The sequence below is a fragment of the uncultured Hymenobacter sp. genome, from assembly GCF_964243305.1.
Taxonomy (GTDB): domain Bacteria; phylum Bacteroidota; class Bacteroidia; order Cytophagales; family Hymenobacteraceae; genus Hymenobacter.
In genome coordinates this window covers 147,689-204,808 of record NZ_CAXTEF010000005.1, presented here as the reverse complement: position 1 = coordinate 204,808, position 57,120 = coordinate 147,689, and the positions used below count along the sequence as shown (strand labels likewise).

Sequence of the window (57,120 nt, the reverse complement as noted above, 5' to 3'; positions counted from 1 at the left end):
TCGAAATGGTCGATGCCCAGGGCAACGCCTACGGCCTCGGCGGGCGCACCCGGCTCAGCATCTGCCGCTGCGGCCTCAGCTCCCAAAAGCCGTTTTGCGACGGCTCGCACAAGGGCCACTTTGAGCACCCGGCCGAGGCCTTCGACCTGCCCGCGCCCAAGCCGGCGGTGTAAGAGCTACCCTGGACAAAACAAGGCGGAGCGTCGTAGTCTAGACTACGACGCTCCGCCTTGTTTTTCGTCATACTTACGAAGAGCAAAGGTATAATTAACGGCTAATAACAAGCAATTTTCTTCTGCCTTTTATTTTCATTTTATCACTTATTAGCCATCTTGCAAGCAGTCCAGTAGTGAGTAAGCCACCGCTTATTAACATAGACTTCTCTTGCACCCTACCAGTATTTATAATATCTATCGGCAAAAACAATACACCAGATAGAAGAAAAATTTTCTCGTACTTATACCTTAGTATAAACCATATCTTGGTTTTTTTGTCAACGTAAATGGCAGCTATTTCTTTGGGGTTTACTTTATAGAACTGAAATACAATTAAGCTGTCTTCAAATCCTTTAATCTGCTCTGATATTTTAGCTTTGTTGCCCTTCAGATTAAAAGTTATTACGTCACCACTAGTATAAAATGCTTCTCTGTGATTATTTTTTTTGAAGTAAAGGCAATTTTGGCCTAGGCAGGAGAAACTGCATATGCACACTAATGCAAGAAATACAACAAGTTTCACTTTAGGTTTTTGAGTTTATACCACCGCCAAGTGGTAGCATATGGAAATTATTTAATTTTAAGAGTATCGTTCTGCAAATAAGGTTGCCTAGGCTATACAGGAGAGAATAACTAATTTCACCGCAGCAGCATCAGCTTCAGGTTCAGGCGCACCAAGTCGCCCATGCTGCGGCAGCGCTCGAAGTGGGTGGTGCGGTGGAAGTGGTTTAGCTCCCGGCTGAGCTGCTGGATTTTGGCCGGCGGGGCCAGCTCGTCGCGGCGCATCAGGTCGAGCAGGGCCTTGAGGCGGTAGCGCTCCGAGCGGGCGCGGCGGGCCATCAGGGTGCGCTCCTCGGTCTGGTACTGGCGCTGGGTTTCAGGCGTCAGCAATTCCATGCACAGGTCCACGACGGGGCGGTTGTCCTTGAAAAACTGGGGCAAATACATGCTGCGGCGGCCCTCGTAGCTCTGCTGGTCGAAGTCGATGGCCCGCACCCGGTACTGCTCGTCCTCAAAGTCGGGCGTCACGTCGATGACGTAGTTGTAGGCCCGCATGTCGCCCAGCAGCCGGGCAAAGCAGCGCTCATTAAATTTGACGAACTCCTTGGCGATGCGCACTTGGTTGAGGTGCGGCTGCTGAAGGCGCAGGCGAATAAAATCATCGCCGGGAATACCGGGAATGTGCTCCTCAATCAGCGTGTCGCCGGCCACGAAGTAGTTCATCGAGTTGGGCGAGAGCAGGTGCTCCAGCTCCAGGCCGTAGAGGCGCGAGGCGTCGGCGCGCTTGACGTAGAAGTAGTCGTAGTTGTCGTTGAGCTGATTGACGATGCGCACCCGAAACGGATTGGAATTGCCGAAGCGGCAGTAGTCGATGCGGTCGGCAATGAGGTGCTCGGTGAAACTCAGGTCGCCGGCCGTCTTGAGCAGCGCGTACACCTCCGTCAGCCCGTGGCTGATTTCGAGCAGCTGGTGCGGCTCGTAGTACACGGTCTGCCAGAGCGTGTCATGCCCTAGGCGGTCGAACAGCGCAAACGAGTTGCTGTAGCGCGCCAGGTCGGCGTAGGTCACCGGCAGCGGCGCCTCCCGATCGAAGTCGCGCAGGTACTGGCGCAGGGCCGCGCCAATGGGGTAGGACGGCTTTTTATGGGAGATGTCCACGGGAGGGGGGTAGGACAAGCTGATGGGTTATCATTGTCTCAGCAGAAACCATTTTACATGTTATGAGGGGTCATTTAGAAAATGAAAATATTTGTTTTATATACCACCAATGTAAATAAATTTCCTCCTAGTGCTTTACTTGAAAATAATAACGTTGCCGTCTAGCGGCAGTTGTTGCCGACAGGGCTTTTGGAAGTTAGTTTCAAGAGAAACCTTCACTGCTTGGTCCAGCACATCTCCAATCTGAATCGAGCCCGTGCGGTCAAAGGTCTGAAAAACAAACGGCAAGCCTTCTGATTCCTCGAACGTAGCAGCGTTGCTCACCTGTAGATGTAGATGCGGCGCATTGGCGTTACCCGACTGCCCAAGGCGGCCCAGCACCGTGCCGCGACGAACCCGGCCACCCACCTTTACCGCGAGGCTGCCGGGCTGCAAATGAGCGTAGTGAACGAAGACGTGGGGTGCAATTTCTAGCACCACGAAATTGCCCATCAGGGTGCGCACCGTCAAATCGGTCAACTCGGGTAGCGAGGCCAACGGGAGATGGTTGGGTTCTCCGTCCCGCAGGTCGCGAACCACGCCATCGGCGACCGCGAGGACTTCCGCCCCGAAGCCGACCCAGTCGGCATTAGTAGACGCGTTCAACTGGTCGCGAGCCACGTGAACGGCGTGCCCGGTGGGGGTCAGCCCGAAAAAATCTATGGCATATCGTTGGGGAATTGTGGCTTGGCCGTTGACCGTCACGATACTGCCCCAATGGTGGGATAAGTGATTGCCCGGCCCCTCGTGCGTCAGCCACGGCCCTGCCCGTAACGGGGCACCGAGGACCACCGGGGGCATCGCGTTAAGGGGAGTACGCACGCCATCAACGAGTTGCTGCACGCCACTCGTGGTTACGAAGGCGAGTTGATGCTGTAGCATTTGGGGGCGCGGTCGGCCACTGGGGAGCGTGAGCCAGAGAAAGAGCACGACCCGCTTGCCGGCTTCGAGCGGCACCCCAAGCGTGTCTACTCCCTCCGTTGGGTGAGCCAAAAGGCTGTTTACCTGAGCCGCCGTGAAGTGCGCCAGCACTAGGGAAATACCGTCCGCGAACACGGTGACCCGCTTGAGGCGGAGCGTACCGGTGGATTGATAGAAGTTGGTGACGTGCAGTTCGTAGGCGACGTGAACCAGCCCGTCGCTGCCAGTGACGGGCTGCGGGGCCAGTGGTACGCGCACTTCGACAGGGCCCTGCGCGAACTGCGCGAAAGCGGTACGACTACTGAACAGCAGCACCACACTGAGCAGGACTAGCCGCCACCAAGTAGGAGGAAAGGGAATTTTTGAGCGTTCCATAGGCAGTTGAAAGCAGAAAAGTACCACTGCTAACCGCCATATGACATTAAGCAAACCCGCACCGATTCTGAAGGTGTCCGGGAAGTACGATTGTGTTAAGAGCCGTATTCTATTACCCTACCCCCCTAGTTCCGTCACCAGCGCCACGTACTGCTGGCGCGCCTCGTCCTGACTGGTGCCGGTGAGGCTTTTCCAAGCGTCGTATTTGGCCAGGGCCTTGAAATCGAAGCCGGTGGGGCGGGCCTCGGTCACGTCGCCTTCGGTGGCTTGCTTGTAGAGGGCGTAGAGCTGGAGCAGCACCATGTTACTGGGCTTGCTGGAAAGCTGCTGGGCGCGCTGGGCGGCGGCCTCGAAGTCGACTTGGGAAGTCATAGTGTGATGGAGCGATGTGCTGATTTAGTGAAATAATGAGTCTATAAGCAGTTGAAGTGCGACGGGCTTGACTACTTTACGCCCACAATCCCTACCCCCCTCTCTTTCTTCCAACCCACCTTGCGGCAAACCTATGACTTGTAAATCTATTCCCACCTGGGCCGTCGCCCTGGTCTTGCTCCTGCTCAGTGGTCCGGCCGCGCTGGCCCAGAAAACCTACGTGCACTGCGGCCGCCTGCTCGACGTGCGCGCCGGCCGAACGCTCACCGAGCAAACCGTCGTCATTGAGAATGGCCGCGTGGCGGCTGTGCAGAAAGGCTACACCGGCGCGGCCGGCGGCGCCGACAAGGTTATTGACCTGAGAAACCGCACCGTGCTGCCCGGCCTCATCGACGGCCACGTGCACATCGAGTCGCAATCGAGCAAAACCGCCTTTATCGAGCAGTTCATCACCAACCCCGCCGACATTGCCTACCGCGCCGAGGGCTTTGCCCGCACTACGCTGCTGGCCGGCTTCACCACCGTGCGCGACGTGGGCGGCACGGGCGTGAACGTGGCGCTGCGCAACGCCATCGGCCGCGGGCAGGTGGTGGGGCCGCGCATCTTTACGGCTGGCGAGGCCATCTCCGGCACCGGCGGCCATATGGACGAGTCGGTGGGCCTGAGCCGCGACCTGATGGAGCGCATGGGCCAGGCCCGCAACGTGGCCAACGGCCCCGACCAGTGCCGGCAGGCCGTGCGCGAGCAGTTCAAGCGCGGGGCCGATTTGATCAAGATTGCCAGCACCGGCGGCGTGCTCGACCAAAGCAACGACCCCAGCGGCCCGCAGTACTCGGAGGAGGAAATCCGCGCCATCGTGAGCACGGCCAGGGATTTGGGAATGCGCGTGGCCTGCCACGCCCACGGCGCCGAGGGCATCAAGCGCGCCATTCGGGCCGGTGTGAGCAGCATCGACCACGGCACGCTGATGGACGACGAAGGCCGGGCGCTGGCGAAGAAAAACGGCACCTGGTACGTGCCCACCATCATCGCCGGCAAGGCCGTGGCCGACTCGGCGCGCATCCCCGGCTACTTCTCGGCCGCCGTGCAGCCCAAGGCGCTGGCCATCGGCCCTCAGCTGCAAGGTTCGCTGGGCCGGGCCTACAAGGCGGGCGTCAAAATCGCTTTCGGCACCGATGCCGGCGTGTACCGCCACGGTCTCAATGCCAAGGAGTTCCAGTATATGACCGAAGCCGGAATGCCGCCGCTCGAAGCCATCCGTGCCGCCACACTCAACGCCGCCGAGCTGCTGGGCCAGACCGCCAACCTCGGCGCCCTCGAAGCCGGCAAGTTCGCCGACCTCGTGGCCGTGGAGGGCGACCCGCTGCAAGACATCACCCAGCTGCAGCGGGTGCGCTTCGTGATGAAACAGGGCGTGGTGTATAAGCAGGAGTAGGAAATAAGGAAGCAGAAAGAATCAAAAGACCGTCATGCTGAGCTTGCGAAGCATCTCGCGTGGGGAAGTAATTCAATCGGTGGCTTACCATTGATTACTGCCGCGAGCGAGATGCTTCGCAAGCTCAGCATGACGGTCTTTTCTCAGCTGAGAATTGTTCCTGTTTTGTCAAATAAACCTGAAATCAACTTAACTCCCACCGCTTCCTCGCGCTTGCGGCGCCTGCTGGGACTGGGCTTCGCGCTCGCGGTGGGGGTAGGCGGCACGCTGGGCACGGGCGTGCTCAGCAGCCCCGGCGAGCTGGCGCGGGCGGTGCCGGGCGCCGGCTTGGGGCTGGCTTTGTGGCTGGTGGGCGGCTTTTATACCTTGCTGGCCGCTAATACGTTGGCGGAGCTGGCCGGGCGCCGCCCGCAGGCCGGCGGCTGGTATGGCTACGCCCACGCCGCCTTCGGCGAGTTTGCGGCCGTGGCCGTGGCCTGGGCCGACTGGACTTCTTCCTGCGTGACGGGCGCCTTAGTAGCCTTGCTCATCGGCGACTACCTGAGCCAACTGCTCCAGCCCCTCGCCCACTCGCTCATTCACCCATTCGCTATTGCCCTGACCGCCGTGCTGGGCCTGGGCGCCGTGCAGCTGCGCGGCCTGCGCGAGGGCAGCCGGGTGCAGGAAATCACGGCCCTGGCGCTCCTGCTGGGCTTGCTGGCGGTGCTGGGCGGCAACGCGGCGCTGCCTGCGGCTTCGGCTCCCTACCCCCCTGTCCTGGCCGCAAGCCACCTCAGCGCCGCCGCGCTGGTGGCGGGGCTGCAAGTGGTCATCTTTGCTTACGATGGCTGGTACGCGCCCATTTACTTCGCCGAGGAGACGCCGCAGCCGGGCCGCACCTTGTCCAAGGCCTTGCTGGGCGGCGTGGGCGCGGTGCTGGCCATCTACCTGGCCCTGCACCTGAGCCTGGCGCGGGTGCTACCGGCCGCGCGCCTCACCGAATCGGCCCTGCCGCTGGCCGAGGTGGCCGCCGCCCTGGCCGGGCCGCTGGGCCGGCGCCTGACCCTGGTGGTGGGGGTAGGCGCGCTGCTGGGCGTGCTCAACTCGGTGCTGCTGATGGCTACGCGGGTCTTGTTCGCGCTGGGGCGCGACGGGCACCTGCCCGCCCGGCTGGCCCGCGTCCACGCCGGTGGCACGCCGCGGGCGGCGCTGACGGTGGCCGTGGTGTTCACGGCCGGCCTCGCACTCAGCGGCACCGTGGCCGGGCTGGAGGCCGTGACCAGCATTTTGTTCGTGGGCTATTACACCGTGGGCTTTGCGGCGCTGTTTCGGGTGCGGCGGGCCGCTGCGGCCGATAACGAGCCCTACGACGGCTACCGCGCCTGGGCGCACCCGGCCAGCACGGCGCTGCTGCTGGGCCTGTCGGGGGCGTTTCTGCTCCTGAACGCCGTGCTCGACCCCGTGCCGGCGCTGGCGGCGGCGCTGCTGGTGGCGGGCAGCTACCCACTGTGGCGCTGGCGCCGGAGCTAGTTTCATCAAAAACATATAAACAACGGGTACATTTGCGTAATTCTCTTCAAAAGCCCCACTTATGTTAATCAGTTTCAGTGTGCGCAACTTCCGCACGTTTCGCGAACGAGCTGAGTGGAGCCTCATTGCTTCCCCTGATAAAACGCGGGAAGAGGAAAACGTAGTGGCGGTGCCGGGCTTCGGGCTGCGGCTGCTGAAAAGCGCCGTGGTGTACGGCGCTAATGCTAGCGGGAAGAGTAAGCTGGTAGAAGCGCTAATTTACATACGCGGGCTTGTTCAAGAATCGTCCAAGAGTGGGCAGGTTGGCGAGCCAACCCAAATAGAGCCCTTTAGATTGAATCCGGCTTCAGCGCAAGCCCCCTCAGAGTTTGAAGTTCAGTTTGTGCACCAAAACGTTTTGTACCGCTACGGCTTTGAAGTGTCCGCGACTCGGATAGAGGCCGAATGGTTATTTATGCGCGCCGCAAAAGGCGTTAGGACCAAGCCGGAAGTCGAATTATTTTATCGGACGGGACAAGACATTTCCTTTAATTCTCGTCTATTCGGAGGTATTGTAAACGAGCTAGTTAAAGTTGCTGCGGTGCGCGAAAATGCTTTACTGCTATCGGTGGCAGCGCAGTTTAACCAGCCGCGAGCGACGAGTATTTTAAACTGGTTCACTCAACTTATTATTCTCTCAACTTTCAACGAAGCTTGGGAAGGTGCTCTCACGTTTATGCTATTACGTTTCCCTGACAGCAAGCAAGATATTTTGAATTTATTAGCAAGTGCTGACTTAGCTATTGATGATTTACAAGAGAGTGAACAATCTCAATTTCCCTTTCCATCAAACGAGAATGAGAGGCCGGATGAAACAGCAAAGCGCCTGCACAAGTGGACAAGTCAGGAATATGCTGACGTGAAAACCTTGCACCAAACCTATACTAATGCCCGTGAACCAGCTGAACAGGTGCAATTTTCCATGCTGATAGATGAGTCTATTGGAACCCAAAAACTGTTAGCCCTCGCTGGTCCGGTGGTCAGTGTAATTAGTATGGGATCCATATTGGTGGTAGACGAACTAGATGCTCGCTTGCACCCCAATCTGGTGAGTAAAATCGTCCACCTCTTCAATTCCAAAACCACCAACCCCAACAACGCCCAACTACTTTTCAACACCCACGACACAAACCTGCTAGCGTCAGGCAACTTCCGGCGCGACCAAATCTGGTTCACGGAGAAGAACCGCTACGGCGAGGCCAGCCTCTACTCGCTGGCCGACTTTAAAACCGACCAGGTGCGCAAGGACGATAACTTCGAGGCCAACTACGTGCGGGGTAAGTATGGTGCCGTGCCCTACTTAGGCGACTTCAACGCACTGCCTACTGCTACCCCCGAAGCTGCGGCCCATGAAAATGCGGGATAAGCGCGAGGTGCAGCGCCAGGATAAAGAGCAGCATCTCGCAGCCATTCAGGCAGTCAAAGCGCGTCGGCAGCAGGCGCCAATCTTGGCGCGGGCAGCCCCGGTACGTGAAGAAAACCCGGTGCTGCTCATCGTGTGTCAGGGCACCAACACGGAGGTGCAATACTTTGAGCATTTTGAACTGGCTACGGCCGATATCAAAGCCGTAGGATTGGCCTACGACCCGGTAACGCTGGTGCGAGAGGCTATTCGGCTCCGCGACGACGCCAAAAGAGATGCGCCCTATGAGCAAGTTTGGTGCGTGTTTGATAAGGATGATTCCTCGCCGGAGCAGTTTCACGCCGCTATTCAGATAGCCGCCGCGAATGAAGTTGAAGTCGCGTACTCCAACCAAGCTTTCGAGTTCTGGCTTCTACTGCATTTTGACGACCATCAGGGCGGTGGCATGACCCGCGAACGTTGCGCTGACCGGCTCAGCGGATTGATAAGGGAGGCCAATCCCAAAGTGAGCTTCGATGGAAAGAAGGGTAAAGATATTAGCCGGGCCTTATTTGACCTGTTAGAAAGCGACGACCCTACTGCCGAACCCGGCCGCCTGCCCCGCCGCAAGGTGGCCATCGGACGTGCCCGCGCCATTGCCAAGCGCTGGGCCGATGAAGGCACCGAGCCAGCTTATCACGAATCCGCCACCGAAGTCTATCGATTAGTCATGGTCTTGCAGCGGCATCTGGAGCCAATTTAGCAATTTCCTACCCCCCTACGTTTGCCCTACCCCTCCTCCGACTTACCCTCCTTTTATGAAAAATCTGCGCAAGACGCTCCTGCTGCTCACGATGGCCGCGGCCCTGCTGGCCACTGGCGGCGCCCACGCCTGGGGCTTTCTGGGCCATAAGGTCATCAACCAGGTGGCCGTCTACAGCCTGCCGGGCGGTATGCAGGCCTTTTATTACCGCCATCTGGCCGAGCTGGTGCGCCTGAGCACCGCCCCCGACGAGCGCCGCAGCAGTACGCCCGGCGAGGCGCCGCGCCACTTTATTGATATGGACCACTACTCCGAAGACAACCCCTTCGGCAAGGTGCCGCGCTCCTACGACAAGGCGGTGGATAAATTCACGGCTGACACGCTCAACAAGTACGGCACCGTGCCGTGGACCGTGCTGGAAATGAAAGATAGCCTCACCGAAGCCTTCCGTCGGCGCGACACGCTGGCCATCGTGCGCTACTCAGCCGAGCTGGGCCACTACCTCGGCGATGCCTTCGTGCCGCTGCACACCACCGTCAACTACGACGGGCAGCTCACCAACCAGAACGGCCTGCACTCGCTCTGGGAAAGCCAGCTCGTGGAGCGCAGCCTGAGCACCTACCACCTCGACAGCGCCCCGGCCCAGTATCTGAAAGACCCGCAGGCGGCTATCTGGACGGCCGTGCAGGGGAGCTACGGCTTTCTGGGCGAAACCCTGGACCGCGCCCTGGCCCTGGAAAAGCAGTTTCCGCCCAGCACCCGCTACACGTTTTCGCACCGCTACGGCAAAACCCAGCGCCGCTTTTCCGACGCCTACGCCGATGCCTACGCCAAGGAAGTGGGCGGGCAGGTGGCCTTTCGCCTTAAGGGCGCACCCGCCCTGCTGGCCTCATTCTGGCTCACGGCCTGGCAGGACGCGGGCAAGCCCGACCTGGGCCAGCTCATGACGCCCGCCAAGCTCAGCGAAGCCGAGCGCGAAACGCTCAAGAATGAGCTGGCTGCCCGCAAAAACCACACCCTCAGCGCCGACCAAACCCTGCTGCTGGCCCTGCAAAAAACCAAGCGCGCCGAAGTCGCCGACGACATCAAGCCCGCCGCCGACATGCCCCCGCCGCCCGCCCCGGAGCCGGCCGCCCCTACCCCCCCCACCGCCGCCGACCCGGCCGCCCCGGCCGAAGCCGCGCCCTCTAAAATCAAAATCAAGCGCAAGGACGCCGCCGGGCGCGACAAGCAGAAAAGTAAAAATCAACTTGTGCCGACCCCCTGAATTTAATTTTTGACCCGTAGTCGCTAGTACTTAACCCTTAAGCCTTTTTCTACGGCTCAGCTGCATAATTATGCACGTTCGGGAGCGTCGCCCGGACCGTATGCCAGTCAGCCCCGCCACTGGCGCGGGGCTGACTTTTTTATTGGGCCCCGGCTGCTTTTGGCTGCTTTCGCCACTTGCCCGCTTTCCCTACCCCCCTCGCCTTTCCGCAACCCAACCACCTTTCCTCTTTCACTTATGATTTTACGCCTTGACGAGCTAAGCATTGACCTGCCGAAGCCCAAAAACCCGTCCGCCAACGATGCCGCCGCCATTCAGGAGCTGCTGGGCGGCAAATTTGGCGAGATGAGCACGCTGATGAACTACACGTTCCAGTCGTTCAACTTCCGGGGCCGCGACCGGCTCCGCCCGTTCTACTCGCTCACCGCCGCCATTGCGGCCGAGGAATACTCGCACATTGAGGCCGTTTCCTACGCCATCAACCTGCTGCTGACCGGCGTGAGCAAGCGCAATCCCGACCCAGCCTCCGCCCCGCTGGCCGGCGCCGCCGACGCCCGCAACACCTACCACTTCATCGCCAGCGGCCAGGCGGCCCTGCCGATGGACTCAATGGGCAATTTCTGGAGCGGCCAGAACGTGTTCAGCTCCGGCAACCTGCGCTTGGATTTGCTGCACAACTTCTTCCTGGAGTGCGGCGCCCGTGCTAACAAGATGCGGGTGTACGAGATGGTCACCGACCCCTGCGCCCGCACGATGGTCGGCTACCTGCTGGTGCGCGGCGGCCTGCACGTATACGCCTACGCCCTGGCCCTGGAAAAGCTGACTGGCGTGGACGTGAAGAAGCTCATGCCGATTCCGACGCTCAGCAACAAGGCGTTCCCGGAGGCCAAAGCCTTCATGGCGCACGGCCTGCACCGCGAGCTGTACACATTCTCGCCCAATGCCTACATGGAAGCCAACCAAATCTGGAACGGCAAGCACCCCGAAGACGGCTCGGAGCTGGTCGTGATTCAGGGCGCCAAAAAGGGCGTTCCCTACCCCGTGCTGGAAGAAGAGCCCCAGCTCAACTCGCCCGGCGAGGATAATTTCGACCCCGAAATGTTCGGCGACGTGGCCAAGAAGCTGGGCCTGGGCAAGGAGCTGTCCAGCTACATGAAGAAGTAAGCGGCCGTTTTTTCACCGCACGGAAAAGCCGTTTGTCCTCCTGAGCTTGCGAAGGACCTTATCAAGTAAGAACGAGTCGTTATTTTGATTAACGCTCTCGCTTGATAAGGTCCTCCGCAAGCTCAGGATGACAAACGGCTTTACTTTGGGTCATGAAACGCCTCGTGCTTCCCTGGCTACTCACGGCTGCGCTGGCCGCCTGCAACCAAACCCCGCCGCCCGCCGCCCAGCCCAAATCCCTACCCCCCCTCCCCGGCCCCGACCCCGGCACCCTGGCCGACAGCAGCGCGCCGGCCGCGCTGCTGGCCTACGGCCGCCAGTATCCCGGCTCCGAGGTGCTCATCACCACGCGCCTGGGCAAAATCAGGGTCAAGCTCTACGACGACACGCCGATTCACCGGGCCAACTTCCTCTTGCTCACTCGCAAGGGCGTGTTCAACGAAACGATGTTCAACCGCGTCGTCAAGGATTTTGCCGTGCAGGGCGGGCAAACTACCGGCGCCCGCACCATCCGTCTCAAGCGCTACCGCCTACCCCCCGAAATTCGCCCCACGCACTTTCACCGCAAAGGCGCCCTCGGCATGGCCCGCTACGACGACGAGCAGAACCCCGGCCGCCTCTCTTCCAACACGGATTTCTACTTCGTGGTCGGCGAGAAGCTCACCCCCGCCCAAAGCCGGCAGATGAGCGGCCGGCTGCTCACCCCTGCGCAACTGAAAGCTTATGCTACCGTCGGCGGCGTGCCCTCGCTCGACGGGCAGTACACCGTTTTTGGCGAAGTGATAGAAGGCTTAGACGTGGTGGATAGAATTGCCAACGAGCCGGTAGAATCCGACAAGTGGCCGGTGGATAATATCCGAATGAAGGTGAAAGTGGTGAAGTAAAATACGGCCGTCATGCTGAGCTTGCGAAGCATCCTATCACGGCTGGACGAGCAGTGTATTATTGATTACTGCATCTTTCCAGCGTGATAGGATGCTTCGCAAGCTCAGCATGACGGCCGTATTTTAGTCAACTCCTACCAGATTTTGGCCCGTTGCGCCTCCGCACGCATCATCTTATTACCTTCCTTGCAGCCAAACGCCTGGTAGAACTCCGGAAAGTTTTGCAACGGCCCGATGGTGCGGTACACGTCGGGCGAGTGGGGGTCAGTCTTGATTTGGTCGCGCAGGGCTTCGGGGCGGGTATTGCCGCGCCAGTTCTGGGCGTAGGAAATGAAGAAGCGTTGCTCGGGTGTGAAGCCGTCGAGCTTGCGCATCCGCTTGTTGGTCAGCGCTTTTTGCAGGGCGGCGTAGGCGATGGTCACACCGCCGAGGTCGGCCAGGTTTTCGCCCATCGTGAGCTTGCCGTTCACATACACCGAGTCGAAGGGCGAAAAGGCGCTGTACTGCGTACCGACGAGGGCAGCACGCTGGTTGAATTTTTCGCCGTCTTCCTTGGTCCACCAGTCGCGCAGATTGCCTTTGGCGTCATACTGTCGGCCCTGGTCGTCAAAGCCGTGGGTCATTTCGTGGCCGATGACGGCGCCGATGCCGCCGTAGTTCACCGCATCGTCGGCTTCGAGGTTGAAGAACGGCGGCTGGAGAATACCAGCGGGAAACACGATTTCGTTCAGCAGCGGGTTGTAGTAGGCGTTCACCGTGGGCGGCGTCATGCCCCATTCCGTGCGGTCGATGGGCTGGCCGAGCTTTTTGGCGTTGCGGTTAAACTCGAAGATGCGGGCGTTGACCACGTTTTGCAGGTAGCTCTGGCGCGAGACGTTCAGGGCCGCGTAATCGCGCCACTGGTCGGGGTAGCCGATTTTCACGGCGAAGGCTTGCAGCTTCTCCTGGGCCTGGGCTTTGGTGGCGGGCGCCATCCAGTCGGCGGCCTGAATGCGCTCGGCGTAGGCAGCACGCAGGTTCTCCACTAACTCCAGCATCCGGGCCTTGGCCGCGGGCGGGAACGCGCGGTCCACGTAGAGCTGCCCGAAGGCCTCACCCAGCGCGGCATCGGTGGCGAAGAGCATCCGCTTCCAGCGCGGGCGCTGCTGCTTGGTGCCGTACACAGTCTGGCGGTAGCGGAAATTCTCGTCGATAAAGCTCTGCGGCAGGGCCGACGTCATGGACGACACCAGGTGCCACTTGAGGTAGGTTTTCAGCTCCGGCAGCGGCGTGGCAGCCAGCAGCCGGTCGGCTTCCTTCACGAACGCGGGCTGGCCCACAATCACCGCCTGCGCCCCGCCCATGTTCAGGCCCTTCAGGAACTGCGGCAGCTGCATGGTCGGGTACTGCTTTTGCAGCTCGGCGGCGCTGAGCTTGTTGTAGTTGGCGAGCGGGTCGCGCAAATCTTCCTTGCTGCGCGAAGCCTGCGCCAGCTTGGTTTCGAGGCGCATCACGGTTTCGGTGTTGGCCTGGGCGGCGTCCGGCGCGTCGCCGAGCAGCTTGAACGTGTTGGTGAGGTAGGTGCGGTAGGCCTTGCGCACACTCTGCGAGCGCAAGTCATTCTTCAGGTAGTAGTCGCGGTCACCCATGCCTAGCCCGCCCTGGTAGAGGTAAGCGGCATACTCAGTGCTGTTCTTGGCGTCGGGCTCCACGCCGACTTGCACGAAGGCATCGGTCTGGAGCATCTGGTGGCGGGCCAGCAGCGGCACCAGCGCGGCGCGGGTTTGCACCTGCGCCAGCCGGGCCAGCTCACCTTGCAGGGGCGCCAGGCCCGAGCGGTTTATCGTGGCCGAGTCCATCGCCGTAGCGTAGTAGTCGCCCACTTTCTGCAAGTTCGAGCCCTTGGGCGCATTCCTGGTGGCCGCCGCCTCGTCCAGAATCTGGCGCATAATGGCCGTGTTGCGCTCCTGCACGATGTTGAAGTTGCCCCAGTACGCCTCCGCCGCCGGAATCGGCGTGTTCTTAATCCACTTGCCGTTCACGTACTGCGAAAAGTCGTCGCAGGGCGCTACTGACTGGTCGAGGCCGGCGATGTCGAGACCGATGCCGGGCACGTTGGTTTCCTGAGAGGGGGTAGGGACGGCGGCCGGCGCCGCGGTGGGCGAGGTAGCCGCTGTTTTCGGGGAGGTGCTGCTGGCCGCGCAGCCGGCCAGGGCCAGGCCGGCCGCGGCGGCGAGGGCCCGCAGCATCGGAGTAGAAGGAGTCATATTCAAACAGAGTCAGGTGAAATTTTTCAGCGGTGAAAAGGTAGGCAAAATGGCGGATTGTTCAGCATCACTTTTCCCTACCCCCCGCTGCTGGCCCCAACCCCAAAACCACGACCCCGGCGGGACGGCCGGGGTCGTGGTTTTGGTAGTCGGAGGTTGTGGGGCTTGCCCGGCCCGGCGCTGGCGCCCTATCGGTTGCTAAGCCAGCGCTGGCCGTTCTGGCGCCGGGCGGAGGCCAGCCCCGCCCCCTACCACACCTGCGCGCGGGCCGTGGCGGCGCGCACCATGCGCGCATCCTCTTGGCAGCCGAAGGCCTCGTAGAACTGCGGCATGTTCATCAGCGGGCCGTTGGTGCGGAACTGGGCCGGCGAGTGCGGGTCGACCTGCACCTGCTGGCGCAGGTACTCCGGGCGGGCGTTGGTGCGCCAGATTTGGGCGTAGCCCAGGAAAAAGCGCTGCGGCGGCGTGAAGCCGTCAAGCTTCTGCTGGGCCTTGAACTGGTCGGTTTTCTGGAAGGCCTGGTAGGCGATGCTAAGCCCGCCGAGGTCAGCCAGGTTTTCGCCCATCGTCAGGTCGCCGTTCACGTACACCGAGTCCAGGGGCGAAAACTTCGAGAACTGCTGGCCCACCACGGCCGCCCGCGCCTTGAACTTGTCGGCATCGTCCTTGGTCCACCAGTCGCGCAGGTTGCCCTGAGCATCATACTGCCGCCCTTGGTCGTCGAAGCCGTGGGTCATCTCGTGGCCAATCACGGCGCCGATGCCGCCGTAGTTCACCGCATCGTCGGCCTTGGGGTCGTAGAATGGCGGTTGCAGGATGCCAGCCGGAAACACGATTTCGTTCATCGACGGGTTGTAGTAGGCGTTCACCGTGGGCGGCGTCATGCCCCACTCCAGCCGGTCGACGGGCCGGCCGAGCTTCTTCACGTTGTCCTGAAAAGCCCATTCCTGGGCCGCGTACAGGTTGTTGAGGTACGACGCCCGCGACACCTTCATGGCCGAGTAGTCCTTCCACTTGTCGGGGTAGCCGATTTTCACGGTGAAGGCGGCCAGCTTCTTGAGCGCCTCCTGCTTGGTGGCCTCGCTCATCCAGGCATTGGCCTTGATGCGCTCGGCGTAGGTTTCCTTCAGGTTGTTGACCAGCTCCTGGGCGCGCTGCTTGGCCTCGGGCGTGAAGGCTTTATCGACGTATAATTGGCCGAACGCCTCGCCCAGCGCGTTATCCGTGGCGCGTAGCATCCGCTTCCAGCGGGGCTGCTGCTTTTTGGCGCCGCTTAGCACCTGGGCGAAGCGGAACGCCTCGTCGCCAAAGGCTTTGGGCAGGGCCGGCATCACGGCCGACACGGTGTGCCAGCGCAGGTAGGTTTTCTGGTCGGCCAGCGGCTCGGCCTTGAACATGGTGTTCACTTCCTGCAAAAACTCGGGTTGGCCGACAATCACCGTCTGGGCCGTGCCGAGGCCCGCCAGCTTGAGGCCAGTCGGGATGCCCAGGTTGGGGTAGCGCTTGGCCAGCTGGGCCACGCTCATCTTGTTGTAGTTCTTTTCCGGGTCGCGCAGGTCCACGCGGCTGCGGCTGGCCTTGGCCAGGCGCGTCTCGATGCGCAGCACCGTGGCGGCGTTTTTCTGGGCTACCGGTGCCGCGTCGCCCAGCATCCGGAACGTGTTGACCAGGTAGGTCTGGTAAGCTCCGCGGATGGCTTTCGAGCGCGCATCCTCTTTCAGGTAGTAGTCGCGGTCGGGCAAACTCAGGCCACCCTGGCTCATGCCGACGGCGTACTCGTCGCTCTTCTTGTCGTCCTGGCCCACGTAGGCGCCAAACCAGGAGTTGCCGGTGTGGGCCTTGGGGTCGTATTGCAGGCGCTGCAAATCGGCCAGCGTTTTGGCGGCGGCAATGCGGTCGAGGTGCGGCTTGAGGTAGCGGAGGCCAGCCGCTTCGATGGCCACCGTGTCCATCGCCGAGGCGTAGTAGTCGCCCACTTTCTGCTCGTTGGTGCCGGGCGCGGCCGTGGCGGCATTGCGGGCCAGCTCGTCGAGGATGGCGCGCTGGGTAGCGTTGTTCTTGTCGGCCAGCTCGTTAAAGGAGCCCCAGCGCGTCTCAGCGGCCGGAATCGGGTTGTTCTTGAGCCAACTGCCCGAGGCGTAGTGGAAAAAGTCGTCGCAGGGGCTCACCGACGGGTCGATGTTGGCCACGGTGAGGCCAGTGCCTTTAACCACCGGGTCGGGGGTAGGCGCGGCGGCCGGCGCGGTGGCGGTCGTGGGTGGGGCCGTGCTGCTGGTCGCGCAGCCAGCCAGCGCCAGGCCCGCCGAGGCCGCCAGCGCCCGCAGCAGGGTTGTTGATTGCATCATATTCAAACAGGGATGGGTGAAAGTTTTTCGCAGTGAAAAGGTAAGGGGAAATGAGAGATTGTTCTGACTAACCTCATTCCCTACCCCCCCCCTCTCCAACCTGAAGCTATTAGCCAATAGCTTTTCTATAGCGCCGCTTCTTGTTTGGAGGGGGGTAGGTAAATGGAGCGCCGCTCAGCAGCAAAAAGGCCCGCTCCAATTCGAGGCAGGCCTTTTTTCACGAAAACTCACCCCTTGCCGGCGCAGGACGCGAAACGGAGTTTGGCTACGCCGTCCTGCGGTTCGCGCTACAGCTTACCAAATCTTAGCTTGCTCGGCGCCAGAGCGCACCATCTTATCTGCCGGCTTGCAGCCGAAGGCCTGGTGAAATTCGGGCATGTTCTGGAGCGGGCCGTTGGTGCGGAACTGCGCCGGCGAGTGCGGGTCGGTGAGCACCTGCTGGCGCAGGGCTTCGGGGCGGGAGTTAGCGCGCCAGATTTGGGCGTAGCCCAGGAAGAAGCGCTGCGGCGGCGTGAAGCCGTCGATGGGTTTGCCGGCCTGGTACTGCGGCGTTTTCTGGAAGGCTTGGTAGGCGATGGTGAGGCCGCCGAGGTCGGCCAGGTTTTCGCCCATCGTGAGCTTGCCGTTCACGTGCACCGAGTCGAGCGGCGAAAAGGCGTCGAACTGCTTGCCCACCACGTCGGCCTTGGCCATAAATTTCTCGCCGTCGTCCTTGGTCCACCAGTCGCGCAGGTTGCCCTGGGCGTCCGATTTGCGGCCCTGGTCATCGAAGCCGTGGGTCATCTCGTGGCCAATCACGGCGCCGATGCCGCCGTAGTTCACCGCGTCATCGGCTTTGGGGTCGAAGAACGGGGGTTGCAGGATGCCGGCCGGAAACACGATTTCATTCATGCTGGCATTGTAGTAGGCATTCACCGTGGGCGGCGTCATGCCCCATTCGGTGCGGTCGATGGGCTGGCCGAAGTGGCGCCAGTTGTCGCGGCTCTGCCACTCGCTGGTGGCCACCAGGTTGTTAAGGGCGCTCTCGCGGCTGATTTTCAGGGCCGAATAGTCCTTCCATTTATCCGGGTAGCCCATCTTCACGGCAAAGGCGTTGAGCTTCCGAATGGCCTCGGTCTTGGTGGCGGCGCTCATCCAATCGGCGGCCTGAATGCGCTCGGCGTAGGCGGCGCGCAGGTTTTCGACCAGCTCCAGCACCCGTTTCTTAGCGGCCGGCGTGAAGGCTTCATCGACGTATAACTGCCCGAAGGCCTCGCCCAGCGCCCCATCGGTGGCGCGCAGCGCGCGCTTCCAGCGCGGCTGCTGCACCTTGGCACCGCTCAGCACCTGCGCGAAGCGGAAGCTCTCGTCGCTATACGCCTTCGGCAAGGCCGAAGTCAGCGCCGAGACCAGGTGCCAGCGCAGGTATTGCTTCTGGTCGGCGAGCGGCTCGGTGCCCAGCATGGTGCTGGCTTCTTTCAAAAATTCGGGCTGACCAACGATGACATTCTGGGCCGTGCCCAGGCCGCTGGCCTGCAAAACCAGGGGTAGGGCCAGGTTGGGAAACTGGGTGTTGGCCTCGGCTAGGGTCAGCTTGTTGTAGTTGGCCAGGCGGTCGCGGCGGGCCACGCGGGTGCGGCTGGCTTTGGCCAGGCGGGTTTCGAGGCGCGTGACGGCGGCGGCATTCTTCTCGGCCGTGGCCTGGTCGTCGCCCAGCAGCTTGAACACGTTGACCTGATACGTCTGGTAAGCGGCGCGAATGGCCTTCGACTTGACGTCGTCGTTGAGGTAATAATCGCGGTCGGGCAAACTCAGGCCGCCCTGGCTGAACTGCACGGCGTATTCGTCGCTCTTTTTGGAGTCGGGGTTCACCCCGAAGTTGTACCAGCCCGTGGCAAACGACTTGGGGTCGGCCAGGTGGCGCTGCAGGGCCGGCAAGTCCTGGATGGCGCTGATGCGGGCCAGGTGCGGCTGCAAGTACTTCAGGCCGGCTTGCTCAATGGCCGCTGAGTCCATCGCGGCGGCGTAGAAGTCGCCCACTTTCTGCTCGTTCGAGCCGGGTTTGGCCGTGCGGGCCTGCCCGGCCACTTTTTCCAGAATGCGCCGCTCGATGGCCTGGTTGCGGTCGGCAAGCTCGTTGAAGGCCCCGTAGCGCGACTCCGCGGCCGGAATCGGCGTGTTCTTGAGCCAAGTACCCGAGGCGAACTGAAAGAAGTTGTCGCAAGGCGCAACGGACTTGTCCAGGTTAGCCAGCGAGATGCCCCGGCCGGTCAGGGCCACGGCCGCCGTGCCGGTGCTCACCGACTTAGTGGCCTGACCCGCGGCGGGCTTGGTTTTGGTTTTCACTTTGACCGGCTGCTGGGCGAAGGCACTGCCGGCGCTCAGGCCGAGCACGGCCGCCGCCAGCGCCAGGCGCGTGGGGTAGCGAAGTTGAAACATTAATTTGAAAAGAAAATGTGGGAATCAGACGCGAAAGATAAGCCGCATTACTGATTTGTTAATCATCAGTTCAGGTGTGCCGCTGAGATGCCGGCGCGCCGTAGCGCGGACTTGGTAGTCCGCGGATGAACGCTCTAAGAAGCTGTATGAGTTAACCGAAAGTCCTTCTGAGACGGTCATGCTGAGCAAAGCGAAGCATCTCGCTCGGGCAGTAATTCATTCAATCGTTGTTTTCCATAGATTACTACCCCACGCGAGATGCTTCGCTTCGCTCAGCATGACCGTCTCAGAAGGACTTTCGGTTAACTCATACAGCCTCTAAGCGGCGCCCGCGTGACTCACTCGCGGACTACCAAGTCCGCGCTACTGCGCGCGCCGTAACTTGCGGCGTGCCGCTCTACTCTCGCCGCCCTACCCCCCGCCCCACCGGCGAACCTGCCGAAACTGCTGCTCCGCTGGCCCTGAGCACCTTGCTTACGCAGGTGCGCGCCGCCCTGCACCACCGCTTTCCCGATGCCTACTGGGTTGTGGCCGAAGTCGCCGACCTGACCCGGCCGCGCTTCGTGGGCGGCCACTGCTACCTGACGCTCACCGACCCCGCGCCCGACGGCCTGGGCGTGCAGGCGCAGGCCCGCGCCACGCTCTGGAGCCAGCGCTACCAGCAGGTGGTGCCGGCCTTCGAGCAGCACACCGGCCAGCCGCTGCGGCCGGGCCTGAAGCTGCTGCTGCGGGTGCAGGTGCGCTTCCACGAGCAGTATGGCCTGAGCCTGGATGTGCTGGCCCTCGACCCGAGCTATACGGTGGGCGAGCTGGCCCGGCAGCGGCTGCTGACCCTGAAAAAGCTGGACGAGAAGGGCTTGCTCGAACGCCAGAAAACGCTTTTCCTACCCCTGGCTCCGCAGCATATTGCCGTCATCTCCTCGCCCACGGCGGCCGGCTTCCAGGACTTCGTGCAGCAATTGCAGGAGGCGCCGTATGACTTTGCGCTGACCTTGTTTCCGGCCAGTATGCAGGGCGACGAGGCGCCGGCCAGCGTGCGCGCGGCGCTGGATGCGGTGCGGGCCCGGCGCGGGCAGTTTCAGGCCGTCGTCATTATTCGGGGCGGCGGCTCGAAGACGGATTTGCTGGCCTTTGATGATTACGGCTTGGCGGCGGCCATCGGCGCGTTTCCGCTGCCCGTGCTCACCGGCATCGGCCACGAGCGCGACGAGGCCGTGGCCGACCTCACCGCCCACCGCGCCCTGAAAACGCCCACCGCCGTGGCCGCCTTTCTGGTTGAGCGGCTGGCCCGGCTCGAAGCCGCCTTCCTAAGCTACGCCGAGCGCATCACCGACGTGGCCCGCCAGCACCTCGCGCGCCAGCACGCCCGCCTCGACCAGGCCACGGCCCGCGCCCGCTACGCCGGCCAGCGCCAGCTCAACGGCGCCCGCGCCACGCTCCACGAGCGCGCCCGGCAGGCCACCCAGGGCCCGCGCCAGCAGCTTCGGGCGCTGGAGCAAGACCTGGGCCGCTTTCGCACGCTGCTGCCGCGCGCCGCCCGCCGCGCCCTGGCCCGCGAACAGCGCCAGCTGCGGCAGCGGGGCCGCGACCTGCTGCGCCGCTTCCTGCGCCACCACCAGCGCCGCCGCGAAAACCTGCTGCGCGCGCGCTACCAGCTGGAGCTGGCTACCCAAAAGCTACTGCACCGCCAGGAGCTGCGCCTGCTGCGCAGTGAGCGCAAATAGAACAACCAACTCCCCTCCTTTTTTAAGGAGGGGATGTTTCGGCGCAGCCGAAACTGGGGTGGTGCCCGTCGTTGAACGAGTCGGCCGAACGATGGCGCATTAGTATTTCCCTACCCCCCCATTTCCCTACACTCCCATTTTTGCAAAAGCCTTTTCAGCCCGCCGTTCCAGCCCATTGTTCAACGACGCGCACCACCCCAGCGGCTGCTTCACAGCCGCGTCCCCTCCTTAAAAAAGGAGGGGAGTTTTGACCGCCTTTCCTACCAACGCATAATATCCTAGTTTCCCTACCCCCATGACGTACCGCGAAGCCACCGACGAACTGGAAACCATCCTCCGGGCCCTCGAAACCGACCAGATTGACGTCGACGACCTCACGGCCCGCGTTGAGCGCTCGGCGGAGCTGATTCGGCTTTGCCGCCACAAGCTGCGCCACGCCGAAGCCTCGCTGGACAAAGTGTTTGACACGCTCGATGACGAGGACGCGGCCGACGATGAGCCGGATGCGGAAGAAGAGGCGGCGGAAGAGGAAGACGAGATGGACGAGCCGGAAGAAGACGAAGAGGACGACCATCTGCCCGGCGGGCCGGGGCGCTTTTTTTAGTCGGCTGCTGCCGAGCCCCGGCCAGCGGGCTGGCATTATTTAAAGCAGCGTTTGTAATTAAGGTGGGAAAACTGGCGATTTATTGCTTACTTGGCCCTGTTCTCTCCCCTTAATTTCGGCAGGTTATGAAACAGGTTTTAATCAGCCTCGGGCTGCTCCTGGCCCTGGCTGCACCGGCGGCCTGGGCCCAAACGCCCAAAACCAGCGGGCCACCGGCCCTCATCGACCGGGAACTGCTCTTCGGCGACCCCGAGATTTCCGGGGCGCAGCTCTCGCCCGATGGGAAGTTTCTCTCCTTCATCAAGCCCCTGAATGGCACCCGCAACATCTGGGTGAAGGGCCTGAATGAGCCGTTTGACCAGGCCCGGCCCCTGACCAACGACCAGGCCCGGCCGGTGCGGAGCTATTTCTGGAGCCGCGACGGCAAGTACCTGCTCTACAGCCAGGACAAGGGCGGCGACGAGAACTTCAACCTCTACGCCGTCAGCCCGGCCGAGGCGCCCGCCGCCGGCCAGCCCGTGCCCGCCGCCCGCGACCTGACCGGCTTGAAGGGCGTGCGGGTACAGATTATTCACGCGCCGCTCACCGACCCCAACTCGCTCTATATCGGCCTCAACGACCGCGACAAGGCCTGGCACGACCTCTACAAGCTCGACCTGAGTTCGGGCCGGAAAACGCTGGTCCGCCAAAACACCGACCGCCTTGACGCCTGGGTGTTTGATTGGAACGACCAATTGCGGCTGGCGGCGCGCTCGAACCTCGACGGCAGCACCGAGTGGCTGCGCGTGGAGGGCGAGAAGATGACGCCGTTCTATAAAACGTCGATTGACGAGCAGAGCGAGGTGGAAAGCTTCGCCGCCGACAACCGCCGCGTGTACTTGTCCACGAACAAAGGCGCCGCCCGCAACCTAACCGAAATCGTGCTGCTCGACCCCGTCACGGGTCAGGAAACGACCTACCAGACCGACCCGCTCCGGCGCGTGGACGTGGGCAGCTTGCGCATGTCGGAGAAAACGCACGAGCCGCTGTTCGTGAGCTTCGAGGACGACCGGCTGCGGCGCGTGTGGAAGGATGCGGCCTTTGCCAAGGACTTTCAGACCGCCAGCCTGCAACTCAAGGGGCTCGACGTGCACCCGGTATCAAACACGACCGACGAGCGGCTGTGGCTGCTCTCGGCCAGCTCGGCGACGCAGCCGGCGGTGGCTTATCTGTTTGACCGCCAGACCAAGCAGCTCAGCAAGCAGTACGAAACCCGGCCCAAGCTCCGGGCCGCCGACCTGGCCGACATGAAGGTGGTGCGCTACAAGTCGGCGGACGGGCTGGAGATTCCGGCTTACCTGACTTTGCCCAAGGGGGTAGGGAGCAAGAACCTGCCCACCATCATCCTGCCCCACGGCGGCCCCTGGGCCCGCGACACCTACGGCTTCAATGCCATGCACCAGTTTCTGGCCAACCGCGGCTACGCCGTGCTCTCGCCCAACTTCCGGGCCAGCACCGGCTACGGCAAGCAGTTTATGGAGGCCGGCAACAACGAGTGGGGCCAGAAAATGCAGGATGACCTGACGTATGGCGTAAAATACCTGGTGGCCCAGGGCCTGGCCGACCCCAAGCGCACGGGCATCATGGGCGGCTCCTACGGCGGCTACGCCACGCTGGCGGGCGTCGCGTTCACGCCCGACTTATACGCGGCGGGCGTGGCCATCGTGGCGCCCTCGAAGCTGCAAACGCTGCTGGCCGCCATTCCGCCCTACTGGGAGGCCGCCCGCCAGCAGATGTACCGCCGCATGGGCGACCCCACCACGCCCGCCGGCAAGGCCCAGATGGACCGGCAGTCGCCGCTCAACTCGGCCGCCAAGATTAAAACGCCGCTCCTGGTGGTGCAGGGCGCCAACGACCCGCGCGTCAACAAGGCCGAGGCCGACCAGCTGGTGGTAGCCCTGCGCGAGCGCAACTACCCGGTGCAGTATCTGCTGGCCCCCGACGAAGGCCACGGCTTCGCCCGCCCCGTGAACAACCTGGCCATGCTGGCGGCGGCCGAGAAGTTCCTGGCCCAGCACCTGCACGGCCGCTACCAAACCACGATGAGCCCGGCCGTGGCTCAGCGCCTGCAAGAAATCACGGTAGACCCCAAAACGGTGGTGCTGGCCAGCAAGGCCGAGGCCAGATAAATTTAGCTTATTTCGATATAAAAAAGGCCTCATTGTGTTTTTGAGGCTTTTTTTGTGCACTCTGTGCAAACGGCATCTATTTTAGATGCATGAAAACAACAATGCAATGGGGCCGCTGGCTAGTAGGTTTGCTGTGGCTAAGTTTCGGGGTTCAGCCAGTGGCGGCCCAGGTTTATTATGTTGATATCAATGGCCAAACGCTGAGCCTGCCCGAGCGCACGTTCAGCGTCGAGCAGGTGCTGGATGGCCGCCAGGACCGGGCCGGCATCGGCCGGGTGCATCGGGGTTTGGCCAACATCCCGCAACAAGCCGACTTGCAGCCCAGTGTGGCGGCGGCGCTCACGCAGTTTGTGCAAGCCCAATTGCCACCGCGCCCGACCGACCACCCTGTGGTGCTGGTGGTGCGGGGGCTACGGCTCGGTGAGAGAATCACTACTTTCTCGGAGCACGCGCAGGTCGAGTTGGTGGTAGACGTGTACGCCCACCTTGCCGATGGCTTTCACTACGTTTTAAGTGCGGCTGAGCTGGTTGAGAGCAAGGGCATAGAAACCACGGCGCACCACCCCGTTAATCTGAGTTTAGCCTTGCAGCGCTGCCTGATGCAGTGTCAAGCTGTCGCTTGGGATAAGCTGCCCGCCCAGCCGGCCCGAACATTGGCCGAGCTTCAGCAGCTCGCTCACCCCATGCCCCCCGCGCTGACTTATGCTATTCTCACCGATTCGGTCCGGCCCAGGGGCTACTACCCCACGTTTCTGGCATTTCGCAACAACCAGCCGGTGACGGCACCGGACCTGCACTTAGAGGCTACCCCGCGCACGGCTAAGGGCTGGGAAGGCAGTACGGAAGTAGTAGCCTACTTGCTGCCGGCCTCTGGAGCAGCCAAGGAGCCGCTGGGCAAGGTCTGGGGTTTTTCCGACGGCCAGCAACTCTACGTGCGGCACAACCGGCACTACCTACCCCTGACGCGCGTGGGCAACGCCTTCCGGTTCGTGGGCTTTAGCGACGCCGACCCTGGAGCGGTGAGCACGGCGGGCTTCTTGGGTGGCGCGCTGGGCGGTGCCATTGCCGCGTCGGCCACCGCCGGCCGACCTATTGAGCTGACGCTGAACATGACAACCGGCTCGATATCGCCATTTGCCGACGCTGGCCAGAGCCGCCCGCGCCGCGATACGGTAACTCTCTACGTGTACCGCCCCCGCGGCGAAACCACTGAGCCCGTCCGGCTACTACTCGATGGGCAGTTTGTGGGCGAGCTAGCTAGCAACAGCTTTCTGGCCCTGCCCTGGACCGACCAGGAGCACGAGCCCCACCTACGCCTAGAGGGAACCACCGACGCTGACCTAGCCTTCATTCCCGGCTCGACCCCGGCAGTTTACATTAAAGTAATAACTCAACCCGGCTTGGAGGCTGACCGCGAAACCCTGGAGCGGGTACCCCTAAAAGAAGGCGCGTTTGACGTACGCGCCATTAAGCTGCGCCAGCAGCAGGAAGAAAAAAGACGCAACCGGGGCAAGTCCTGACTAAATTTATGGAGACGCTAAGCTTTTCATTGGCCAGCCTAGTGCTTTGTTCTATCCAATTGCACTCCTACTAAACCATCGGCTAATTACTATAAGTGCGTGCCTGGCGTCGCCCCAACGGCCCACCCTGCGCCGCCTCGACCGGCTAACTGGTGAGGCCCTGCTACGCTGGTTGATACGGTAGTCGCGGCTCTTACCCCAGCTCCGTGCTCGGGTCCCAGAACAGCTTATTGAACTCCACCACCTGGTCGTTTTCCACGCGCACGCCTTCGGCCTCGAGGGCTTCCTGCATAGCGGTGGGGGTAGGGAAATGCCGGCGCCCGGTGAGGTGACCCAGGCGGTTGACGACGCGGTGGGCGGGCACGAAGGCTTCGCGGCGCAGGGTGGCCGCGTCGAGGTTGGCGGCCATCAGGGCGTAGCCCACAGCGCGGGAGCTGTGCCGGGCGCCGAGGTAGTGAGCGATGGCGCCGTAGGTGGTGACCCGGCTCGGCGGCACGAGGCGCGTTACTTCGTGCACATCCTGGAAAAAATTGCGCTCCGGCATAGGAGTCGGGTTTAGTTAACGCCAAACAGCGCGGCAAACTTACGGGGCAGCAGTCGGCGCCACCGCCGTCGGCGCGGGGCGGCGCAGCACGGCCAGTTGCCCGTTTAAGGTTACTTCCTCCGCCGTTTTGGTTTCGACCGGGCATTTGTCGCTGATGCCCAGTCCCCGCAGGGCGGCCTCGTAGTGAGCCAGCAGCACCGGCTCGCCGGCCAGCACAATGCGGGCCGGCAGCCGTAGCAGCAACTCTTGCAGCTCGCTGCCAATGAGCAGGCCACTAAGGTAAAAGTAGTTTTCAGCTTTGGTAGCGCGCCCGAACAGGTCGTTGGTGCGCACCAGAAAAGCGTTGTGCAGCAGATTTTCGCGCCGGCTGGCTTGCACGCCCTCTTCAAACCAGTGCCGGTTGGCGCCCCCATCCAGCCTACCCCCCTCTTCCACGGAAGCGGCCAGAATGCTCTTGTTGGAAAGCAGCCCGAAAAGCTCGCCGGTCATATACGTTTTCAGAGCCACGGCCTGGCCGCCAATTACTTGCACGTGCTTGGCGTGGGTGCCGGGGTGCAGAAACAGCTGCTCCTCAGCCGTATTTTCAAAGCCGCAGCCCACGAGCTGCACTTCCTCGCCGCGCATCACGTCGTCTTCGCTTTTCACACCCGAAATCAGCAGCGTTTCATGGTCAAAATCAGGCGTGGGCTCAAACTTTTTCACTTCCAAATCCGCGCCGTCAGCCGCGAAGGGCAGCGGCTTGTAGGGCAGCTCGACCATGCCGATAGTGGACGAGGCCATGCCCGAAACCACGACGGGTAGGCCCGCCAGCGACGTTTTCACCGTGGCTTCCAGCTTCGCCAGGTGCTCCTGAATCACGGTCTGGTAAAAGGCGGCGCGCTGCTCCGGCGGCTGGCCAGCCTGCCGCCAGCGCTCGGCCGTGGCCGCATTACCCTGCTTGGAGCTTTCCTCAGCCAGAATTTTCAGGCCTTCGCGCTCGACCAGCCGCAGGCGGAAGGCCGACGTGCCCCAGTCGCAGCTGAGGAAGGTGGTTTCGGAATTCATTTCTCTAAATTATGAATAATTAATTGCTGATTATGAACAATTAACAGCCCGTCATGCTGAGCTTGCGAAGCATCTCGCCGGGGAAAGTAATCAAGCTGAATCAACGATTGAGTTACTGCCGCACGCGAGATGCTTCGCAAGCTCAGCATGACGGGCTGTTAGCTTAGTTACTTCCCCTAGCGAGATACTCCAGTTACGCTCAGCATGACGGGCTGTTAATTATTCATTCGTCATTATCTCCTACCACTCGGCCACGCTGCCATCGGTGTGGCGCCACACGGGATTGTGCCAGTTGTGGCCGATGGCGGCGCGGGTGATGACATATTCCTCATTTATCTCGATGCCCAGGCCGGGCCCGTTGGGGATTTTGCAGTAGCCGGCCTCGTAGTCAAACACTGTCTTATCGACCACGTAATCAAGCAGGTCATTCTCCTTATTGTAGTGAATACCCAGGCTCTGCTCCTGAATAAAGGCGTTGTGGCAGGTGGCATCGACTTGCAGGCAGGCGGCCAGCGCGATGGGGCCCAGCGGGCAGTGCGGCGCGGCCGCCACGTCGAAAGCCTCAGCCATCGAGATAATTTTCTTGCACTCGGTGATGCCGCCGGCGTGCGAGAGGTCGGGCTGAATGATATCGGCGTAGCCGTCGATGAGCAGCTGCTTGAAGTCCCAGCGCGAAAACATGCGCTCGCCGGTGGCAATGGGAATGGAGCAGTGATTGGCGATTTCGCGCAGCGCCTCGTTGTTCTGGGGCAGCACCGGCTCCTCGATAAACATGGGGCGGTAGGCTTCCAGCTCCTTGGCTAATACCTTGGCCATTGGCTTATGCACGCGGCCGTGGAAATCGATGCCGATGCCCAGGCCCAGGCCGCCGGCCTCGCGCACGGCCGCCACGCGAGCCAGCACCTGGTCCACCTTCACATAAGAATCGACGTAGGCCAGTTCGTCGGTGGCATTCATCTTGATGGCCGTGAAGCCTTTGGCGACCATGTCGGCCGCGGCGGCGCCCACGTGCTCGGGCCGGTCGCCGCCAATCCAGGAGTACACCCGCATCGTCTCGCGGGCCCGGCCGCCGAGCAGCTGGTGCACGGGCGCATCATGAAACTTGCCCTTGATGTCCCACAGCGCCTGGTCGATGCCGGCGATGGCTGACATCAGAATCGGGCCGCCGCGGTAGAAGCCACCGCGGTACATCACCTGCCAGTGGTCTTCGATGTTGAGCGGGTCCTTGCCGATGAGGTTTTCCATCAGCTCGGTCACGGCCGTGGCCACGGTGGCGGCCTTGCCCTCAATGACGGGCTCGCCCCAGCCCACAAAGCCGGCGTCGGTTTCAATTTTGAGGAACAGCCAGCGCGGCGGCACCTGATACAGGGTGAAGCGGGTGATTTTCATGGTTGGCGGGCTTGGTTGTGGATACTGAGTGATAGAAGAACGTCATGCAGAGCGCAACGGAGTGGAGCGAAGCATCTCGCGGGGGGTAGTAATCAGTGGTAAACAACGATTAGATTACTGCTGCCCGCGAGATGCTTCGCTCCACTCCGTTGCGCTCTGCATAACGTTCCAGTTAATTTAAAATACCTAAAGGCGCCACCTCCCTACCCCCTTCACCAGCTTCCTTTCGCGCCCAAGCCCAGCGTGAGCAGCTCGGCGAGAGAAGGCGCACCTTTATTAGAAAAGCGGCTGATTATATACAAATCATTGGAGCCAAACTCGGCGTAGGCCGTCAGGCGTGGCGGGTGCCGGTCCGGCCCGGCCCGTCGGCCGGCGTAGCTCAGGCGCGGCGTCAGAAACAGGCCGGTGCGCACCTTGGTCGAAAACCAGTAGTAGCCTTTCTGGTAGTTGGCCGGGTCGCGGCTGTCGCGCAGGGTAGCGCCGGCCGTGTAGCTGATGCAGGCCCCTACCCCCCCCTCGGCGCGCCAACGCCCGCCCAGCGAAGGCCGCACGGGCAGATACGTGGTTTTAAACGTGAAGACCGTAAGCGGCTGCCCGCCGAAGCGCGCTGGCACCCACCCGACGAGCAGCTCCGGCTCCAGCCTCTGATTGGCCAGCCGACCGCCGCCGCCCACGGCTACCATGCCCGCGCCCCCACCGATTTGCAGGCTCAGGAAAAACGGCGCCGCGCCGGCCGCGCCGAGGTCGTGCTGCGCGGCAGCCGGGCCGCCGAGCGTTAGCCCCGCCAGCAGCACGAGCCTACTTGACAGCCACGGCGCCGGTAGCGGAAAAAGCATGGGGTAGGGAAATGAAAACAGGTGGCTGCTTCCGGCCTAACGGAAGAACGCCACCGGAGTTTAACCGCCCGCGCGCCGCCAGCCGGGAGCAGGTCTGCCTACGAGGCGGGGGTAGAGGCCACGGCCTGCACAAACTGCCGGGCCTTGTCGGTGAGCTGCGCCAGGTACTCAGCGGTCACTTCCTGCTTGGTATCGACCAGGGCGCTGCCCAGCCCGAAGGCTACGGCGCCGGCCCGCTGAAATTCCTGAATATTCTCCAGCGAGACGCCGCCGGTGGGCATGAGCGGAATGAAGGGCAGCGGCCCGGCAATATCCTTGAAATACGTGGCCCCGACCGAGGCTGGAAACACCTTGATGATGTCGCCGCCGGCTTCGTAAGCAGCCAGGATTTCGGTGGCCGTGAACGCGCCGGGGATGCTGACGGCGCCGTAGCGCTTGGTCATTCGGATGGTTTTCTTATTGAGCGTGGGCGAAATGATGTACTGCGCGCCGGCCAGCAGCGCGGCGCGGGCCGTTTCGGGGTCGAGCACGGTGCCGGCACCCACCAGCATTCTGCCGCGCATGGCGCCCGCAACTTCCTCAATCGAGGCCAGCGCCCCCGGCGAGTTGAGCGTGATTTCTATCGTGCGCACGCCGCCCGCGTGCAGGGCTTCGGCAATCGGGAGCAGGCTTTTGGGGTCGGCACCGCGCACGATGGCCACGACCTTGTGTTCGAGAATATGGGCGAGGGGCGTCATGGCGGTTGGTGGAGCGGCTAAATTATTTTCTGCTTTCCGACAACGTAGAACCCGGAATGGAAGTTAGCCTAAGCTCCAGCCGACTTCCCGGAACCGCATCAGCGCTATGGCCTTACTCGTTCTTGTCCGGCACGGCGAATCGACCGCAAATCTGGCGAATGTGTTCACGGGCTGGCTCGACGTGGCCCTGAGCCCAACTGGCGAGCTGGAGGCCAGCGCCGTGGCCGAAAAGCTGCGCGGCTTCCGCTTCGACGCGGCCTACTGCTCTACCCTGGTGCGGGCCCGGCGCACGCTGGAAATTATTCTGGCCGCGCTGGGGCAGGCCGACATTCTGGTGCAGCCGGCCGAGGCCTTCAGGGAGCGCATGTACGGCGACTTGCAGGGCCTCAACAAGGCCGAAACCATCCTGAAATACAGCCAGGACCAGGTTGATATCTGGCGCCGCAGCTATGACGTGGCCCCGCCCGGCGGCGAAAGCCTGCACCAAACCCAGGACCGGGCCGTGCCCTACTACCAAACCGAGCTGGCCCCCCGGCTGCGCGCCGGCCAGAACGTGCTGGTCGTGGCCCACGGCAACACGCTGCGCGCCCTGCGCATGTCGCTCGAAGGCCTCACGCCCGCGCAGGTCGAGACGCTGGAAATCATTACCGGGGGCATTCACGTCTACGAGTTCGATGGGCAGCTCGCCATTCTGCAATCCTACAACCGCTGACGCGCAACCGGCGCGCCAACCCGCTGCGCCCGGCGCCGGTTAGCTGCCGCCGGGCCGCGTCCTTGCCCATTTCCCTACCCCCTACTTTTCATCTTAATGGCCGCTCAGTTCTTATTTGCTACGGGCATCGAAAACAGCAACCCGACCGTCAACAATGGCTTGCGTCAGGATGAGCTGGAAAAATGCGGCCACTATCAGTATTGGCGTAAAGATTTTGACCTCGTGGAGGAACTGGGCATCAAGTTCCTGCGCTACGGGCCGCCCATTCACACCACATTTCTGGGGCCAGGGCGCTACGACTGGTCGTTCGCCGATGAGACGTTTCGGGACCTGCACCGGCGCAACATCGTGCCCATCGTCGATTTGTGCCACTTCGGCGTGCCCGACTGGCTGGGCAACTTTCAAAACCCAGATTTTCCGGCCTTGTTTGCCGGCTACGCCCGCGACTTTGCCCGGCGCTTTCCGTGGGTACAGCTTTACACGCCCATCAATGAGATGTACATCTGCGCCACGTTTTCGGCCCTGTATGGCTGGTGGAACGAGCAGCTGCGCTCCGACCAGGCGTTCGTGACGGCGCTCAAGCACATCGTCAAGGCCAACGTGCTGGCCATGCAGGCCATCCTGGACGTGCGCCGCAACGCGCTCTTTATTCAGAGCGAGTCGTCGGAATATTTTCACGCCGAAAGCCCCGCCGCCATCAAGCCCGCCGAGCTGCTGAACGCCAAGCGCTTTCTGTCGCTGGACCTGAATTACGGCCGCCGCGTCGATTCCGAGATGTACGAGTACCTGCTCGATAACGGCATGACCCGCGACGAGTACCACTTCTTTCTGGGCAACAGCCTCAAGCGGTTCTGCATCATGGGCACCGACTACTACCGCACCAATGAGCACCGCGTGACGGCCGCTGGCGACACGTTCCCGTCGGGCGAAATATTTGGCTATCATACCATTACCATGCAGTACCACAACCGCTACCAGCTGCCGGCCATGCACACCGAAACCAACCTCTGGCAGGGCCCCAACGGCGACGAGGCCGTGCTTTGGCTCCGGAAGGAGTGGGCCAACGTGCTGCGCGTGCGCAACGACGGTGTGCCTATCATCGGCTTCACCTGGTACTCGCTCATTGACCAGGTCGACTGGGACTCGGCGCTGCGTGAAAACAACGGCACCGTCAACCCGCTGGGCCTGTATGACTTGGACCGCAACATCCGCCCCGTCGGGGAAGCGTATAAGCAGCTTATTCGCGACTGGTGCGAGGTGCTGCCCGCTCAAAGCGTGTGCCTGCAAGTGCCCATCATCATGCCCCACGAGAGTGAATATAATCCAACTTGATACTAAGCCAACGAAAGAAAAAGGCGGTCATGCTCATTTAGCGTCCGCGCCGCGTCGCGCAGTCGAAGCACCTGGCGGGCAGCAGCAGTTAAGCTAACTGAACATCATATCGAGCTTGCGAGACATCTCGCTCGAGCAACTAATCCAACCGTAGGTTACCCTTGATTACTTGCCTGAGCGGGATGCTTCATCCCTGGCTTGATGCGCCACCTGTTCAGCATGACGTTCTTTAGCTCGACCAGCTTTTCGCCTACTACTATCACTCAACCTAACCCCTACCCCCCTTCCCATGCGATTTCAAGACAAAGTAGCCCTTATCACGGGCGGCTCCGGCGGCATCGGCCTGGCCACGGCCAAGCGCCTGGCCTCGGAAGGCGCCCGACTCGTACTCGTGGCCCGCAATGAGGAAAAGCTCAAGCACGCCGCTGAAGAAGTAACCGCCGTCGGTGCCCCCGACGTGCTGACTATCTCCTGCGACATCGGCGACGAGGCTCAGGTAGAAGCCGCCGTGCGTCAGGTACTCGACAAGTTTGGCCGCCTCGACGTGGTGGTGAACAACGCCGGGCTCATGGAGTTTAAGCCCCTGGAAGAGCTGACCGGCGCCGACTGGCTGCGCACGCTCCACGTCGATTTGCTGGGCGCCTTTTTCTTCACCAAGCAGGCGTTTCTGCATATGAAGCCAGGGGGCGCCATCGTGAACGTGGCCAGCATTCACGCCGTCGAAACCAGCCCCCTGGTGGCGCCCTACGCGGCGGCCAAGGCGGCCCTGCTCTCGCTCACGCGCTCCTCATCGCTGGAAGGCCGGGCCAAGGGCCTGCGCACCAACGTGGTGCTGCCCGGCGCCATCGACACGCCCATGCTCTGGGACAACCCCAACATCAAGTCCGGCGTCGAAGTCATCAACAAGGCCGACGTCGGCCGCCCCGAGGACGTGGCCGCCGCCATCGCCTACCTGGCCTCCGATGATGCCAAGTTCGTGCAGGGCACCGAGATGCGCGTCGACGGCGGCCGGCTGGACCAGCTGTAATGCTGAATCCCTACCCCCCTCTGCCCGCCTGAAGCGCGCTCAGCTGATGCCCGCATTAGCCGCACCAATCAGGCGGCTGGTGCGGGCACTTTCTATGAAATATAGTCGTAGATTGAGTCGTCAATCACTACTACCTAATTGCCTCATGCTCTTATCATTCCGGTTTTCGCCGCTGCTAGCCGTAGTGGGTCTTTGGCTGGCCTTGTTCGCCACCTCCTGCGGCAAAGACGAGCCCAGGCCAGCCGTGGTGCCCGGCGCCATTGAAGCCAGAGTTATTCCCGTTGGCAGCGTGCGCACCGTAACCCTGACAGGGGCAGGCGGGCGCACCTACCAGACGGTGACTGACGCGACAACTGGCGTGTTTTCCTTTACCGGTTTAGCTCCCGGCAGGTATATACTGTCCTTCGAGACTACCCTGGCCTACAAAGCTCCTGCACCGGTAGCCGTAGATGTAGCGGCGGCTGGAATAACAAAACTCACGTTGAAGCCGCTCATTCGTGACCGTACGATACGGGGCACCATGACCTGGACCGTCGGTGACACCAATTACTCAGCGAATAGCCTTGGAGGAACAATCACCGACGATTCCTTGGACTTGAGTGGTAAAGACTCTTCAGCGACAGAGAATTATGAGATTCTACTAATTATTCCGAAGGAAGAAAACCAGAGTGCTTTGTTTCGGGGAGTTGGCGCCTACCAACTCGGAACGGCGATGTTTCCAAAGGCTATCTATACCAACTATATTAATAATAATGAGACACTGCGAGCTTATCAATACCGCACCAGTTCGGCGATACCACAGCGTCTGGGCGTTATCACTATCACCAGCTTCGACTCCAAGGCTTTCACTATATCGGGCACCTTTGAGTTCACTGCCCTGGCTATATCTGACAGCCAGCTGTTTTCCACGCCACCCACTAGCAGCATCACCGTCACCAAAGGCACTTTCAACCTAACCTTCTAGCTGCCGGCTTCACCGAATCAGGTAGCCGCTGCCGCCTGCTGCGCCAAGTATTCCTCCCCATCGAGCACTGGCGCCATCTGCTTCGATTCTTCCTCGGTAAAAAGCCGGGAGCGAATCAAAAACCGCACGCCGAGCGGGATTTCCAGCGAGAAGCTGGCGCCCCGGCCCTTGGTGACATCGACAGTAAGCTGCGTGTGCTGCCAGTACTCAAACTGGCTGGCGCTCATGAAAAAGTCGCAGCCGTGAATCTGGCCCAGCCACACGTCGGCGCCGCCCACCCGGAATTCACCCTTGGCAAAGCACATCGGCGAGGAGCCGTCGCAGCAGCCGCCGCTCTGGTGGAACATAAGTGGGCCGTGCTCGTCGCGCAGCAGGTCGATGGTGGCTTCGGCGGCTTGGGTGACGAGCACGCGGGGGGTAGGCATAAGGCGAGGCGGTGAAGTACTAAAATAATAGAACGTCATGCTGAGCAAAGCGAAGCATCTCTATCGCGTAAGTAATTAAGGTTAAAAGAACGATTGAATTACTTACCCCACGCGAGATGCTTCGCTTTGCTCAGCATGACGTTCTTTTTTGCTCCTAGCTAACAACTAACACCTAAAAGAAGCCCAGCTTCTGCTGGCTATAGCTTATCAGCATGTTCTTGCTCTGGCGGTAGTGGTTGAGCATCATCTTGTGGTTTTCGCGGCCGAAGCCCGAGGCCTTGTAGCCGCCGAAGGGCGCGCCAGCCGGGTAGTCGTGGTAGCAGTTCACCCACACGCGGCCAGCCTGAATGGCGCGCGGCATCTGGTACAGCTCGTGAGCGTCGCGGCTCCAAAGGCCGGCGCCGAGGCCGTAGAGCGTGTCGTTGGCCAGGGCAATAGCCTCGTCGTTGTCCTTGAACGTGGTCACTGAGAGCACCGGGCCGAAGATTTCCTCCTGGAAAATCCGCATCTTGTTGTGGCCGCGGAAGATGGTCGGCTGGATGTAGTAGCCCTCCGCTAGCGCGCCGTCTTCTTGCGTGTAGGCCTCGCCGCCGATGAGCACCTCGGCGCCCTCGGCCTTGCCGATTTCAAGGTAGCTCAGGATTTTCTCGAACTGGTCGTTACTGGCCTGCGCGCCCATCATGGTTTCCGGGTCCATCGGGTTGCCCAGCTTGATAGCCTTCACCCGCTCAATCACGCGGGCGATAAAAGCATCATAAATGTCCTCGTGCACCAGCATCCGCGAGGGGCAGGTGCAGATTTCGCCCTGGTTGAGGCAGAACATCACCGCGCCCTCGATAGCCTTATCCAGAAAGTCGTCGTCGTGGTCCATCACGCTCTTGGTGAAGATGTTGGGCGACTTGCCGCCCAGCTCCATCGTGACGGGAATGATGTTCTCGGCCGCGTATTGCAGAATCAGGCGGCCGGTGGTTGTCTCACCCGTGAAGGCCACTTTCTGCACCCGCTTGTTCGAGGCCAGCGGCTTGCCCGCTTCTAGGCCGAAGCCGTTCACCACGTTGAGCACGCCGGGGGGTAGCACGTCCTGAAGCAGTTCCATGAGCACCATGATGGAGGCGGGCGTCTGCTCGGCGGGCTTCACCACCACGCAGTTGCCGGCGGCCAGGGCGGGTGCGATTTTCCAGGTCGCCATCAAAAGCGGGAAGTTCCAGGGAATAATCTGGCCGATGACGCCCAGCGGCTCCTGAATTAGCAGCGACAAGGTGTTCTCATTCAGCTCGGTAGCGGAGCCTTCTTCGGCCCGAATCACGCCCGCGAAGTAGCGGAAGTGGTCGATGGCCAGCGGCAGGTCGGCCGCCATCGTCTCGCGGATGGCCTTGCCGTTTTCGACCGTTTCCACGGCCGCCAGGTGGGCTAGGTTGGCTTCCATGATATCGGCAATCTTGAGCAGCAGGTTGCTGCGCATGGTCGGCGAGGACTTGCCGTAGGTTTTGAACGCCTCATGGGCGGCATCCAGGGCCAGCTCAATGTCCTCTTTGGTGGAGCGGGCGACTTTACAGAATGCCTTGCCATCAATGGGCGAAGGATTATCAAAATACTGGCCCTTCACCGGCGCGACCCACTGGCCGCCAATAAAGTTGTCGTAGTGCGACTTGAAGGCCGGCCGGGCCACGACGGTAGTGGTTTCTTCCAGGGTTTCCATAAGACTGAGTAGGGTTTTAAGGTGAGAATAGGTGGGTCAAATGTGAATTATATAGTTGGCAGCGCGGGTATGGAATCGTCGCAAAAAGCTCGGCAATCGTCGCAGATTTTGGTTGTAGCGACGCCTCCTTGCGTCTGGCTCGCAGTACGAGGGGCGCAATAATCTTATTGAGTCGATTACCCTACCCCCCCGCCACGCGAGCCAGACGCAAGGAGGCGTCGCTACGCGCTGTTCTGGCTGAAAATCTGTTTCTTCGCAGCCCGCTCCCTACCCCCTCCCACCCAGCCAAACCCGCCATGCCGACTCGCCCACTCCTGCCCGCGCCCGTGGCCCTGCGCCGCCCGGAGCAGCTCAGCACGCTGGTGGAAAATCGCACCGTGTACTCGCTCGATGCCTTCGAGCTGAACGTGTTCGAGACGCACGCGCCGGCCCACCGCGTACCGCTGAGTTTGGGCAGCCTGGTGCTGACGACCATGCTGCGCGGCAAAAAGGTGATGCACCTGGCCGGCCGCCCGGCTTTCGACTACCTGCCCGGCGAATCGGTGATAGTGGGCGAGGACCAGCTGATGGAAATTGACTTTCCCGACGCCACGGCCGAAGCACCCACGCAGTGCCTGGCCGTGGCCATCCCGGCCGAGACCATTCAGCGCACCGTCGATTTGCTTAATGAGCGCTACCCCCGCGCCGAGGCTCACGCGCCCTGGCACCTGCATGACGAAGCCGCCCACGCTCACCTCACCAACACTGCCGAGCTAACCGGCACGCTGGAGCGGCTCGTGCAGCTCTCGCGGGCCACCGACGCGGCCAAGGACGTGCTGGCCGGCATCACCTTGCAGGAGCTGCTGGTGCGCCTGATGCAGACCCAGGCCCGGCAGCTCATCTTCCGCGACTACGCCCGCCACCTCACCACCCACCGCTTTGCCCACGTCGTCGGCTACATCAAGCAGCACCTGGGCGAGCCGCTGAGCGTGGAAAAGCTCAGCGCCCTGGCCTGCATGAGCAAGGCCACCTTCTTCCGGGTGTTCAAGCGCGAGTTCGGCCTCACGCCCCTCGAATACATCATCCACGAGCGGCTGAGCGAGGCCAAGCGCCTGCTGCGCCAGCCGCTGGCCTCGGTGGCCGACGTCTGCTTTCGGGCCGGCTTCCACTCCCCGGCCTACTTTCAGGCGTTGTTTAAAAAATACGAGGGCGTCACGCCGGGCGCGTATAAGAAGCAGGTGCTGTAGCGCAGGCTTTGTAGTCCGCGAGTGAGCGCCGAACCGTGGACGCTGCGCGTCCGCGCGTTGAACAGCCCAAACGAAAAGGCAGGCAGCGCTACTGCCCCCCGCGCGGACTCGCAGAGCCCGCACTACTTTAATACACCACGCTGTACGGCGCGTCGGCCAGCGCTTTCACATCCTCGTGCAGCTCCACGCCCAGAATTTCGTGCACGTTGGCCCGAATGCAGTTGGCCATCTGGGTCAGGGGCAAATCGTTGCTGTCCTTGCCGAAAGGGTCCTCAATCTCGTCGCCTATCATCTCCACGCCCAGCAGGGCATAGGCGCCGAACATGGTGATGGGAATAGTCAAAAGCTCGTAGGTATCGAGCAGGTTGAAGGGCATACTCAGGATGAAGACCGTGATAAAGCCCTTGATGAAGTAGCTGTAGGAGAGCGGGATGGGCGTTTTCTGAATCCGCTCGCAGGCGCCGGCCACGTCGAGCAGGGCCTCGTGGTGGCGCTGGAGCGTGATGAGGTGCACGGGCAGAATCAGCTCCTGCGCCAGCAACCGCTCAAAAAACTCCTGGAGCCGGGCGGCCACATACGAGGGCCGGTGGTCGGACCGTCGCAACTCCTCCCTAAAGCCGGGCTCTACCTCGTTGAGATTGTGGAACTTAACATCCTGGCGCAGGTGCCCGTCAAGGGCCAGCGGGAAGTTGGCCAGCAGCCCGGCCAGGTAGGTGCGGTTGGCCCGGTCGGAGGGGGGTAGGCGGGCGTGCAGCACCACGGCCAGGTTGCGGCAGTTGTTGGTGAGCTGCCCCCACAGGCGGCGGCCCTCGTAGAACCGGTCGTAGGCCGTGTTGGTGCGGAAAGCCAGCAGCAAGCTCAGCAAAATGCCCAGGAAAGAGAAAAACTCCCTATCGACGGTAAACTCCAGCAGGTGGAAGTACACCGCGCCGGCCGTGACGGCCGCAGCGTAAAGCCCCACGAGCAGCACCCGGCGCAAAAGCAGGCGAATGATGTTGGATGAGTTGAGGTGGCGCAGGGCTTCCCACCAGTCGGTCGATTTGTAAACTATCATAGAAATAGAAGGGGCAAGGCAGCTCGGTCGCGCCGCCAAAAGTAACGCGCCGAGCTAACGGCACGGCTGCCCACTACGCCGAGCGTCTCGGCCACCCCGAAGCCGCCGGCCTGCTGCGCCAAACCTTGCAGGAAGAGCAACTGGCTGACACCCGCCTCAACGATTTGGCCGAAGACTGTATCAACCAGAAGGCTATGTAAAGAGTCGCCTTTTCGATTGCAATCACCGTACATTAGAAAAGCCCGCGCAACCCGCGGGCTTTTCTTCGTGTTAGTAGCTTTCCATCGGTGGCCTCTCGCCCCGATTGCCCTTGAATTATACGGCGCCATCACGGACGCTTTTAAAACGATGCCCGAAAATCTGATTCAGGAAACCGGGGAAATCGGGACCTTGCCGGTCGTCACGGAAACGACCGTAGCCGGGCCCGCCAGCCAGTTTTCACCACCCACGACCACGGCCCCGGCGGCCACCCCGTCCCCTACCCCCCCCCCGCCCCCGAAGGCCCGTGGCGGCGCCTGGCGCTGGTGGCTGCTGGCGCTGGCCGTAGTGGCGGCGCTGGTATTTGTCAAAATGAGATATTTCCCTACCCCCGCCGCTGGCGGCAAAGACGCTAAAGGCGGCCCCGGGGCGGCCGGTGGCAGTGGAGCCAATCAGAAGGGCGGGCCGGGCGCGGCCGGCGCGGGGGGGGGTAGGGGCGCGGGCGCCAAGACGCCCGTTTCCGCGTTTGTCGTAGCCACGACGAGCCTGGCCGACGAGGTGGCCGCCACCGGCTCGGTGCTGGCCGAAGAAGCCGTGACCATCCGCAGCGAGGTGCCGGGCAAAATCACCTCATTTACTATCCGGGAAGGCCAGGCCGTGCGCAAAGGTCAGCTCTTGTTCACCATCAATGCGGCCGACATTCAGGCTCAGCTCCAGAAGCTGGCCACGAACCAGAAGCTCTACGCTGACCAGGAGCGGCGGCAGCGCACGCTGCTGAACAAAGAGTTTATCAGCGCCCAGGAGTACGAGCAAAGCGCCGCCCAGCTGCAAGCCGCCCGCGCCGACCGCGCCGCCCTGCAAGCCACGCTGGCGAAAACCTACGTGCGGGCGCCGTTTGACGGTGTTTTGGGCCTGACGACTACCACCGTGGGCACCTACGTGAGCCCCGGCGACGAGATTACCACCTTGTCGCGGACGCGGCCGGTCAAGATTGCCTTCCAGGTGCCGGGCCGCTTCGCGGCGGTCGTGAAGCGCGGTGATGAGGTGAAAATCAAAGATGAGGGCAGCGGCAAAACGTACTCGGCGCGGGTCTACGCCCTCGACCCGCAGATTGACCCGGTGAGCCGGACGCTGCCCGTACGCGCCCGCTTCGCTAATACCAAGGATGAGCTGCGTCCCGGCGCCTTCGTGAAGGTGAGCTTGCAGCTCAGCGAAGCCAGCAATGCCATCCAGATTCCGACCGAGGCCATCACGCCCGAAGCGGCGGGCTACTCGGTCTTCTTGATTAAAAATGGCAAAGCCGTGAAGCAACCGGTGAAAATCGGCGTGCGGAGTGAGCGGCTGATTCAGATTACTAATGGGCTGGCCGTGGGCGACTCCGTGGCGCGAACCGGGATACTTCAGCTTAAGCCCGGCGACGCCGTGCGGGCCACGAAGTAGGTGATTAAAAGGCGGTCATGCAAAGCGCAGCGAAGCATCTCGCGTGCGTCGTTGGGATAGTAATCCAGATGCCTGAACAACGATTGAATTAGTGCCGCACGCGAGATGCTTCACTGCGCTCTGCATGACCGCCTTTTAAAATAATAACAATATTTATTTTTCAAATGAGTTTATCCTCAACCAGTATTAACCGCCCGGTCCTCGCCATTGTGATGAGCCTGCTCATCCTCATCTTCGGCGGCATCGGCTTCCGCAGCCTCGCCGTGCGCGAGTACCCCAGCGTCGACCCGCCGATTATCACCGTGGCGGCTAACTACGTGGGTGCCTCGGCAGACGTGATTCAGAGCCAGATAACCGAGCCGCTGGAGGAAAGCATCAACGGCATCGCGGGTATTAAAAACCTGACGAGCGTGAGCCGCGACGGGCGCAGCACCATCACGGTGGAGTTTGAGCTGGAAACCAACCTCGACAATGCCGCCAATGACGTGCGCGACAAGGTCAGCAGCGCCCAGGGCCGCCTGCCGCGCGATGTGGACCCGCCCATCGTGAGCAAGGCCAACGCCGACTCCCAGCCCATTGCCCTGACCTACCTCAGCTCCGACCGGCGCAACCTGCTGGAGCTGACCGACTACGCCAACAACGTGCTGCGCGAGCGCCTGCAAACCATCCCCGGCGTGTCGGAGGTGCGGGTCTGGGGCGAGCGCAAATACTCCATGCGCCTCTGGCTCGACCCCACCAAGCTCAGCGCCCTGGGCGTCTCGCCCACAGAGGTGCAGGCGGCCGTGGGCCGCGAAAACGTGGAGCTGCCCGGCGGCGCCGTGCAGGGCCAGAACACCCAGCTCACCCTGCGCACGATGGGCCGGCTGGCCTCGGTGCAGGAGTTTAACAACCTGATTATCCGGCAGGATGCTACCAGTCTGGTGCGGCTTTCAGACGTAGGCTACGCCGAGCTATACCCTGAGAATGACCAGACGCTGCTGCGCCGCAACGGCCAGCCGATGGTGGGCGTGGCCGTGGTGCCGCAGCCAGGCTCCAACCAGATTGAGATTGCCGAGGAGTTTAATAAACGCCTGAAAATTTACGAGAAAGATTTGCCTAAGGACCTCAAGCTCAGCTCCGGCTTTGATAACTCGGTCTTTATCCGGGCCTCGATTTCGGAGGTGCAGCACACGCTGGTGGAGGCGTTCGTACTCGTGGTTATCGTGATTTTCCTGTTCCTGCGCGACTGGCGCTCGACCCTGATTCCGGTGGTGGCCATTCCGGTTTCGCTCATCGGCATCTTCTTCGTGATGTACCTGCTTAACTTCACGATTAACGTGCTGACTTTGCTGGCCATCGTATTGGCTATCAGTCTGGTGGTGGATGATGCCATCGTGGTGCTGGAAAATATCTATTCGCGCATCGAGCAGGGCGAGTCGCCGCGCGAGGCGGCACTGCACGGCTCGGCCGAGATTCTGCTGGCGGTCGTGAGCACCACGGTGGTGCTGGCGGCGGTTTTCCTACCCGTCGTTTTTCTGACGGGCATCACCGGGCGCCTGTTCCGCGAGTTCGGGCTGGTGCTGGCGGGCTCGGTAATTATTTCGGCTTTCGTCTCGCTTACGCTCACGCCCATGATGTGCGCCTACCTGCTCAAGCGCAGCGACTCGCACAATTGGTTTTACCGCAAGACCGAGCCATTTTTTGAGGGCCTAACCAATGGCTACCAGAACAGCCTGCGCAGCTTTCTCGACAACCGCTGGGCGGCCTGGCTCCTGATTGCGACAACCGGAGCGGGCATCTACTTCTTTGCCAAAAACCTCTCTTCGGAGCTGGCGCCGGTCGAGGACCGCAACCGCCTCAGCATCTCGGCTACCGGGCCGGAGGGCGCTTCGTTTGAGTTCATGGACGCCTACATCAACGACGCCCTGAAAATGGTGCAGGACACGGTGGGCCAGAACCTCGACAACGTGCTGACCGTGACCTCGCCGGGCTTCGGCGGTGCCAGCAGTACCAATTCAGGCATCCTGCGGGTGCTGCTCATCGATGCCGAAAAGCGCGAAGGCGCCACCCAGCAGCAGCTATCCGACAAGCTCACTAATGGTATCAAGCGCCTGACGGCAGCCCGCGCCTCGGTCTCGCAGGACCAGAGCATTGGCTCCGGCGGGGGCGGGCTGCCGGTGCAGTTCGTGGTGCAAAACCAGGACTTTGAGAAGCTGCGCGCCGCCGTGCCCAAGTTTCTGGCCGCCGCCAAGGAAGACCCGACGTTTGCCTTCGTGGACGTCAACCTGAAGTTTAACAAGCCTGAGCTGCGCGTAGTCATCGACCGTGAAAAGGCGCAGAGCCTGGGCGTGAGCGTGCAGGACATCTCCCAAACGCTGCAAGCCGGCCTGAGCGGGCAGCGCTACGGCTACTTTATCCGCGAGGGTAAGCAGTACCAGATTATCGGGCAGGTGAGCCGCGAGGACCGCAGCGCCCCGCTCGACGTGCGGCAGCTCTCGGTGAAAAACCGGCAGGGCGAGCTGGTGCAGCTCGACAACGTGATTCGGCTCACCGAGAGCAGCACGCCACCTCAGCTTTTCCGCTTCAACCGCTACGACGCGGCCACGTTCTCGGCCTCGCTGGCGCCCGGCCGCACCCTCGGCGACGGCATCGCCGCAATGGAGGCGCTGGCCGGCAAGCAGTTGGACGAGAGCTTCAGCACGGCGCTGGCCGGCACCTCGCGCGACTTCGCCGAAAGCTCGTCGTCGCTGCTCTTCGCGTTTGGCCTGGCCCTGATTCTGATTTATCTGATTCTGGCCGCGCAGTTCGAGAGCTTCCGCGACCCAGCCATCATCATGATAACCGTGCCGCTCGCCTTGTCGGGCGCGCTCTTGAGCTTGTGGTATTTCAATCAGACGCTTAACATCTTCTCCCAAATCGGCATCATCATGCTGGTGGGCCTGGTGACGAAAAATGGTATTCTCATCGTCGAATTTGCCAACCAGCGCGTCGAAAACGAGAACGTGGACTACATAACCGGCCTGCTGGAAGGCGCCACGGCCCGCTTCCGCCCGATTCTGATGACCAGCTTCTGCGCCATTCTTGGCATTATGCCGATTGCCCTGGCCACCGGCGCGGGTGCGCTGTCGCGGCAGGCAATGGGCATCGGCGTGGTCGGCGGCCTGCTCATTGCCACCGGCCTGACCTTGTACGTAGTGCCGGTGATGTACTCCTACTTCGCTTCGGCTAAAAATCATAAGCCGAAGGTGGCCGAAAAGGCCGTTGCGGCGTAGGCGTAGCAGAACGACCAAGCTCCCCTCCTTTTTTAAGGAGGGGACGTTTCAGCGCAGCTGAAACTGGGGTGGTGCGCGTCGTTGAACAGCACCCGGATAACGAGCCTCCAGCCACTTCCCTACCCCCCTCTTTGCAGCCGAAGTCGTTCAACGACCTGCACCACCCCAGTTTCAGCTGCGCTGAAACATTCCCTCCTTAATAGAGGGGGGAGTTTTGACCGTCTCCTACCCATGAGATTTCTGCTGCCCCTTCTTTTCCTTTCCCTACCCCCCTGCCTGGCGCAGACGCCGGCTACAGCCCCGGCCCGGCCGCCGCAGCTGGAAAAGCCGGCCACGGTGGAGGCCGCCCCGCCGCTGACCTTGCAGGAGGCTACGCAGCTGGCCCTTAATCAGAATTTCGGCATCCGGCTGGCGCGGCAGGACGAGCAGCTGGCCACCAACAACTTCACCCGCGGCAATGCCGGGCAGCTGCCCTCGCTCACGGGCAACGCCACGCGCACCTTCAACCGCAACAACATCAACCAGCGCTTTGGCGACAGCGACCCGCGCGTGGTCAATGGCGGCACCTCCAACCTGCTTAACTCGAACGTAACGCTGGGCTGGACGATTTTCGACGGCTTCGCCATGTTCATCGCCTACGACCAGCTGCGCACGCTGCGCCAGCAGCAGCAAGCTATCAGCCGCGCCACCGTCGAGGAAACGGTGGAAGACGTGAGCAACGCCTACTTCGCGGTGGTGCGCGAGGCCGGCAAGATTCGCAGCCTGGAAGAAGCCCTCGCCATTGGTCAGGCCCGCGTCGATTTGACGCAGGCGCGGGTCGATGTGGGCGTGGCGGCCAAGGTGGAAGTGCTCACGGCCCGCGTTGACTACAACGCTGACCGCAGCCTGCTGCTCCAGCAGCAAGAGCTGCTGCGCACGGCCAAGATTCAGCTTAACGCGCTGCTGGGCCGCGCGCCGGGCACCGATTTCAGTCCGGCTGATTCCATCGTCGTGGCCCGCAATTTGGCCCGCGAGCCACTTCAGGCCCAGCTCACGGCCGCCAACCCACGGCTTCAGCAGGCGCGCCTGGGCGTGGCCGTCGCCACCTACGACCGCCGCCTGGCTCGTGCCAACCGCTATCCGAGTCTGGGCGTAGTGGCCGGCTACGGCCTGAACCGCAACATTAACAACGCCGCCTTTGCCGGCACGGCCCTCACCAACTCCAGCAACCGCACCCTGGGCCTCAACTATGGCCTGACGGCGAGCCTGCCGATTTTCGACGGCTTTAACCTGCGCCGGCTGGAGCAGAACGCCCGCGTGGCCGAGGAGTCCAGCCAGCTTCAGCTTCAGCAAACCACCTTGCAGCTCGATGCCGACCTGGAGCAGGCCTACCAGCGCTACCAGAACCGCCTGCGCCTCTTGGAATTAGAGGAAGACAATATCCGTCTGGCCCGCCAGAACGTGCAGATTGCCCTGGAGCGCTACCGCCTGGGCTTGCTCACGCCCCTGGCGCTGCACGAGGCCCAGCGCAGCCAGCTCGACGCCGCCGTGCGCCTGCTGGATATTCGCTACCAGGCTAAAGAAGCCGAAACGGCGTTGCGCCGCCTCAGCGGCTCGCTGGTGCAGGCGCAGTAGGCAGCGAGCAGTAAGTAGTTGGCGTTCAACCCCGGCAGGGTGGCGCGTCGTCAGAGTCCCTACCCCCTCTTTTGAGCCGAAGCCCCCGCGGGGCGACCCATTGCAGCCGCGCCGGTCGTGCGGACGGTTGGGTCGCCCCGCGGGGCTTTCTCTTTTTCCTACCCCCTATTTCTACCGATGGGTCGCCCCGCCGGGGCTGACCGCCAACTGCTCGCTGCCCGCTGCTAACCGCCTTATTGCGCACTGTCAATTAATGCGCAGCGCGCGCAGCCGGACCAGCGCGGCCTGGGTTTTCTGCCGCTTGTCGGCTTCTTTCTCTTCGGGGTCGGCGGGCGTTTTGGGGGTAGGGCCGAAGTAGGTCAGGATGTTCTGCTGTACGGCGGGCGTAGCGTCTTTGAAGTCGCGGCTGGCCAGCTCGCGCAGCCATTCGCCGTAGGTCTCGTCGGCCAGGGGGTACTCACCGGCTTTGGTGGGCTGGCCGGTATCGAAGTCGGTGTTAGGCAGGCTGGGGCGGCCGGCGGCCACGGCCTGCACCAAGGCGCCGTAGTCAGCCAGCACCTGCCGGAAGCTGGCCTTGAACATTTCCTGGGCGGCCGGGCTGGGGTTTTTGAACTTGAGCGGCTTGAGCGGTCCGACCTTGGGCAGCATCTGAAACAAGCCCGCCAGCAGCCGCGCGCTTGGGCCGGGGCGCTGGTAGCCGGCGCCGTAGCGGCGGGCATAGTCCTGGCGGCTTTCTCGAAACACGTAGTCGCGGCGGCGGGCGCGGGGGTTAGTTTTATAGATATCCTGGCGGTTCTGGCGCCACGCGGCCCGGCTCACCAGGGGCATGAGCTGCTGCACGGCAAAGCGGTAGGAGCTGATGCTCAGGTCGACGTTGAACGTGACCTGGCCCAGCGCCAGGCCGTAGGTTTTCAGAAATGACCGCTCCAGCGCCTCCTTGCTCACCTTGAAGCCGATGAAGTCGTGGTACTGCTCGGTGCGGTAGCGGCCGGCGGCCAGCTGCACCACGTCGAAGGCAAACTCGACCTGCTTGTGGCGGGCGGGTGCTTCCTCATACGTCACCTCGGGCCCAAACCTGGCTTTCAGCTCCGGAAACATGGCCGGCAGCACCTTATTAATGCCCTCGCGGTGCCCCTTGATGTCGGCCGAATAATGCGCCAGCGCGCCCAGCGCGAAGGCGTACTCGTTGCGGTCGCGCGCTTCCAGCAGCAGGTTGCCCACGAAGTCGCCGGAGCGCACATAATGCGTCAGGTTCGTAAACAGATGGGAGCCAAACGGATAGTAGCCCATGTCCTGAATAATGGCCCCGCCGTAGGCGTGCGCTTTGGCCTGCTTCCACTCCTCGGGCGTGGCGCCCGGAAAGCGGGCGCTCAGGGCCGGCACCAGCATCGGGCGCCAGCACGAGTCAATCTGGGCCTGGTGCGTGAGCACTGAGTAGGCCGCCGCCGGGCGCGTCAGCGCGGCCGTGAGCAGCAGCAAGAGTATAAGTCGGAACATAAACCGCAGCGGGGGGGTAGGGAAGCAGGACAGGAGCCAAGGTCGTCAAATGAAGGGCCGAAAAAGACCAGGCCAACCAAGCGCTTGGTTTATCCCGCTAAACCCGGTTGGCGGGCCCGGCCAGTCGCCGCGGAGCCGAGTGGTAAAAATCGGTCTCGCACCGGCGGCGGCCTATATTTGCCCGCTTCCCAGCCCGTTCCCGCAGCGGCAGCGGCGCGCCAAGACTCGTCCTGTTCCCTACCCCCCTCGGCTCCGCCAACCGCCGAACTATCCGGCCGGCCGGCTGCCTTATTCTTCCCGCATGATTCCTACCCCCGTGGCCGCGGCCCAGCCTGAGCCGCTGGTGCGCGGCATTCGCCGCTGGGACTTTGTGGCCCTCATCGTCAACATCACCATCGGCGCCGGCATCCTGGGCTTGCCGGCCAGGCTCTACGCCCTGGCCGGCCCGTTCAGCCTGCTGGCTTACGTGGTCAGCGCGGCCGTCGTCGCCGGTATAATTCTGTGCTTTGCCGAGGTGAGCAGCCGTTTCAGCGGCGCGGGCGGGCCGTATCTGTACGCGCGGGAAGCCTTTGGGCCGCTGGTGGGGTTTGAGGTGGGGTGGCTGCTGTGGATTTCGCGCCTGGCCAGCTTCGCTGCCCTCTGCAACCTGTTTGTCGATTACGCCGCTTATTTCTGGCCGGCGACGGGCGCCGGCGCTGGCCGCGCGGCGCTCATGGCCGGGCTCATTGCCAGCCTCACTGCCCTCAACCTGGTGGGCGTGCGCACGGCATCACGGCTCAACAATGTGTTCACCATCAGCAAGCTGCTGGTGCTGGTGCTGTTCACGGGGGTAGGGATTTTCTTTGTGGACTGGCGGGCCTTCTCCTTCGCCGCGGCGCCGACTTACAGCCAGTTTTCCGGCGCCGTGCTGCTGCTCATCTTCACGTTTTCGGGCTTCGACGTGGCCGCTATTCCGGCCGGCGAGATTCAGAATCCGCAGCGCAACGTACCGTTCGCGCTCTTCACGGCCATTGCCGTCGTCGCCGTTTTATTCTTGCTGGTGCAAGTGGTGTGCATCGGCACGCTGCCCGATTTGGCTTCGTCGGAAAGGCCGCTGGCCAGCGCTACGCAACGGTTTCTGGGCGCGGGCGCGGCGGCGGCGGTAGCGGGCGCGGCCCTACTCATCATCCTCGGCACCCTCAACGCCCTGATGCTGGCCGGGCCGCGCCTGCTCTTCGCCCTGGCCGAGCAGGGCCAGATTCCGGCGGTTTTCGGCGCCACGCACCCGCGCTTCCGCACCCCGCACGTGGCCCTGCTCGGGTCGGCGGCGCTCAAGCTGGCGCTGGCCATTTCGGGCACGTTCATCTACGCCCTCACGCTGAGCACCATCATCCGGCTGCTGTACTTTGCCCTCACCTGCGCGGCGCTGCCGGTGCTGCGCCGCCGCGCGCCGGCCCGGCCGGCGCCGTTTCAGGTCTGGGGCGGCGGACTGGTGGCGGCCGTTTGCGTGGGCTTGTGCGGGTGGCTGCTCAGCAGCAGCGACGGCGCTGCGGCCCGCGATGTGGCTTTGGCCGCCGGGGCGGGGGTAGGGCTGTATTTTGTGTGGCGGCGGTAGGGTGCGGGGCTCGCCCCCGCCCAGCGTTTGCGCCGGCTAGTTGCTGACTAGCTGATTAATTACCTGCTCAACGGTTTCGTACCCACGCCGGGCGGGGGCAAGCCCCGTACCCTACCTTGTTCTCACTCCATGCCCCTCCCCTCTCCCATCACCGCTGTGCCCATCCGTACGCCGCAGCGCGTGGCCGAAATCTCCTGGTTTGATGACCTCTGCGGCGGCGACACCCAGTACTTGAGCGTGCTCGACGGCGCGTATCGCAGCTCCTGGGCCCACTGCCGCGATATCACCCTCAAAGCTGAACAGCTCGGCTACTCCAACATCCTGCTGCCCACCTCCTACACCGTGGGGCAGGATGTGCTGACGTTCGCCGCCGGCATCGCCCCGCAAACCTCGCGCATCAACCTGCTCACTGCTATCCGCACCGGCGAGATTCATCCGCCCATGCTGGCCCGCGCCCTGGCCTCGCTCGACCACATGCTGGCAGGGCGCCTGACCATCAACATCATCAATTCTGACCTGCCCGGCCTGCGCGAAGATGCCGGCCTGCGCTACCAGCGCTGCGCCGAAACTATCGAAATCCTGCGTCAGGCCTGGACTCAGGAGCGCATCGTGCACCGGGGCGAATTGTATCAGTTCGATATGCCGTCGGACCCGGCCAGGCCCTACCAGCAAAACGGCGGGCCGCTGCTCTATTTCGGCGGCACGTCGGAGGGCGCCCGCGCCGTGTGCGCGCAGTACTGCGACATGTTCCTGATGTGGCCCGAAACCGAAGAGATGCTCTCCGAAACCATGCGGGATATGAGCACCCGCGCCGCCCGGCACGGCCGCCAGATTGATTTCGGCCTGCGCATTCACGTGATAGTGCGCGAAACCGAAAGCGAAGCCCGCGCCTACGCCCGCAAGCTGATGTCCAAGTTCGACCCCGTGAAGGGCGCCGAAATCAAGAGCCGGGCCCAGGACTCGTGGTCCTTGGGCGTACACCGCCAAAATGAGCTACGCGAACACGCTGATAACGAAGGCTTCGTCGAGCCGCTGCTCTGGACCGACATCGGCAAGGCGCGCTCCGGGGCGGGCGGCGCCCTCGTCGGCACGCCCGACCAAATCGTGGACAAGCTCAGCCGCTATATGGATATGGGCTTCCGCGCCTTTATCTTCTCCGGCTATCCACTGCTCGAAGAGGCCGACTACTTTGCCCGCTACGTGCTGCCGCGCCTGCCCAACGTGTCGATGCCGCAGGTACAGGGCCGCCGCCCGGCCCAAACGCCCGTCACGCCGCTCACCACCGCGCCGCTGCGCTAGCCGAACGAGGTAGAGACGCGACCCTTCGCGTCTCCTCGCAGTACGAGGGGCGCAGTAATCTCAGGTCAGTTGATTGCCCTACCCCCCACCCCGCGAGCAGACGCGAAGTATCGCGTCTCTACATTTCCTACTTTCTCGCTCAGCCAGTTCCGCAAACAAACGCCCCGCTACGCCGTTTGTCAGGCTTCTCTTCGCCCTACCGTCGGCGGGCCCCGCTATGAAAAACGAAAAACTCCTGCTGGCCTTGCTGGCAGCCGTGCAGTTCACCAACATCCTGGATTTTGTCATTATGATGCCGCTGGGCCCGCAGCTGATGCCGGCGCTGGGTATTGGCCCGCAGCAGTTCGGGCTCGTGATTTCGGCCTACACGTTCAGCGCCGGCGTCACGGGCTTCGTGGGGGCGTTTTTCCTCGACCGCTTCAACCGCAAAACCGCCCTGCTGACCCTGTATCTGGGCTTTGGGCTCGGCACCGTGGCCTGCGCCCTGGCCCCCACCCACCACTGGCTGATTGCGGCGCGGGTGCTGACCGGCGCGTTCGGTGGGGTGTTGGGTTCCCTGGTCTTAGCCATCGTGGGCGATGCCGTGCCCGAGGCGCGGCGCGGGCAGGCCATTGGCGTGGTGATGGGCGCGTTTTCGGTGGCCTCGGTGCTGGGCGTGCCGTTTGGGCTGCTGCTGGCCAGCCGCTTTTCCTGGCACCTGCCCTTCGTGCTGCTAGGCGGGCTGAGCTTGGTTATCTGGGCGGTTATCTACTTCGTGATGCCCGACCTGCGCGGCCACCTCAGCGCCCGCCCCGAGTCGCTGAGCGAGCGGGCGGCGGCCGTGGCGGGCTTGTTCCGCAACCCCTCGGTGCGCGCGGCCCTCACGCTCACGGCCCTGCTCATGCTGGGGCAGTTCACAGTTATCTCGTTTCTGAGCCCTTCGCTGGTCGGCAACGTGGGCTTCGCCAACGAGCAGCTCAGCTACGTGTACCTGGTGGGCGGGGCGCTCACTTTCTTCACCTCGCCGCTGTTCGGACGCCTCTCCGACCGCCACGGCAAGGTGCTGGTTTTCACCCTGGCCACGCTGGCCACCATCCCCGTGCAGCTCATTATCACCCGGCTGGGGCCCACGCCGCTGCCGCTGGTGCTCCTGCTCACGGCCCTGCTCTTCGCCGTGATGGGGGGCCGCTTCGTGCCGGCTACAGCCCTGGCCACGGCGGTGGTTTCGCCCCGGCAGCGCGGCTCGTTTATGAGTTTGAACACGTCGGTGCAGCAGCTGGCGGCCGGCACGGCGGCCTACCTGGCCGGGCTGCTGGTGGTGCCGGCTCCCGGCGGCCGTCTCCTGCACTACGAGTGGGTGGGCTATGTGGCCGCCGCCGCCAACCTGCTGAGCCTGCTGGTAGTGCGCCGCATCCAGCCGGCCGCCGCGCCGCCAGGTGCCGCGGTCAGCGCGCCTGTGAGCCCGGCCGCCGCCGCTGCTGCCCCGGCAAGCCAGCCCATCGGTATCTCGCTAGAGGAGCAAGTGTTGGAGTAGCCGTCGGACCTGATTCCCTACCCCCTCCTAAACGCTGAACCCCATTCACAGAGCGCGGATGGGGTTCAGCGTTTAGGAGGGGGGTAGGGAATTACGTGAGCCCCTCAGCCATAGTGCGCATTTGAATCTCGATGATGCGCGAGTTAGCCGACTGCGTGCAGGCCAGCAGCACGGCGGCGGCCACGTCTTCCGGCTCCAGCATCCCGGATTCGGCCACGCTCTGCTCGGTGCGCCCCTTGCCCAGCCCGAACTCGGTTTTGACGCCGCCGGGGCAAATCACGCCCACCCGGATGCCCGCCGGCCGCAGCTCCTTATCGAGCGCCTGCGCGAAGCCCACCTGCGCAAACTTGGTGGCGCAGTACACGGCCTCGCCGGCAAAGCCATACACGCCCGCCATCGAGGAGAGCATCAGGATGGTGCCTGATTTTTGGGCGCTCATCAGGGGCACGGCGTGGCGGGTGAAGAGAAACGTGGAGCGCATGTTGGTGTCCATCAGCTCGTCGTACTCATCGGCGCTGGTGTCCGCCAGGTTTTTGTAATTGCCGGCGCCGGCGTTGTTGAGGAGAATGTCGAGCTGCCCGAACGAGCCCTGGGCGGCCTGCACGGCACGCTGGGCGGTGTCTTCCTGCCGGGCGTCGCCGGCTACCACGACCACCTCATTGCCTTGGGCGCGCAGCTCGGCGGCCAGCGCCTCCAGCCGCTCCTGCCGGCGGGCCGTGAGCACCAGCCGGGCGCCTTCGGCGGCCAGCGCGTGGGCGCAGGCCGCGCCAATGCCGGCGCTCGCGCCCGTGATTAGGGCGACTTTGCCCGTTAGTTTTCCAGCCATGATTTTGGTTTTTGGTTTTTAGGGGAGTGAGCGGCGGCTATCGTAGCCGCTTAGGCAGCTAATACCCCAAAACTGCCCCGCTCGTTTCGGACCCGGCTGCCCGCCGGTCCCTACCCCCCTTCAATGGGCCAACCCCGGCGGCTAAGCGCGGGCCTTTACTGGCGCCGATAACGGCTGAGCTTGGCGGATAAATTATAAACTCGACAATTAACCTTCTGACTGTGTTGGCGTTATAAATTCAGGCCCTGCGGGCTGGTCGGCCGCCGAAATTATTAAACTTCTCATCTCACCAAAACCAACCAGTGTATGAATCAGCTCCATGAACCTACACCCCGCCGGAGCTTTCTGGCCTCTTCCTGCAAAGGGACGCTCGCGCTCGGCGTCGGCCTGTCGACGGTGGCCTCGCTGCTGCAATCCTTTGCCTTCAAGCCCGAAGAAGAGTCCGCCCTGTGGCAGCAGAGCCCGACCGTGACGAGCGAGGCGCAGTTTCGGGCGGCCGTGGCCGGACCCGCGCAGATGTCGATGATGAGCAGCCAGCTGGCCGCCACCAAGGCGACCAACGAATATGCCAAGCAGTTTGCCACCTTCGAGCTGGCCGAAACCACGGCCATGATGAGTATTCTCAAAGACCTGGGCACCCCGCCGCCCCCGCCGGATGCCAAGGCGAAGGCCCTGATGGCGCAGCTGCAATCGGCTTCGGGCGCGGCGTTTGACCGGGCCTACATCGCGGCGCAAATCCAGAATCACCAGTTGCTGCGCACGCTCACCGACGGCTACCTGGCCAACCCGGCCCCGAGCAAAACCAACCTGATGGAGCTGCACGGGCGCCACATTGCCACCCTGGCCTCAACAACCATCAAAGAGCATCTGGCTATCACGCAGCGCATTTCCTCGGTGCTGGGCAGCTAGCCCGAAATGTGCCCGTCGTAGGCGGAAACAATTACCGTTAAGCAGAAACAGCTTGACATTATAAAAAGAGGCCGTATGCGGCCTCTTTTTATAATGTCAAGCTGTTTCTGCTTAACGACTAAGCTGATACTGCACAACAGGCAAATGAGACGTCTTTGGCATTGTTCATTTAGACCGCACCGCTGGTGTTGGTATTGAAGCTGCCAATTGCTGAACGATTGCCTACCTCTAGCGCCGAGCTACCCTTAAGCTGCGAAGCTGGTGCTCGTCTTGACAATAGAAGTGCTCATGAAGCCTTGCGTCGTATTTGACTTCGTGAGGCGGGCGACAATGACTTTGCGGAGCGTGAATTTCGAGAGTGGAGCCGAGTTCTTCATAGTTGATGTTGAATGAGTGGAATTGTTAAGAGGAAAAATGAGAGTGGTTTGTACTACAGTCGCTCAAATCTATTCGCTAGATTTTATTATTTCAAGGTAATTACACCAACGGGGCGTTTTGAAGGACCAACGCCCCCATTTAGAGATACAAGTTCCTAATGACAGCTGGCTTGAAGAGGCTGCCCCGATGCTGGCGACCCTGGCAGTCCAGCCAACCATTTTACTTTGCGGGATGCCAACAAGCCTCACTCCTTTGCGGATTCGTCTTATTCATTTTCTGACTTGGATTGGTTTTGCTGTCTATGAGCAGTCAGTGTTTCTATTGGTCGGCAACTCGAGCTTTCATTTCTGGCAGCTTTTGCTGCACTATTTGCTCAACGCAATTTTATTCTACCTTCACAGCTCCCTGCTGCTGCCGCGCTTCTACGCTCAGCGTCGCTATGGCCGTTACCTGCTGGGTATGTTCACTGCGCTAGCCGTCTACGCACTGCTACGCACCGAACTTTATCTTCACATCTTTCCGGATTTGGGAGAGCCAGCCATGCCGCTGAAAGATTCATATTATCACTTTGGAGTACTATCTCTCTACCGGGGGACCTTCTTTCTGCTGGTCAGCGCGGGCTACTGGTTTGCCAGCCACGCCCTGAACCTGGAGCGGCAGCAGCGCCGGCAGGAGCAGCAGCTGCTCACGGCCCAGAACAGCCTGATGGAGGCCGACCTAGCATTCTTGAAGAGCCAAATCAACCCCCATTTTCTCTTCAACTCGCTTAACTTTCTTTACGCTCAGGTCTACCCCCACTCGGCCGCGGCGGCCAAGGCTACGCTGCTGCTGTCGGACACCATGCGCTACGCCCTGCAGGAGAGCCGCGGCGGCAAGGTCATGCTCGAACACGAGGTGCAGCACCTGCGCAACTACATTGCCCTGCACCAGCTGCGCTTCAACAACCAATTGCAGGTGCGCTTTGAGATTGCGGGCAACGTGCACTTTCTGATGATTCTGCCGCTGGTGCTCATCACGTTCGTCGAAAACTGCTTCAAGCACGGCGAGCTAACCGACGCCGCCCACCCGGTCCTGATTCGCCTGGCCGTCGAGCACGGCCAGCTGCGGTTCCAGACTCACAACCGCAAGCGTCTCGGCCCGAAGGAAATCAGCACCAGCATCGGGCTGGCCAACACCGAGCGGCGCCTGGCCCTGGTTTACCCGGCGCGCTACCGCGTAAGCGTAGCCGACGAGCGCGACTCCTATACTGCCACGCTGCTCATCGACCTGTAGGCCATGCTCACTTGTTTCATCCTCGATGACGAACCCGCCGCCATCGAAATTCTGCGCACGTTCATTGCGATGGTGCCCTTCCTCACGCTGGCCGGGAGCGCAACTAATCCAGTTGAGGCGCTCGGGGCCGTAGAGCGCGCGCCGGTCGACTTGATTTTTCTCGATATCCACATGCCGCAGCTTTCGGGGCTGGCTTTCATGCGGCTGCTGCCGGCCTCCACCAGCGTGATTCTGACCACGGCCTATGCCGAGTTTGCGGTTCAGGGCTTTGAGTTGGAGGCCCTGGACTATCTGCTCAAGCCCATTGCCTTCGAGCGCTTCCTTAAAGCGGTGCAGAAAGTGCCCCGCGCGGGCGGCCCGGCCGGGCCGCCCGCGCGGGAGCTGGCCAGCGAAGCAGCCGACGACTACGTCTTCGTCAAGGCCGAAAGCAAGGGCCGGCTCATCCGGGTTGCCTTCAACGAGATTATCTACGTCGAGGGACTCAAAAACCGTATCACTATCGCGACTGTTGACGAGCAGATTGTGACCCTACTGAGCATGAAAGATTTGCTGGCGCGGCTGCCGTCCCGGCGCTTTGTGCGCGTGCACAAATCTTATTTCGTAGCCCTGGACAAGATTCGGGCGGTAGATGGCAGCCAGATTTTCTTCCAGCAGTCGAAGGCCTACGTACCGCTGGGCGAGGCGTACCGGACCGCCTTCTTTCAGGCCCTGCAGGGCAAGGTGATGGACGGCCGCAAGTAGCTAGCTTAGGCGGTGACACGCGGCTTTTGCCGGGCCAGGGCTGATTGGTAGTGCCGAACCAGAAAGTCGTAGAGGACCAGCTCGTGGAGCCGGGCGTCGGCCGCAATGACGCGGTTGAGCAGCATGTGAATGTAGCTGCCTAGCAGGCGGTCCTCGGGCACCTCTAATTGGCCTTGGAGCGCCACTTCCCGGATATTTTGGGCAATGGCCGCCAGCCGGGGGGGTAGGGCGGCATTCGCTGCCGATGCCAGCTCCTGTTGAATAGTGGTGCGCGCCAGCCGGTATTTGGCTTCCAGCTGCCGCTTCAGCACGCTTGTCACGCCGAACTCCTGGGCCAGCGAATCCCGCAGCCCGGCCAGCAGGGTTAGCTTGCGGGGCAGGGGGTAGGCGAAGGCGTTCAGCAGCTCCTCGACTGCCCCCAGCGCCCAGCGCCAGGGTTCGGGCGGGGTCTCAGCGGCGGCGGACTGGACCATCCAGTCCAGCAGGGCCTGGCTTTGGTAGCCGAACAGCGCCTCCGACCAGCCAATAGTCTGGTGGCCGTAGCGCTCCAGCTCCCGCCGGTAGGTATCGGTCTGAATTTTCCAGATGGTCTGGTTGGCGCTGTAGGGCCGCAGCGCCTGGCTCACGCGGCGCAGTATCTCGCCCAGCCGGTCGGGGTCGGGCAGGTGCCAGCGCACGCGCAAGTGCGGGTCCGGGTCGGCGTAGCGCACGAAAAACCAGGTATCGACCAACCCCAGAGCTTGCAGCTCCGCGCTCAACGGCCGCACGACTTCCAGCAGGATGCGGTCGGCCACGAGCTGCCCGCAATACAGCTTGTAGTAGAGCCACTCGGAGCCCAGCGCAAACTCGCGGGGTGCCGCCGGGGTGGGCGCCAGGGCGGGCCTGCTCACTTCTTCCGCGTAAGAAGGAGCCTGCCGGAGCAGCAGGGCGAGAAACTCATGCCCGTGGGGTCGGCCGGCCGCATCGCGCACGGGGCTGGTGGCGGGGTCGAAGAGAAACTCCCGGAGCTGGACTTCGGGCCGGGTGCGGCTGGCCTCGAGCCAGACGCGCACGTGCCATTCGCTGTCGGCATCTACCAGCAACTCATTGTCGCCGTCGGCCAGCGTGAAGTAGCGCGGCAGCTGCCACTGGGCCCGAAACGCGGCAAACCGGCTGGCCAGGTCGGCGGGAGTTGCCGTCAGCAGCTCCTGCAGGCTGGCGCGGTCAAAATTCCAAGTAGCGGCGGCCAGAATGACCTCCCCGCTGGTAAGCCGCGGCCAGAACGCGCTATCCGGCGCCAGGGCCTGCCAGCTGAAGCCCAGCTGCGATTGCAGGCCCTGGGTCTGCAGGTCGCACAGCAGCTGGTAGACGGGCAGCGACTCCGCGTGGGCAAAGTTGTGAGCCGTGCTGAGCCGGGGAATGATGCGCTGGTTGGTGCGGCCACAGCGCAGCAGCAGCTGCCCATCCCGCACACGCAGATAGAGGTCCTGCACCCGCAGCTGCTGCGCCGGCGGCAGCGTCGACTGCGCCAGGTAGGGAATTTCCAGGGGCCGGAAGTGAGGCCGCTGGAGCAAGTTGCCGATGCGGCTGGCCGGCAGATGGCAGATTTCGGCAAACGCCACGCCCGGATTCTGAGCTTGTTCGTGCCGGGTAATCTGCTGAATCAGGTCTTCTATTCCGGGGGCGGCGTGCGCAAAGCGGCCGAGCAGGTTGACCGCGCTCGACCCGCCTACCCCCTCCAGCACCACCTGCCGGGCGCCGGCCAGCCGAAACAAGACGCCTAGCGAGGGCGGCAGGGGCAGCGCGCCCGGCGGCAGGCCCAGGGCCAGCAGCTCGGCTTTGGTGATGGTCACGCCGTAATGCCGCTGGCTGGTGGCCGCCCGCAGCTTCTGCCGCAGCAGCTGGTGCGCCGGCGGCCGGCGCGGCGCGGCAGCGGCAGCGGTGCCCTCCACGGTCAGGTCGTGCACCAGGGCCGCGTAAGGGCTGGCGTTGGAGTCGGCGTAGGCCAGACCGCTCTCGTTGTCCAGCGCCAGCAGCAGCGGCACTTCCTGCTCCTCGTAGCGCGCCTGGAAGCGGCGGGCGAAGTCGGCGAGCCGCGGGTTGTGGGGTAGGGGCGACAGATACGTTAGCACCTCCAGGCCCTCCAATAGCGTCTTTTGCAGTGCCTTGTCCAGCGTAGCCGGCTGGTCGGGGGCCAGGCCAAGAACTAAATCGGTTTGCAAGAGCTTGCCCGCCTCCGCCGGCACGCCCAGCGGGGTCAGCAGGGCTTCCAGGCGCTCATACTCACTTAGCGTGTTCACCGCCCGCTCGTCGAGCGCCCGCAGCTCGTGCCGCACCTGCCCGACCACCTGGGCCAGGGCCCGCGCGTCCGGGTCCGCCGACTCGGCCGCCAGCCGGTTGATGATGGCCCCCAGGTGCTCGAAGTATTCCGGGCCGGTCACGGTGGGCTCCAGCTCGCTGACCAGCACCTGGGCCGCTAGCAGCTCCTCGACGAAACCCACGACGGCGGCCGGCTCGGTTTCCGGCTCGAGTAGCCGGCGCACCAGCTCCGGCAGGGTCTGCCCCGGCCGGGTAACGGCCTCCAGCAGTTGTTGAAGCGGCTCGGAAGCCT

General features: G+C 62.5%; 45 protein-coding genes and 1 pseudogene (2 of these 46 only partly in view). 27 read left to right on the top strand and 19 right to left on the bottom strand.

What is annotated here, in order from left to right:
• A protein-coding gene (locus tag ACFE70_RS05530; protein ID WP_375416725.1) for a CDGSH iron-sulfur domain-containing protein crosses the window boundary here: on the top strand, window positions 1-173 show its 3' portion. Its footprint begins 58 nt before the window's first position; the window shows 173 of its 231 coding nt (coding positions 59-231); its start codon lies off the left edge, out of view; it ends in the stop codon at window positions 171-173.
• A 94-nt stretch (window positions 174-267) separates the two neighbouring features.
• Here ACFE70_RS05530 and ACFE70_RS05525 read toward each other — a convergent pair whose 3' ends face one another.
• The 4 genes from ACFE70_RS05525 to ACFE70_RS05510 form a co-directional block, all read right to left on the bottom strand.
• A complete protein-coding gene (locus tag ACFE70_RS05525) occupies window positions 268-738 on the bottom strand; it encodes a hypothetical protein (protein WP_375416724.1) in 471 nt (156 codons plus the stop codon).
• Window positions 739-854: 116 nt separating this feature from the next.
• On the bottom strand, window positions 855-1,874 hold the full coding sequence (locus ACFE70_RS05520; RefSeq protein WP_375416723.1) for a hypothetical protein: 1,020 nt from the start codon (window positions 1,872-1,874) through the stop codon (window positions 855-857).
• A 135-nt stretch (window positions 1,875-2,009) separates the two neighbouring features.
• Window positions 2,010-3,209, bottom strand: coding sequence for a M23 family metallopeptidase (locus ACFE70_RS05515; protein WP_375416722.1), 1,200 nt, complete (start codon window positions 3,207-3,209; stop codon window positions 2,010-2,012).
• 117 nt (window positions 3,210-3,326) lie between these two features.
• Window positions 3,327-3,581, bottom strand: a complete 255-nt coding sequence (locus ACFE70_RS05510; protein WP_375416721.1) for an acyl-CoA-binding protein — start codon at window positions 3,579-3,581, stop codon at window positions 3,327-3,329.
• Window positions 3,582-3,714: 133 nt separating this feature from the next.
• Here ACFE70_RS05510 and ACFE70_RS05505 point away from each other — a divergent pair, with 133 nt between their 5' ends.
• The 7 genes from ACFE70_RS05505 to ACFE70_RS05475 all read left to right on the top strand — a co-directional run bounded on the left by ACFE70_RS05505 (window position 3,715) and on the right by ACFE70_RS05475 (window position 11,984).
• Window positions 3,715-5,016, top strand: a complete 1,302-nt coding sequence (locus tag ACFE70_RS05505) for an amidohydrolase family protein (RefSeq protein ID WP_375416720.1) — start codon at window positions 3,715-3,717, stop codon at window positions 5,014-5,016.
• A gap of 165 nt (window positions 5,017-5,181) precedes the next feature.
• The gene (locus tag ACFE70_RS05500; protein WP_375416719.1) at window positions 5,182-6,525 is read left to right on the top strand and encodes an APC family permease; all 1,344 of its coding nucleotides are present in this window, start codon (window positions 5,182-5,184) and stop codon (window positions 6,523-6,525) included.
• Window positions 6,526-6,586: 61 nt separating this feature from the next.
• Window positions 6,587-7,930, top strand: coding sequence for an ATP/GTP-binding protein (locus tag ACFE70_RS05495; RefSeq protein WP_375416718.1), 1,344 nt, complete (start codon window positions 6,587-6,589; stop codon window positions 7,928-7,930).
• Window positions 7,914-8,669: an RloB family protein gene (locus ACFE70_RS05490; protein WP_375416717.1), complete on the top strand. Its 756-nt coding sequence runs from the start codon at window positions 7,914-7,916 to the stop codon at window positions 8,667-8,669. The genes ACFE70_RS05495 and ACFE70_RS05490 overlap by 17 nt, the downstream gene beginning before the upstream one ends.
• A 55-nt stretch (window positions 8,670-8,724) precedes the next feature.
• Window positions 8,725-9,936 carry a zinc dependent phospholipase C family protein gene (locus tag ACFE70_RS05485; RefSeq protein WP_375416716.1) on the top strand — a complete coding sequence of 404 codons (1,212 nt, stop codon included), beginning with the start codon at window positions 8,725-8,727 and terminating at the stop codon, window positions 9,934-9,936.
• Between the two features lie 237 nt (window positions 9,937-10,173).
• The gene (locus tag ACFE70_RS05480; RefSeq protein ID WP_375416715.1) at window positions 10,174-11,100 is read left to right on the top strand and encodes a manganese catalase family protein; all 927 of its coding nucleotides are present in this window, start codon (window positions 10,174-10,176) and stop codon (window positions 11,098-11,100) included.
• A 152-nt stretch (window positions 11,101-11,252) separates the two neighbouring features.
• A complete protein-coding gene (locus ACFE70_RS05475) occupies window positions 11,253-11,984 on the top strand; it encodes a peptidylprolyl isomerase (RefSeq protein ID WP_375416714.1) in 732 nt (243 codons plus the stop codon).
• A 134-nt stretch (window positions 11,985-12,118) separates the two neighbouring features.
• On the opposite strand, the gene ACFE70_RS05470 is transcribed toward ACFE70_RS05475, so the two are convergent.
• From ACFE70_RS05470 to ACFE70_RS05460, 3 genes are all read right to left on the bottom strand, one after another.
• Window positions 12,119-14,230, bottom strand: coding sequence for a M13 family metallopeptidase (locus ACFE70_RS05470; RefSeq protein WP_375416713.1), 2,112 nt, complete (start codon window positions 14,228-14,230; stop codon window positions 12,119-12,121).
• 248 nt (window positions 14,231-14,478) lie between these two features.
• Complete coding sequence (locus tag ACFE70_RS05465; protein WP_375416712.1) at window positions 14,479-16,575, bottom strand: M13 family metallopeptidase; 2,097 nt, start codon at window positions 16,573-16,575, stop codon at window positions 14,479-14,481.
• Window positions 16,576-16,869: 294 nt separating this feature from the next.
• Complete coding sequence (locus tag ACFE70_RS05460; protein WP_375416711.1) at window positions 16,870-18,993, bottom strand: M13 family metallopeptidase; 2,124 nt, start codon at window positions 18,991-18,993, stop codon at window positions 16,870-16,872.
• A 389-nt stretch (window positions 18,994-19,382) separates the two neighbouring features.
• Here ACFE70_RS05460 and xseA point away from each other — a divergent pair, with 389 nt between their 5' ends.
• The 4 genes from xseA to ACFE70_RS05440 all read left to right on the top strand — a co-directional run bounded on the left by xseA (window position 19,383) and on the right by ACFE70_RS05440 (window position 25,009).
• Complete coding sequence (gene xseA, locus ACFE70_RS05455) at window positions 19,383-20,717, top strand: exodeoxyribonuclease VII large subunit (protein ID WP_375416710.1); 1,335 nt, start codon at window positions 19,383-19,385, stop codon at window positions 20,715-20,717.
• A gap of 295 nt (window positions 20,718-21,012) precedes the next feature.
• The gene (gene xseB / locus ACFE70_RS05450; protein WP_375416709.1) at window positions 21,013-21,321 is read left to right on the top strand and encodes an exodeoxyribonuclease VII small subunit; all 309 of its coding nucleotides are present in this window, start codon (window positions 21,013-21,015) and stop codon (window positions 21,319-21,321) included.
• A gap of 125 nt (window positions 21,322-21,446) precedes the next feature.
• Complete coding sequence (locus ACFE70_RS05445; RefSeq protein ID WP_375416708.1) at window positions 21,447-23,489, top strand: S9 family peptidase; 2,043 nt, start codon at window positions 21,447-21,449, stop codon at window positions 23,487-23,489.
• Between the two features lie 89 nt (window positions 23,490-23,578).
• On the top strand, window positions 23,579-25,009 hold the full coding sequence (locus ACFE70_RS05440; RefSeq protein ID WP_375416707.1) for a hypothetical protein: 1,431 nt from the start codon (window positions 23,579-23,581) through the stop codon (window positions 25,007-25,009).
• Between the two features lie 193 nt (window positions 25,010-25,202).
• On the opposite strand, the gene ACFE70_RS05435 is transcribed toward ACFE70_RS05440, so the two are convergent.
• The 5 genes from ACFE70_RS05435 to ACFE70_RS05415 all read right to left on the bottom strand — a co-directional run bounded on the left by ACFE70_RS05435 (window position 25,203) and on the right by ACFE70_RS05415 (window position 29,559).
• A complete protein-coding gene (locus tag ACFE70_RS05435; RefSeq protein ID WP_375416706.1) occupies window positions 25,203-25,553 on the bottom strand; it encodes an MGMT family protein in 351 nt (116 codons plus the stop codon).
• Window positions 25,554-25,592: 39 nt separating this feature from the next.
• A complete protein-coding gene (locus ACFE70_RS05430) occupies window positions 25,593-26,597 on the bottom strand; it encodes a 2-dehydro-3-deoxygalactonokinase (protein ID WP_375416705.1) in 1,005 nt (334 codons plus the stop codon).
• 240 nt (window positions 26,598-26,837) lie between these two features.
• Window positions 26,838-27,986 carry a galactonate dehydratase gene (gene dgoD / locus ACFE70_RS05425; protein WP_375416704.1) on the bottom strand — a complete coding sequence of 383 codons (1,149 nt, stop codon included), beginning with the start codon at window positions 27,984-27,986 and terminating at the stop codon, window positions 26,838-26,840.
• Between the two features lie 212 nt (window positions 27,987-28,198).
• Window positions 28,199-28,822 carry a hypothetical protein gene (locus ACFE70_RS05420; protein WP_375416703.1) on the bottom strand — a complete coding sequence of 208 codons (624 nt, stop codon included), beginning with the start codon at window positions 28,820-28,822 and terminating at the stop codon, window positions 28,199-28,201.
• A gap of 98 nt (window positions 28,823-28,920) precedes the next feature.
• Window positions 28,921-29,559: a bifunctional 4-hydroxy-2-oxoglutarate aldolase/2-dehydro-3-deoxy-phosphogluconate aldolase gene (locus tag ACFE70_RS05415; RefSeq protein ID WP_375416702.1), complete on the bottom strand. Its 639-nt coding sequence runs from the start codon at window positions 29,557-29,559 to the stop codon at window positions 28,921-28,923.
• A 106-nt stretch (window positions 29,560-29,665) separates the two neighbouring features.
• Here ACFE70_RS05415 and ACFE70_RS05410 point away from each other — a divergent pair, with 106 nt between their 5' ends.
• The 4 genes from ACFE70_RS05410 (at window position 29,666) to ACFE70_RS05395 (ending at window position 33,594) form a co-directional block, all read left to right on the top strand.
• Entirely contained in the window at window positions 29,666-30,271 is a 606-nt protein-coding gene (locus ACFE70_RS05410) for a 2,3-diphosphoglycerate-dependent phosphoglycerate mutase (RefSeq protein ID WP_375416701.1), read from the top strand.
• Window positions 30,272-30,367: 96 nt separating this feature from the next.
• Window positions 30,368-31,603, top strand: a complete 1,236-nt coding sequence (locus ACFE70_RS05405; RefSeq protein ID WP_375416700.1) for a family 1 glycosylhydrolase — start codon at window positions 30,368-30,370, stop codon at window positions 31,601-31,603.
• Between the two features lie 289 nt (window positions 31,604-31,892).
• Complete coding sequence (locus ACFE70_RS05400) at window positions 31,893-32,630, top strand: SDR family NAD(P)-dependent oxidoreductase (protein ID WP_375416699.1); 738 nt, start codon at window positions 31,893-31,895, stop codon at window positions 32,628-32,630.
• A gap of 145 nt (window positions 32,631-32,775) precedes the next feature.
• The gene (locus tag ACFE70_RS05395) at window positions 32,776-33,594 is read left to right on the top strand and encodes a DUF6252 family protein (protein WP_375416698.1); all 819 of its coding nucleotides are present in this window, start codon (window positions 32,776-32,778) and stop codon (window positions 33,592-33,594) included.
• Window positions 33,595-33,611: 17 nt separating this feature from the next.
• On the opposite strand, the gene ACFE70_RS05390 is transcribed toward ACFE70_RS05395, so the two are convergent.
• On the bottom strand, window positions 33,612-34,019 hold the full coding sequence (locus tag ACFE70_RS05390; protein WP_375416697.1) for a DUF779 domain-containing protein: 408 nt from the start codon (window positions 34,017-34,019) through the stop codon (window positions 33,612-33,614).
• Between the two features lie 172 nt (window positions 34,020-34,191).
• The gene (locus tag ACFE70_RS05385; RefSeq protein WP_375416696.1) at window positions 34,192-35,718 is read right to left on the bottom strand and encodes an aldehyde dehydrogenase family protein; all 1,527 of its coding nucleotides are present in this window, start codon (window positions 35,716-35,718) and stop codon (window positions 34,192-34,194) included.
• Window positions 35,719-36,014: 296 nt separating this feature from the next.
• On the opposite strand from ACFE70_RS05385, the gene ACFE70_RS05380 reads away from it, so the two are divergent.
• The gene (locus ACFE70_RS05380; RefSeq protein WP_375416695.1) at window positions 36,015-36,944 is read left to right on the top strand and encodes an AraC family transcriptional regulator N-terminal domain-containing protein; all 930 of its coding nucleotides are present in this window, start codon (window positions 36,015-36,017) and stop codon (window positions 36,942-36,944) included.
• A 127-nt stretch (window positions 36,945-37,071) separates the two neighbouring features.
• Here the strand turns inward: ACFE70_RS05380 and ACFE70_RS05375 are convergent, their stop codons facing one another.
• The gene (locus tag ACFE70_RS05375) at window positions 37,072-37,998 is read right to left on the bottom strand and encodes a bestrophin family protein (protein ID WP_375416694.1); all 927 of its coding nucleotides are present in this window, start codon (window positions 37,996-37,998) and stop codon (window positions 37,072-37,074) included.
• A gap of 71 nt (window positions 37,999-38,069) precedes the next feature.
• Between ACFE70_RS05375 and ACFE70_RS05370 the strand changes: the two are divergent.
• The 4 genes and pseudogenes from ACFE70_RS05370 to ACFE70_RS05355 all read left to right on the top strand — a co-directional run.
• A pseudogene (locus tag ACFE70_RS05370) lies at window positions 38,070-38,198 on the top strand (DUF892 family protein); the annotation flags it as partial.
• 148 nt (window positions 38,199-38,346) lie between these two features.
• Window positions 38,347-39,636: an efflux RND transporter periplasmic adaptor subunit gene (locus ACFE70_RS05365; protein ID WP_375416693.1), complete on the top strand. Its 1,290-nt coding sequence runs from the start codon at window positions 38,347-38,349 to the stop codon at window positions 39,634-39,636.
• A 164-nt stretch (window positions 39,637-39,800) separates the two neighbouring features.
• Entirely contained in the window at window positions 39,801-42,887 is a 3,087-nt protein-coding gene (locus tag ACFE70_RS05360) for an efflux RND transporter permease subunit (protein WP_375416692.1), read from the top strand.
• 231 nt (window positions 42,888-43,118) lie between these two features.
• Window positions 43,119-44,501: a TolC family protein gene (locus tag ACFE70_RS05355; protein ID WP_375416691.1), complete on the top strand. Its 1,383-nt coding sequence runs from the start codon at window positions 43,119-43,121 to the stop codon at window positions 44,499-44,501.
• A 246-nt stretch (window positions 44,502-44,747) separates the two neighbouring features.
• Here the strand turns inward: ACFE70_RS05355 and ACFE70_RS05350 are convergent, their stop codons facing one another.
• Window positions 44,748-45,998 carry a zinc dependent phospholipase C family protein gene (locus tag ACFE70_RS05350; RefSeq protein ID WP_375416690.1) on the bottom strand — a complete coding sequence of 417 codons (1,251 nt, stop codon included), beginning with the start codon at window positions 45,996-45,998 and terminating at the stop codon, window positions 44,748-44,750.
• A 301-nt stretch (window positions 45,999-46,299) separates the two neighbouring features.
• Here ACFE70_RS05350 and ACFE70_RS05345 point away from each other — a divergent pair, with 301 nt between their 5' ends.
• The 3 genes from ACFE70_RS05345 (at window position 46,300) to ACFE70_RS05335 (ending at window position 50,404) form a co-directional block, all read left to right on the top strand.
• On the top strand, window positions 46,300-47,592 hold the full coding sequence (locus ACFE70_RS05345) for an APC family permease (protein WP_375416689.1): 1,293 nt from the start codon (window positions 46,300-46,302) through the stop codon (window positions 47,590-47,592).
• Between the two features lie 129 nt (window positions 47,593-47,721).
• A complete protein-coding gene (locus ACFE70_RS05340) occupies window positions 47,722-48,891 on the top strand; it encodes an LLM class flavin-dependent oxidoreductase (RefSeq protein ID WP_375416688.1) in 1,170 nt (389 codons plus the stop codon).
• Window positions 48,892-49,108: 217 nt separating this feature from the next.
• Window positions 49,109-50,404: an MFS transporter gene (locus ACFE70_RS05335; RefSeq protein WP_375416687.1), complete on the top strand. Its 1,296-nt coding sequence runs from the start codon at window positions 49,109-49,111 to the stop codon at window positions 50,402-50,404.
• 91 nt (window positions 50,405-50,495) lie between these two features.
• Here ACFE70_RS05335 and ACFE70_RS05330 read toward each other — a convergent pair whose 3' ends face one another.
• Complete coding sequence (locus ACFE70_RS05330) at window positions 50,496-51,230, bottom strand: SDR family oxidoreductase (RefSeq protein ID WP_375416686.1); 735 nt, start codon at window positions 51,228-51,230, stop codon at window positions 50,496-50,498.
• A 306-nt stretch (window positions 51,231-51,536) separates the two neighbouring features.
• On the opposite strand from ACFE70_RS05330, the gene ACFE70_RS05325 reads away from it, so the two are divergent.
• A complete protein-coding gene (locus ACFE70_RS05325) occupies window positions 51,537-52,139 on the top strand; it encodes a DUF4142 domain-containing protein (protein ID WP_375416685.1) in 603 nt (200 codons plus the stop codon).
• A gap of 245 nt (window positions 52,140-52,384) precedes the next feature.
• On the opposite strand, the gene ACFE70_RS05320 is transcribed toward ACFE70_RS05325, so the two are convergent.
• The gene (locus ACFE70_RS05320) at window positions 52,385-52,516 is read right to left on the bottom strand and encodes a hypothetical protein (protein ID WP_375416684.1); all 132 of its coding nucleotides are present in this window, start codon (window positions 52,514-52,516) and stop codon (window positions 52,385-52,387) included.
• Between the two features lie 460 nt (window positions 52,517-52,976).
• Between ACFE70_RS05320 and ACFE70_RS05315 the strand changes: the two genes are divergently transcribed.
• Window positions 52,977-53,789 (top strand): sensor histidine kinase, encoded by an 813-nt coding sequence (locus tag ACFE70_RS05315; RefSeq protein ID WP_375416683.1) that lies wholly within the window; start codon window positions 52,977-52,979, stop codon window positions 53,787-53,789.
• A gap of 3 nt (window positions 53,790-53,792) precedes the next feature.
• Complete coding sequence (locus tag ACFE70_RS05310; RefSeq protein WP_375416682.1) at window positions 53,793-54,530, top strand: LytR/AlgR family response regulator transcription factor; 738 nt, start codon at window positions 53,793-53,795, stop codon at window positions 54,528-54,530.
• 5 nt (window positions 54,531-54,535) lie between these two features.
• On the opposite strand, the gene ACFE70_RS05305 is transcribed toward ACFE70_RS05310, so the two are convergent.
• Window positions 54,536-57,120: the 3' portion of a lantibiotic dehydratase gene (locus ACFE70_RS05305; RefSeq protein WP_375416681.1), read on the bottom strand. Its footprint extends 523 nt past the window's final position; only the last 2,585 of its 3,108 coding nucleotides appear in the window; its start codon lies beyond the right edge, outside the window — the gene reads right to left on this strand; it ends in the stop codon at window positions 54,536-54,538.

What these genes read in the sequence shown, in the direction of transcription:
- ACFE70_RS05510 (WP_375416721.1), bottom strand. Translation starts at nt 3,581, where the DNA reads ATGACTTCCCAAGTCGACTTCGAGGCCGCCGCCCAGCGCGCCCAGCAG.
- ACFE70_RS05330 (WP_375416686.1), bottom strand. Translation starts at nt 51,230, where the DNA reads ATGGCTGGAAAACTAACGGGCAAAGTCGCCCTAATCACGGGCGCGAGC.
- ACFE70_RS05355 (WP_375416691.1), top strand. Translation starts at nt 43,119, where the DNA reads ATGAGATTTCTGCTGCCCCTTCTTTTCCTTTCCCTACCCCCCTGCCTG.
- ACFE70_RS05460 (WP_375416711.1), bottom strand. Translation starts at nt 18,993, where the DNA reads ATGTTTCAACTTCGCTACCCCACGCGCCTGGCGCTGGCGGCGGCCGTG.
- ACFE70_RS05485 (WP_375416716.1), top strand. Translation starts at nt 8,725, where the DNA reads ATGAAAAATCTGCGCAAGACGCTCCTGCTGCTCACGATGGCCGCGGCC.
- ACFE70_RS05340 (WP_375416688.1), top strand. Translation starts at nt 47,722, where the DNA reads ATGCCCCTCCCCTCTCCCATCACCGCTGTGCCCATCCGTACGCCGCAG.
- ACFE70_RS05365 (WP_375416693.1), top strand. Translation starts at nt 38,347, where the DNA reads ATGCCCGAAAATCTGATTCAGGAAACCGGGGAAATCGGGACCTTGCCG.
- ACFE70_RS05480 (WP_375416715.1), top strand. Translation starts at nt 10,174, where the DNA reads ATGATTTTACGCCTTGACGAGCTAAGCATTGACCTGCCGAAGCCCAAA.
- ACFE70_RS05415 (WP_375416702.1), bottom strand. Translation starts at nt 29,559, where the DNA reads ATGACGCCCCTCGCCCATATTCTCGAACACAAGGTCGTGGCCATCGTG.
- ACFE70_RS05360 (WP_375416692.1), top strand. Translation starts at nt 39,801, where the DNA reads ATGAGTTTATCCTCAACCAGTATTAACCGCCCGGTCCTCGCCATTGTG.
- ACFE70_RS05410 (WP_375416701.1), top strand. Translation starts at nt 29,666, where the DNA reads ATGGCCTTACTCGTTCTTGTCCGGCACGGCGAATCGACCGCAAATCTG.
- ACFE70_RS05505 (WP_375416720.1), top strand. Translation starts at nt 3,715, where the DNA reads ATGACTTGTAAATCTATTCCCACCTGGGCCGTCGCCCTGGTCTTGCTC.
- ACFE70_RS05475 (WP_375416714.1), top strand. Translation starts at nt 11,253, where the DNA reads ATGAAACGCCTCGTGCTTCCCTGGCTACTCACGGCTGCGCTGGCCGCC.
- ACFE70_RS05515 (WP_375416722.1), bottom strand. Translation starts at nt 3,209, where the DNA reads ATGGAACGCTCAAAAATTCCCTTTCCTCCTACTTGGTGGCGGCTAGTC.
- dgoD (WP_375416704.1), bottom strand. Translation starts at nt 27,986, where the DNA reads ATGAAAATCACCCGCTTCACCCTGTATCAGGTGCCGCCGCGCTGGCTG.
- ACFE70_RS05380 (WP_375416695.1), top strand. Translation starts at nt 36,015, where the DNA reads ATGCCGACTCGCCCACTCCTGCCCGCGCCCGTGGCCCTGCGCCGCCCG.
- ACFE70_RS05310 (WP_375416682.1), top strand. Translation starts at nt 53,793, where the DNA reads ATGCTCACTTGTTTCATCCTCGATGACGAACCCGCCGCCATCGAAATT.
- ACFE70_RS05375 (WP_375416694.1), bottom strand. Translation starts at nt 37,998, where the DNA reads ATGATAGTTTACAAATCGACCGACTGGTGGGAAGCCCTGCGCCACCTC.
- ACFE70_RS05400 (WP_375416699.1), top strand. Translation starts at nt 31,893, where the DNA reads ATGCGATTTCAAGACAAAGTAGCCCTTATCACGGGCGGCTCCGGCGGC.
- ACFE70_RS05420 (WP_375416703.1), bottom strand. Translation starts at nt 28,822, where the DNA reads ATGCTTTTTCCGCTACCGGCGCCGTGGCTGTCAAGTAGGCTCGTGCTG.
- ACFE70_RS05390 (WP_375416697.1), bottom strand. Translation starts at nt 34,019, where the DNA reads ATGCCTACCCCCCGCGTGCTCGTCACCCAAGCCGCCGAAGCCACCATC.
- ACFE70_RS05325 (WP_375416685.1), top strand. Translation starts at nt 51,537, where the DNA reads ATGAATCAGCTCCATGAACCTACACCCCGCCGGAGCTTTCTGGCCTCT.
- ACFE70_RS05465 (WP_375416712.1), bottom strand. Translation starts at nt 16,575, where the DNA reads ATGATGCAATCAACAACCCTGCTGCGGGCGCTGGCGGCCTCGGCGGGC.
- ACFE70_RS05350 (WP_375416690.1), bottom strand. Translation starts at nt 45,998, where the DNA reads ATGTTCCGACTTATACTCTTGCTGCTGCTCACGGCCGCGCTGACGCGC.
- ACFE70_RS05405 (WP_375416700.1), top strand. Translation starts at nt 30,368, where the DNA reads ATGGCCGCTCAGTTCTTATTTGCTACGGGCATCGAAAACAGCAACCCG.
- ACFE70_RS05320 (WP_375416684.1), bottom strand. Translation starts at nt 52,516, where the DNA reads ATGAAGAACTCGGCTCCACTCTCGAAATTCACGCTCCGCAAAGTCATT.
- xseB (WP_375416709.1), top strand. Translation starts at nt 21,013, where the DNA reads ATGACGTACCGCGAAGCCACCGACGAACTGGAAACCATCCTCCGGGCC.
- ACFE70_RS05335 (WP_375416687.1), top strand. Translation starts at nt 49,109, where the DNA reads ATGAAAAACGAAAAACTCCTGCTGGCCTTGCTGGCAGCCGTGCAGTTC.
- ACFE70_RS05385 (WP_375416696.1), bottom strand. Translation starts at nt 35,718, where the DNA reads ATGGAAACCCTGGAAGAAACCACTACCGTCGTGGCCCGGCCGGCCTTC.
- ACFE70_RS05395 (WP_375416698.1), top strand. Translation starts at nt 32,776, where the DNA reads ATGCTCTTATCATTCCGGTTTTCGCCGCTGCTAGCCGTAGTGGGTCTT.
- ACFE70_RS05445 (WP_375416708.1), top strand. Translation starts at nt 21,447, where the DNA reads ATGAAACAGGTTTTAATCAGCCTCGGGCTGCTCCTGGCCCTGGCTGCA.
- ACFE70_RS05470 (WP_375416713.1), bottom strand. Translation starts at nt 14,230, where the DNA reads ATGACTCCTTCTACTCCGATGCTGCGGGCCCTCGCCGCCGCGGCCGGC.
- ACFE70_RS05490 (WP_375416717.1), top strand. Translation starts at nt 7,914, where the DNA reads ATGAAAATGCGGGATAAGCGCGAGGTGCAGCGCCAGGATAAAGAGCAG.
- ACFE70_RS05430 (WP_375416705.1), bottom strand. Translation starts at nt 26,597, where the DNA reads ATGAATTCCGAAACCACCTTCCTCAGCTGCGACTGGGGCACGTCGGCC.
- ACFE70_RS05345 (WP_375416689.1), top strand. Translation starts at nt 46,300, where the DNA reads ATGATTCCTACCCCCGTGGCCGCGGCCCAGCCTGAGCCGCTGGTGCGC.
- ACFE70_RS05440 (WP_375416707.1), top strand. Translation starts at nt 23,579, where the DNA reads ATGAAAACAACAATGCAATGGGGCCGCTGGCTAGTAGGTTTGCTGTGG.
- ACFE70_RS05435 (WP_375416706.1), bottom strand. Translation starts at nt 25,553, where the DNA reads ATGCCGGAGCGCAATTTTTTCCAGGATGTGCACGAAGTAACGCGCCTC.
- ACFE70_RS05495 (WP_375416718.1), top strand. Translation starts at nt 6,587, where the DNA reads ATGTTAATCAGTTTCAGTGTGCGCAACTTCCGCACGTTTCGCGAACGA.
- ACFE70_RS05315 (WP_375416683.1), top strand. Translation starts at nt 52,977, where the DNA reads ATGTTCACTGCGCTAGCCGTCTACGCACTGCTACGCACCGAACTTTAT.